A 57,671-nucleotide genomic window follows, 5' to 3' on the forward strand; every position below is an offset into this window, starting at 1 on the left:
ATTGCTGGTGAGCGCATTAAGCTGACGGCTATTAAATCATTTCGTATCTATTATGAAGATGTTCCGGCAGATACACGTATTGATAAAGAAAATACCGTATTATCGATTGGTGCATTAATGAACAGTATTAAACCTAAAACGAATATTAAACCGGGAGCAACTCGAGCGCTGAAAAAGCTAATTATTGAAACCCAGCATGGAACAACATTAACGTTCTCTGAAGATGAGATTGACGTGGATGAAACCATGAAACAACTTAAAGGTGTTAAATAGCTTTCGACTGAATTAAAAAACCTCCCCATTCCATTGCCTCTAATATAGAGGCAATGCTTTTCCAGCACTATCTACGATATCCTTTCCTAAATTTGAATAAAAAATTAACAAACGATCTAAAAAGAGAATATTTTTAATAAGCCATCGCTACATATTAAGCAAGATGTATTAATATATGCGCGAACCGCATTCTGATACGTCCAATTTATAGCGCCTTTATGGCATACAATCTGGATTGTAAATACTATGATGCGGATTAGTTGTTGTTAAGTTGGTAATCTAAATGAAAATTATTGCGGAATAACGAATTAAGCTGTAGAAATATATTTTTATATTGGTATATTACTCATCTAATGAGTTTTTTATTTTGCAAAAAACAATTTAGCTGTTTCAAATTGTAATTTGTTGTAATAAATGATGTATTTTATCTCGTTTTTATAGGCTTTTACTCCTCCCACGTAAATTTTATTTTAAAAAAATAAAAAATATATTAAATAAATTGAACAAAGCTTTATTTAATATATATCAGTTAGTTAATTCTACTTATCATATTAAGTGTACTCGCACTCGTTGTATCTTAATAAAGCCCGACGATCAATAAATTGCTATTTGATAGGCCGTATCTATCAAAATAATCTTGTTCGATCGGTATAAACGTTTTTACTCTTATTTTAATGTATTTATTATTAATGGAAATTAAATAAATTGTTTCTTTATATTGGAGTGTGGTTAATGAAATCTAATATAATTAGTGGTCAGGTGGGAGCTTTTTTAAGAAAATCACGTAAAGAAAAGAACATGACGGGAAAGCAGCTGGCGAAATTAATAGGAATCAGCCAGCAACAGATATCAAGATATGAAATGGGAATCACTGCGATTACTTTAGAACAGCTTGATATTTTTTTAAGTATTCTAGATAAACGATGGGTCGATGTCATTAAATATGTCGAAAAAGATACTGACTCTGAAAAAAGAATGGGTAATAAAGGAAGTGCGAGTAAATATACTTCCTGGGGAAATTACTCAACAAAAACCATCATAAATAACTGCTAAATTTTCCTCTTAAATTAAAAATAAAATAATCAGTTAATTCTGGTTATTTTATTAAGCATATTCTCTGGAAAATTCGATTGTTTTTTATAAAACACACAATGAATGTGTTTTTTATGCTATGCAATTAAATTTTTTCTTCATGGATATTAAATAGAGAGAACAACATGTTAAATAAAAAAATGGCATCTGTTTTGCTATCAACAATTATTGCTGCTTCCTTTGCTACAGTTGCTAATGCTGACACTCGTACTGCTCAAGCGACAGCAACATGGCAAGCGACCGCAATTAAAGATACGACAAGTATGCTGGTTGTTACGCCATTAAAAAGCTTAACATTTAACTATGCAGAAGGTCAGAAAAGCTTTAACCAACAAAATGGCGCATTTGATATCGCTATTCAAGGTCAATCAGGTGCAACAGATTTTAAATTAGCATCAAAAATCATTTCTAACACTTTAGCGAGAACAACAGATGATTCTAAATTAACTGTTGGCGTTAAATGGAATGGTGAAGATCTGAATAAAACGACGGACACTGTGTTAATCGATACTTCAAAAGGCTTAACATCAGGTTTAGATAACTTAGCTGCGGATGGTATCTACAATGGTTCAGAGCGTGTAACTGACCGTGGTGAGTTCACTTTCGTTATCGCTAGTGCGGAAGCGGCTGGCGCAGCGACAGACTTCAAAGCACTGACCGATGGTTCATGGGATGGTGATGTTAAAGTTCAATTCACTGCAACTTGGGATGGTACTTTCACACCAGCTCCTTAATTGATTATTTACGCTTAGTGAATAACTAATTTTCACGATAAAGATACTATAGGGAAATATTATCTTTATCGTTATCTTTTTTAAAATTAATAATTATGAAAAAAATAACACTAGCACTAGCTTTATTATCTATTCTCCCACTAAAAATGAGTTTGGCGGTTAATGTAGGTAATATCACTGAAATCATATCGCCGGATGAAGACTCATTAGCAAAAGAAATTGAAAATACGGTTAATACGGCAAGGCTCGTTAATTTAACTATCGAGAAAATAGACTCGCCACTTGAGAATGGAAAAGTTATTCCAGTAACGGATCCCAATGAAATATTATCAACCCCTGCTAATTTGATTTTGCCGGGGCAAGCAAAAGATGTTTTTAAAATTATCTATCAAGGTCCTAAAGACGATAAAGAACGTTATTACCGATTAAATTGGAAAGATGACCCTATTGGTGAAAGCGGTGTTACAAAAAGTGCAAAATCTGCCTCAGCAACAACTTCGGCAACCATTAGCACTATCTTGGTTGTTGCACCAAGAATTGAAAAATTTAATTACCAATATGCAAACTCCCAAGTTTCCAATATAGGGAATAGTTCATTTCGTGTGGTGGCATCAGGGCCATGTTTACCTGAAAAACAAAAATACAGTGTGGACGGTATTTGTCGTGAGCGTTATTACCTCATGCCACATTTAGCTGTGAAATTACAATTTGTCGATCTTAATAATAAAAAATCTAGCGTAGGTATTTGGCACAAAGGAGATTTCATTGTCGTCAAATAATTAATAACGGACTTTAATCATGCGTAAGAGTGTTATTGCTTTATCAATATTAAGCATTTTTTTTTCAAACACCATTCATGCCAGTGAGATGAAGAGTATTAAAATTGGTGGTTACATTATTCCTCCGGCATTTGTGAGTGCATTGGAAGAAGGAATGTCTGTGCCTGTTTTTCTACGATTAAGTGATGATGCTAAAAAAAACCAAAGCGAAGATAAAATCGCGGATGCAGTTATTGTCATTGACCAAGGTAAAATTAAGTTATCGAGTATTCACCTCATTGACAGTACGCAAGGTCCTCAACTGAATAGTTTGCTGGTTGATAAAATTGAAAATAAACAAGATGCCATTTTTGATGATAACAACGGTATTGTTATCGACAATAATGCAGTGCTGAAATTAAATATTTCGTCATTCAATTTATCATTAGATGTTGATAAATCTGCATTTACACCGAAAACTCACGCAAGGCATTCTGTATTAGGTGATTCATCCGTTAATTCACTTTCGGCAGTGGCAAACTATGATTTAGGTGTATTCCAAAGTCAGGTAAAAAATGCAAAAAATAGCTCCAGTAGCTATTTCAATTTAGACGCGTTATTTGCCGCAGCAGAGCACCATTTTAATATTAATGCATCGGCTTATAGCATCGGTAAATCCAATGCAAGTGTTGAATTATACCGAGCGATGTATGAGCGTGACTTTAATGGGCTGCGTGTCGCATTGGGTTTAATGAGTACGTGGAATTTACAATCCATTGCCAGCTTAACCGCGTTGAGCAGTAGTAAAATTTATGCGGTCACTATCGGAAATAACTCCGAGAGTGTCGTCAACAATAAACAGCAGTCACTGACCCCTATTTATGCCTTCTTAAATAGCCCTGGTGAAGTTCGTATTTATCGCCAAGGTAAGCTTCTTAACATCCAAAACTTCCCAATGGGTAACTTTGAGGTAGACACCAGTACACTGCCTTTTGGTATTTATGACGTCACTATCGAAACGGTTGTTGATGGGAAAGTGGTCACCACTCAAAATCAAACCATCAATAAATCCTTAGGGGCAATTGGAGGAAACTTCGACAAACTGAATTGGGAAATGTACGGGGGCTATGTTGATTTCGATAAAAGAAATTATGCTCGTGGAGAAGGTCGTCATAGCCAAGCCCCTGAGAAAAGCTATTTAGCAGGAGCTTCATTTGCCTATAACTTCCCAGTGCTGTCAGGTATACGCTTTCAGATGTCAAACTATGGTTTTGATAAATTCCTAGTTCAAGAAACAAGCATCAACGCGTCGATTAATAACTATATCTCGGTTTCTTGGCAGGGCATGCTGGAGAATCACGGCAGCTATCGCAACATTGGTACGATTTCTGTCAGTATTCCTGACGGTTATGGCTCTTTTTGGGCATCACGAGAACGAACAGTGATTGAAGGGGATTTACCGCTTTACGATGCGGATAACTATTCCTATGGCGCGACAGTTAACTTCGACAAGATTATTGATAGAACGGGTTCATTCACGATCAGTAATACCAAAGACCGTCGCGTAGGCAGTGATTCAATTAACTACGAATATGCGAATACGCTGTTTTCTGGGCGCTATGGAACAGTTGGGCTCAGAGCCGGTGTGCAGCGTTATCACTATGACAATCAAAACAGTACCAACGAAAAATATGTGAATCTGGATTTCTCATTACCGCTGTCTACGTGGTTAAGCACGGGCGTATCTTCCACGAATGGCAATATGAAAGCCAATATTTATGCCAACAAAAGTTTTGAAAACTCGCCGATCACTAATGCGGGAATTTCGGTCTCTAAGTTAGTGCGTGATAAAGATAATGGCGCTTCGGATTTTTCGACGCTGGCCTACGCCTCTTATGACATGAAATATAACTCGGGCACCGTCACGATTAACCGACCGGATAGCGACCGACTGAACGGTAACTTAACCTCTCGCGGATCGGTGGCTTACAGCAATGGCATGATCACACCAAGTGGCAACCAAGGAAAATCAGGGGTAATTATTAATTCTGAGATTCAAGGTGCCGGTAGCATGGTGGCGAAGGTGAATGGGCAGAATTACCCAATCAGCGGAAAAAATACCTTTATTCCATTGTCACCATATTCAGATTACGACATCCAGTTAATGAACGACGGGAAGTCAAAAGACAGTTTTGACATTGTCTCTGGACGCAATAAATCCGTCACGCTGTATCCCGGCAATATCGCGTTTTATCAACCCGAAGTTCGTCAGTTGGTCACGGTGTTTGGACGGCTTAAATCACCAGATGGTGAATACATAAAATATGCCTCGATTCGTAACCATATTGGGCGAACAAAAACCGATAAAAATGGGGAATTCTCCATGGACGTTGATGTGCGCTATCCCGTAATTTCGTTATTGCAAGAAGATGAGAAAACGATCTGCGAAGCCGATTTAAACCTACAAGGCGCACGCGGTGCTTTATGGGTCGGTGAGGTGACTTGTGAGCCTCAAGAAGCATTAGCAAAACGCTAACTCTCAATTTTAAGGTTAATAAAACATGCGAGTATTATCGACATCAGCACTCTGTTTTTCACTGGCGGTACTCACGTCAAATGCATTGGCAGCGACAGCACCATTGCAGGAATACGTCATTGTTGAGAACCAGATTGATAACGAATTTTTTATCGTTGCCAACAGGGTTGACCCTCGCTTTTCTGGATCCAACGTTTTTACTAAATATCAACGAAATAGCCAATTAAGTTTAGGCTATATGGGGTATACCGGTACCCCTTTTAGCTCGACCTATAATATAGGGGATATTTGGCTAGAAAACTCCCCTGTAAACCAACCATTTGTGGGGAACCGTTGTATGACAAACAACCGAAATTGTCCTGCGACATCCTATTGGTCAGCTCAACAACTTCGGGATAATGGTGCATATAAAATTCAGCAAACAGGAACACCAGGAGAATCCGGATACTCTAGACCCATTTTTTCTGAATCATTTTACCGTTGGATTGCAGAATTACCGCCGGGAACCGAATACACGTTTGATTTAAGAACTTGTACGAGTCGAGATGATTATGACCTGAGTAATTCGACCTGTATGACCAGCGGCGGGCGAACCTCGACTCAGCAGCATTATATTCCAACGAATAAAAAGGGAAATATTATCCTGAAGGGAACGGGGGCTTTGCAGGAAGTCTTCGTGGATAGTAACGGCAACCCAACGGTTGGGTTGGGCTCAAACTTCTGTACTACGGGAATTGTTGGAAACGTTTCTGGCGTTATTTGTCAGCTCGTTGAATTGGAAACGAAAGGTTCATCGATCAGTGGGTCATTTACCGTCCGTATGTATATCGATCACCAAAAATTGGGTCTGACGGCGGCACCTAGAGCTGCATTAATCCAATATAAAGGGAGTAACAGTACCCGTTGGACTAACTGGTCATCAACCACCAATATGTCGGAAATATTTAATAACGGCTCGAATTTTATTGAAGTGTTCCTATCGAATACATATTTGAAATCCATTGTTGATGCTTCTCCTAACTCGAGCGTGACTTTGGCGGATAGTGTTTATACGTTTGCTTTTCAATCTCCACTGCCTCAATCAGGGTTCTATGAGTTTACTCCATCGAACTATCTGATTATTAAACCTCGAGATTATGGGATCAGTATTATCCCTGCCGACTTTAACCCGAACCAATCGAAAACTGGGAAAGTGGGAAATGAAGAGCCGCCAATTGAATTTAATTATATTGTGACGACCAGTGGACCAAGGCAGGCAGACTCTATTACCGCCAAAGTGGAAGGTCCAAGTACCACGCTAAAAGGGCAATCGTACTGCTTATTTAGCTCAAATGATGACAAATTCAAAGTGCCATTTTCAGCGTATTTATCATTTAAAAATCACACGGGAAGCTTAGAGTCTTACCGAGCCAGTTGCGATAGCAATGAAATTTCCCTCAAAAATGCGCTATGGGAAGAGACGCCGTGGGCAAGACCAAATGAAGATTTAGGTTCCTTTTATCGAACCAATTTAGACCTGCTATTCCCAATGAATGAGGCGAATTCTTTCTTCACGTTAGATGGCATTGATTGGCTAGGGACAGTTTCGGCAAGTGGTACCGTGACGGTAAAAGCCATCTGGACAGGCCCCGATATTCAGTAAATTAATCCATTTTTTAGGCGACTCATTCAGTATTCAGTCGCCTTATTCTTCAGCGCTAACAGGTTAATTATGAAACTCAATTCTTTGCTGAAATTCTTATTACTATGCACACTGTTTTCGTTTAATGCTAGCGTTCATGCGCTTTACATTAATTCGGATATCTCTTCGATGGAGTCCGATAAAGAATTTTTTTCTAAGCCCTATATTAACGATACGAAAAAGACCAATTTATATAATTTTAGCGCGTATCAAATTGATAAACCGGGCAGCCATGAACAAGGGCGAGCCATTCATAATGGGGAAATTATCTTTACCCCACTGAAGAAAATTTTATTACCGGGAGAGCAGGAATTCTTTAAAATTTTTTATCGCGGAACCGTGGATAACCAAGAGCGCTATTACAAAATCATCATTAGTGAAACGCCACTTGAAATGCAAAATGATCATGAGCAACGCAAACAGCCGCTATTTTACCCAACGGTCAGTTTAGAAACGTACTTCGTCGTGAGACCCAAACAGCCTGATTTTAAATATACGCTCGACCAAAATGCAGGCATTTTGAAAAACACGGGGAATACCTACTTTAGAGTGCTTTTGCATAACAATTGTGATGCAGAGGATGATACTGAGCCTTACGTCCTTTACTTGCTACCTAATCAAACGTATCAAGATGCGCGTTTAACCAAGAAAAGCCGCAAGTACATTGTGATTTTTGATAAATATTACGCCGTGGGTAATTGCGAATAATTTTTATTTCACATGTGATATTTCTACGTTTTATATTTAATATTGATAATTAATATCATTTATAAATAAATTGTTTTTACATGAAAACTATCAGCTAAATACAATAAAAATCATTCAAGAATTGATAAAACCTTATCTGTGTTATTTTTTTATAATCATTTGAAATGAAAGTTTTATATATTATAAAACTCCAATTTATATATTTTAATATATAACGAATTTCCAGAATCAACCGCGAATGAAGCGGCATAAACACATTGATGATGTTGATTATCAATGTGTTTATTGATGTAAGACAATCTCTCGAATTCCCCGATTGATATTATTAACTCAATCAAAAACTCTAATTACCTCTAATTATGTGGCTGGCGGTTTTATCGCTAATGGCACACAAACTGCATTTTTAATTCCATTGTTTTAACGAAAAAAATTTAGCGAAAAAAATTTTAGCGAAAAAACTTCTTATTATTTTAAGCAATTGCAATTTAAGTGAGCGAGTTATATATGGCCAATATAAAAGAGAAAGCTGCTATTTTTGCTCCTCTTAGCCGTCGCGGCTTTGTGAAAGCGGGCGCCGTGACAGGTTTAGCCGCCGCAGCGGGAGGATTTTCTCTTCCGTTTAGCGCTTCAGCGGAAACAGAGCAAAAAACATCGACACCATCAGGAAATGAAAAAGTTGTTTGGAGTGCGTGTACAGTTAACTGCGGAAGCCGTTGCCCATTGCGCATGCATGTTGTAGATGGCGAAATCAAATACGTTGAAACCGATAATACGGGTAATGACGTGTATGAAGAGCTGCATCAAGTCCGTGCATGTTTACGTGGCCGCTCTATGCGCCGCCGCGTCTATAACCCAGACCGTCTGCGCTACCCAATGATGCGTGTAGGCAAACGCGGTGAAGGTAAATTTAAGCGCATTAGTTGGGAAGAAGCTTTCGACGCTATTGCCGACAACATGAAGCGCTTAATTAAAGATTATGGTAATGAGTCTATTTACCTGAACTACGGTACAGGTACTCTTGGCGGAACCATGACAAAATCATGGCCACCGGGGGCAACTTTGATTGCTCGTCTCATGAACTGCTGTGGTGGTTATTTAAATCATTATGGCGACTACAGTACCGCACAAATTGCGGCAGGTCTGAATTATACCTTTGGTGGCTGGGCAGACGGTAATAGCCCTTCAGACATCGAAAACTCTAAATTAGTGGTGATGTTTGGTAACAACCCTGGCGAAACGCGTATGAGCGGCGGCGGGGTCACTTACTATGTTGAACAAGCACGCGAAAAATCTAACGCGAAAATGATCATCATCGACCCTCGCTACACCGATACAGGTGCAGGACGTGAAGATGAATGGATCCCAATTCGTCCGGGTACTGATGCAGCGCTGGTTAACGCCATTGCGTATGTGATGATCAAAGAAGACTTAGTGGATAAGCCATTCTTAGATAAATATTGCGTGGGTTACGATGAAACCACCATGCCAGCTGGCGCACCAAAAAATGCGCACTACAAAGCTTATATCCTGGGTGATGGCCCTGACGGCCAAGCGAAAACCCCTGAATGGGCAGCATCCATCACCGGTATTCCGGCGGCTCGCATTGTGAAATTAGCCCGTGAAATCGGTACTGCAAAACCGGCGTATATTGTGCAAGGTTGGGGCCCTCAGCGTCGTTCGAATGGTGAGTTGACCTCTCGCGCTATCTCAATGCTGGCGATTTTAACCGGTAACATCGGTATTCATGGCGGTAACACGGGGGCTCGCGAAGGCTCTTACAGCATTCCATTCGTGCGTATGCCGACTTTGACTAACCCAGTGCAAACCAGCATTTCCATGTTTATGTGGACTGACGCCATCCTGCGTGGTCCTGAAATGACGGCTACCCGTGATGGTGTCCGTGGTAAAGATAAATTGGATGTGCCAATTAAAATGGTATGGAACTACGCAGGTAACTGCTTAGTTAACCAACATTCAGAAATCAACCGTACCCACGATATCCTGCAAGACGAATCGAAGTGCGAAATGATTGTGGTGATTGATAACCACATGACCGCCTCGGCAAAATATGCCGATATCTTACTGCCAGACTGCACTGCGTCTGAGCAAATGGATTTCTGTATGGATGCTTCTGCGGGGAATATGTCCTACGTTATTTTTGCTGACCAAGCTATCAAACCCCGTTTTGAAAGCCGCAATATCTATGAAATGACCAGCGAAATTGCCAAACGCATGGGTGTCGGTGAGCAGTTTACTGAAAATCGTACCCAAGAAGAGTGGTTACGTCATTTATACGAACAATCTCGCGCAGCATTGCCGGAGCTGCCAACGTTCGAAGAGTTCCGTGAGCAAGGTATCTTTAAAAAACGTGATCCTAAAGGTCACCATGTGGCTTATCAAAGTTTCCGTGAAGACCCGATTGCGAATCCATTAACCACGCCATCAGGCAAGATCGAGATCTATTCCGCACAATTAGCGGAGCTGCAAAATTCATGGGAGCTGGAAGAGGGAGATGTTATCCATCCATTGCCAGTCTATTCCGTTGGGTTTGAGCAGTATGGCGATCCATTAATGGAGAAATTCCCATTACAGTTGACGGGCTTCCACTATAAATCACGTACCCACTCAACCTATGGCAACGTGGATGTATTGAAAGCGGCTTGTCCTCAAGAGTTATGGATCAACCCACAAGATGCGGCGAAACGCTCCCTGAAACATGGGGATTTAGTCCGTGTATATAATGACCGAGGCGAAGTGCGTGTCAAAGTCAAAGTCACCCCACGAATTTTACCGGGTGTGGTTGGTTTGGGTGAGGGTGCATGGTATGACCCTGATGGTAACCGTATTGACCATGCGGGCAGCATTAACGTGTTGACCACGCAGCGTCCATCGCCATTGGCGAAAGGGAACCCATCACACTCTAATCTTGTTGAAGTTGTGAAAGCTTAAGGATGCCAGATATGTCAACGCAATATGGTTTTTATATCGATTCAAGTCGTTGCACTGGCTGCAAAACCTGTGAGTTAGCCTGCAAAGACTTTAAAAATTTATCTCCAGAAGTGAATTTCCGCCGTATTTATGAATACGCGGGGGGTGATTGGACTGAGCAAGATGGCGTTTATGGGCAGAATGTTTTCGCCTATTACCTGTCTATTTCGTGTAACCACTGTGATGACCCAGCATGTGCCAAAGTGTGTCCAAGTGGCGCGATGCACAAACGCGAAGATGGGTTTGTGGTGGTGGATGAAGAAGTCTGTATTGGTTGCCGCTATTGCAGTATGGCATGCCCTTACGGTGCGCCTCAATTTGACCAAGTCAAAGGTCATATGACCAAGTGTGATGGTTGCTATGAGCGTGTAGCAGAAGGCAAAAAACCAATCTGTGTGGAATCTTGCCCATTACGTGCATTGGATATGGCACCGATTGAAGAGCTGCGCGCCAAATATGGTGATTTAGCGGAAATCGCACCATTACCATCGGCTGAATATACTCATCCAAATATCGTTTTAAAATTGAATGCCAATAGCAAACCTGTCGGTGATACCACGGGTCATCTGGCTAACCCGGAGGAAGTTTAATATGGGCGCGGGAATTCATGAATGGCCATTGATGTTTTTCACGGTTATTGGTCAAAGTGTTGCGGGTGCATTTATTGTGATGGCAGCGGTTTTGTTAAGTGGGAAACTATCCCCTGAACTTAACCGCAAAGTGCATTACAGCATGTTCGGTCTGTGGGTGTTAATGGGAATTGGTTTCTTATTATCCACGATGCACATGGGTACCCCATTGCGTGCATTTAATGCCTTCAACCGCTTAGGGGCTTCTTCACTGAGTAATGAAATTGCCAGTGGTGCAATCTTCTTTGCCTTTGGTGGCTTATATTGGTTGTTGGCAGTGTTAAATAAAATGCCGGCTGCGCTAGGTAAATTATGGTTAGTGGTGGTGGCTGTTCTGGCGGCTATCTTTGTGGTGGCGACTTCCCGTGTGTACCAAATCCCAACGGTACCAACATGGAATAACAGCTACACCATGATCAACTTCGTGCTAACGGCATTCTTGGGTGGGCCTATCTTAGCCTCGCTGTTATTGCGTGTGGCTGGGTTTGACCTGCAATGTATCCGTCGTCTCCCGGCATTGAGTGCGATAGCATTATTAGTGAGTGCAGCCGCGGCAATTTCCCAAGGATTTGACTTGGCGAGCATTGAAACCGCAGTACAAAAAGCAACGGATTTAGTGCCAGATTACGGCTTCTTAATGGATATTAAGATTGTTGCCGTAGCGATGGGGCTGGGTTGCTGGGTCATGCCGTTAATCGCGAAACGTAATCCATCCGTTATTAACTTGGGCATCGGTACCCTGTTAGTGTTGGCGGGCGAGATTGTTGGACGCGGTGTGTTCTATGGTCTGCATATGACCGTGGGCATGGCCGTTAACTAATCATCACTACAAAGGCTTAGCAGATGGTTGCTAAGCCTAAGGTTGATGACAAAGAGGGATAAAAGCGTGGTTTTTCCCTCTTTGTGTTATCAGGCGAAAATCAATAAATTGATTTTCCTCGTTAATGTTACAACCCAAACGAGCCATTTCCAAACCTGATGGGTTTGGAAATGGTCTGGAGCTTAGCAGATGGTTGCTAAGCCTTTCGTTTCCAAGAATTTTTATCAATAATAAGCAAAACAACAAATAACACATGAACAGTGGATTACACACCATGAACGAACTCGCTTTAAATAATGTTTCTGTGACAGCTCGGATCCTTGGTGCGGCATTCTATTATTCCCCTGACCAAGTGTCCGACATTATCGAATTATTGGTATCCGGTGAGTGGGTAGCAGACTGGCATTACGGCTCTGAAGAGCAAAAACAAGGGATTGCCGCAGAGATGGCGACAATGCAACGTGATGATGAAACCCTTGATGAAGCCTATCAACGCCTCTTTATTGGCCCTTATTCGCTTCCTTCTCCACCGTGGGGTTCAGTCTGGCTCGATAAAGAAAATGTGCTGTTTGGCGAGTCTACTTTGCAACTTCGTGAGTGGATGCAAGTCAACCAAATTGATATTCACTTAACGCAAAATGAACCCGAAGACCATTTTGGTTTATTGATGATGATGGTGGCTTGGGTAGCGGAACATCAACCTGAAAATCTTTCTGAATTACTCGGGAAACATATTTTGCCATGGGGCCTGCTGTATTTAGACAAAATGCAGGAAAAAGGCGATTCTCCATTTTATGTGGGGCTGAGTAAGTTGGCGCATTTAACGCTGGTGGCTTGGCAGGATTCGATGAATATTGAAGCGGATAAAAAACTGATTTTTTATCGCTGATGGATTGGATATATAAAACTAATAAATCAGATTATTCCGCTGATTTTTCATTCTACAGTTTAAATGTAATAAGGCGGACTAATATTCTTCACTTTTTACTTTCTTAGGTATTATCAGAAGAAAAAACTGAGAAATGGTTCTTTGGGAAATAGATGTGTGAGTTGAATTTTAAAACTAATAATTAAAGGAATAAATTGCTGATAAAATCCATTGTTCACTCTTTTTAAAGATATACATTTTTTCCATATTTATATATATTTCACCTTTATCTTTTTGTGCTTAATCTAAAAATTGAAAGGGATGAAGTAAATGAATAAGTTTAAAAGTGCAGTTGTTGCCGTGTCTTTGGCTTTGATTTTGACTGGCTGTGCTAGAACAGCTGCAATAAATACACCAACAACGACCATTACTGCTAATGTCTCCGCAGATAAGGTAAAAGAAGCTATTTTATTGGCGGGTAAAGAGCGCAAATGGATTATGACTCAAGTTAAACCTGGCGTGATTGATGCCCGTTATGTTCCTCGTGGCCACAGCGTTAGTGTGAGAATTAACTATACCGCAACATCTTACACAATTAATTATGTGTCGAGTGATAATATGAAGGCGGGCGATGGAAAAATCCATAAAAACTATAATCGTTGGATTAATAATCTAGATGTTGATATTCAACATAATATTATGGTTCTAAAGTAAGAAACTATTAATATAATTATGAAAAATTATTTAGAGTTTGACAAGGATGATATTTCTGCTTTTGATGCTATCAGTGAAGCTCAGCGTATAGCATTTGCTCCTATGATATTTCAGGCAACCATTTGTTTACGTGACTTTGGTATTTTAGCATTTCTTGATGCTCAAACTAAAAATGGGGCAACATTAGCAGAAATAAGTCAATATATTGAACTAAATGAGTATTCGATTTCTTTATTACTCGACATTGGATTAACAAATCAACTTGTGTATAAAAAAGACAATCGCTTTTACCTTGGTAAAGTAGGCTATTTCTTTTTACATGATGAGATGACGCGTGTTAATACTAATTTCACACAGCATGTTTGTTACGAAGGTCTATTTTCTCTTAAAGAGTCTATGGAGAAAATGAAGCCAGAAGGCTTAAAAGTATTTGGTGAATGGGAAACCATTTACCCATATTTAAGCCAATTACCAGAACCAGCTAAAACAAGTTGGTTCGAATTCGATCATTATTATTCCAGTTCAGCGTTCAAATTAGCGATACGCATTATTTCTGAATATAACCCGTCACTGCTTTATGATGTGGGCGGTAACACCGGAAAATGGGCTCTAACCTGTTGTGAATATAACCCTGATATTGACGTTAAGATTATTGATCTCCCAGAACAAATAGCCTTAATGGAAGAAAATATTCGCCAAACACCATATCATTCACGCATTTCAGGTGAAGGTATTAACATGTTAGGCAATGCTCCACTACCTACTCAGGCTGATATTTGGTGGATGAGCCAATTTCTAGACTGTTTTACACCTGAGCAGGTTGTCAGCATTCTGAAGAAGATTCATGGTGCCATGAAAGATGATGCTAAAGTAGCGATAATGGAGCTATTTTGGGATCGTCAGCCTTATAAAATCGGAGCATATAGCTTGAATGCAACGTCTTTGTATTTTACCTGTATGGCAAATGGTAATAGTCGGTTTTATGGTTTTGATGAGTTTGAAGCACTGCTATATACCGCTGGTTTTGTTATTGAGCGTGCTGAAGATAATTTGGGCGTCGGACATTCATTATTGATTTGCACTAAAGCTTAGCGGAATGATCCTATCAGCGTCGTAAAGAGTGAAGATAACGTTGTATGAGTATGAAGATAAAAGTCCTTGATTGGGTCGCTTTAGCGCCGAGTCTATCTTCCCATGATGAGTGGCTTGCATGGAGTCATGGTGGTTCAGAGTGTATTGATGAAACCGCCCCGCTACCTAAATGTTCGCAATTGCCGATGATGATGGCGCGCCGTTTGAATAACGGTAGCCGTCTTGCTGTGGAGTGTGGATTAACGCTCTATCGTCGTCATCAGGATATTGATGCCATTGTATTTAGTAGTCGTCATGGCGAATTAGAAAGGAACCAACGTATTCTGAGTGAACTCGCGACTCAAACACCAGTTTCGCCAACTAATTTTACGATGTCAGTACATAATTCGGCAGTTGGAACGCTGTCGATCATCACAAAGACTAATATACCAACATCCGCGATATCAGCAGGGCAAGATAGTTTTCAACAGGGATTGTATGAAGTGTTATCGTTGTTGCTTCATCAGTCTAAACGTGTGCTATTTGTTGATTTTGATGGTGATCTTCCTGAAGCATATAACTCCGTATTGCCTGAAACCTGTACGAGATTCCCTTATGCGTGTGCCTTTCTACTTTCCTCTGATGAATCGCTGACTTGCTCTCCCATGGCAGCCAAGGCGGTGCATTCAAGTACACCGATATTACCGCAAAGCATTCAATTTATTGTGGGGCTATTGAGTGATAAACCCACTTTTTGCGTAATAGGTGAGGGGCATGTTTGGCAGTGGAATAAACAGCAATCAATATGAGTCGTTGTATGCAATTTATTGAGCGTATTTGGCGGCATATTATGACCCCATTGTGCTTTTTTATTTTCGGGGTAGGAGGGCTATTGCTCTCTGTTATCTGGTTTAACTGTTTATTTCTGTTTTGTTCTAACAAAACGAAGCGAACATATATCGCACGCCAAAGTATCAGTTATAGCTTCCGATTATTTTTACGTATTACAAAAACGGTTGGTGTCTTGAATTATTCATACCATGGACTGGAAAAGCTTCAAGAAGACTCTGGAACGTTGGTATTGAGTAACCATCCAACCTTGTTAGACTATGTTTTGGTGGCAGCCGTCATGCCCCAAGTTGATTGTTTAGTTAAGTCATCATTATTGCGTAATCCTTTTGTTTCGGGCGTCATACGTGCGTGTGATTACTTAATTAATAATCAACATGAGATATTATTATCAGAGTGTCATAAACGTTTGGCTCAAGGTGATAATATATTGATATTTCCAGAGGGTACGCGGACAACGCCGGGCGTGAAACCCCACTTACAGCGTGGTGCCGCCAATATAGCATTACGTTGTCAGTGCCCAGTTCGTTTTTTACATATTCAAAATAACGAAATTGCATTAACTAAATACACAAAATGGTATCACATACCAAAACGTAAACTGCGTTTGTCACTCACCGTCCGAGAAAGCATGCACGTTGATGAATTAGTGAGTGCATCTATTGAACAAACATCAATTAAAGCAAGGCATTTAACCCGAGCTTTTGAAACAAAACTTATCTAGTTATGAGGTCTTTGATCTGTATGTCTATGCAATTAAAAATTAAACAGTTAATTATCGAGTCACTTAACCTCGAAGAAATTACACCAGACGAAATAGATACTGACGCGCCACTGTTCGGTGAGGGTCTTGGATTGGATTCTATTGATGCGCTTGAATTAGGAATGGCAATTAAAAATCAATTTGGGATTGTACTTTCCTCTGACAGTGAAGATATTCGCCATCATTTTTACTCTGTGGCTACACTCGCTGATTACATTGCTTCACATCAATAAGCGGAGAACATCATGACTCAAGAACAACTTTATCAAGAAATTTCCCAGCTTTTGGTTTCACTATTTGAAATCGATCCTGAACAAATCAAACCAGAATCTCGTCTGTATGAAGACCTTGATCTTGATAGCATCGATGCGGTCGACATGATTGTTTATCTGCAGAAAAAAACAGGCAAAAAAATCAAGCCAGAATCATTTAAAAGTGTTCGTACTGTTCAAGATGTTACTGATGTGCTTGTTCAACTGTTTAATGAGCCTAAAGAGCAGTAAAACCGTATTTAACGTATGCAAACCTTAATGACAGTCAAAAAAATCTTCCCTGTTATGCTTAAAGTCATCGATATTTTATTGATGATTACTTGGCCATTTGTTGTTATTTGTCTAGTTTATCAAGACAAAATACAGCTGCTCGGGGTGACGTTGTTAGGGTATTTTATTTTACGTTTCATTATGTTATCGAAGATTTCTCAACACAATAAAAAACTCGTTATCATGCTGACGGTGATCGGGGCGGGATTGGCCGTGTTGAGTTTACTATTAAAAAATCATGAAGCTCTGCTGTATTACCCTCCAATGGTCAGCATGACATTACTGGGTGTTTTTGGTTATAGCCTCTATAAACCACCTTCTCTCATTGAACAGCTTGCGCGATTACAGACGCCAAATTTGACTCGTAAAGGAATTGAATATACTTACCGCGTGACTCAAGTCTGGTGTTTATTCTTTATTTTTAATGCGGGCATTTCCCTACTGACTATTTGGTCGGGCGATCTTGAGCTTTGGGCTTGGTGGAATGGCTTTCTTAGCTATTGCTTTATTGGGCTGCTATTTGTTGGTGAATGGTGTATTCGAAAACGAGTGCAGCGTTCAGATCCTGAAAATTTAAACGATATTAGTAAAGCGTAACATGCTCAATCAACCACCATATCAGCCCATATCTCAATGGCTTTCGGGTTTACCCTCAATGCCAAGATTGTTGCACCAAAAGAAAATGATTAACCAGCAACAATTGCAGCAAAAAGTCGCGGCGATATATACAGAAATTGCGCAGCACTCGGCTCAAGAATGTGTGTTGCTTTGTCATGATAGCTATTACTTTATTATTGCGTTACTGGCGACATTACACACAGGAAAAACGCCTGTTTTATTGGGGCATAATAATTTAGATAAATTGTTGGGTGAGCATGATAACCAACAACTTATCTTGACTGACGGTAAGATTGAAAAGAGCGATAAGCTCTGGTCTATCCCTCATATGCTGGAAACCACGTCAGTGCAAACCTCGTTTACACTGCCTGCGATCAATCCTCAAACAGCGTTAATTTTATATACGTCAGGTTCCAGCGGGAATGCCAAAAAAGTGGTCAAGACGGTGGAATCGATGGACACCGAAGCGCGCTGGCTAGCACAACGATGGCAAACTCAATTCAACACTTCTCTGGTGAAAGGTTCAGTTAGCCATAACCATCTGTACGGATTAACGTTTCGGATTTGGTTGCCTTTATCCATGGGCTACCTTATTGATACGCAGATGGTTGAGTTTCCGGAACAACTTATGGATGAAACGCCATTTATTTTTATTACCAGCCCAGTGTTTCTCCATTACATGGATACCGCATTGTCGCCTCCGACGTGGACATTCATGGTTTCTGCGGGCGGGGCATTGGCGCCTCAGCTAGCTCAAAAAATCTTTGGCTGGAGTGGAACAGCCATTCATGAAATTTATGGCAGTACGGAAACGGGAATTATCGCATATCGAGAACAGCCTTCTCAGGATAGCGGTTGGCAGCCTTTTAGCGAATTGTCATTAATCCCATGTGGAGAACAACGCTACCAACTTTGCTCTCCTCTTTTGTGTGGACATCAACCTTTTTTACTGGATGATAAATTATCATTCACAGAAAACGGGCGATTTGAACTGTTAGGGCGTGTAGACCGAATTATTAAAATTGGCGAGAAACGGGTTTCAATCACGGAAATTGAGAACAAATTACGTCAGTTTGAGTTGATTGATGATGTGGGAATTGTTGCAGTGCAACGTAATAACCGAACTTATTTAGGTGCGGTAGTCGTGACATCAACACCGACTGAAAAATTGAGCCAGCAACAGATATCGGTTTGGCGTCAAGAACTGAAAAAATGCATTGATCCAATCGCTATTCCACGATATTGGCGCCAAGTAACGACGATCCCATTAAACAATCAAAGCAAGCGTTCTTGGTCACAGTTACAGGAGTTATTCAATGTTTCCCATTGAGAAAGGCCTCGAGAAAACGAGCTATTCGAGTTTATCGGTGATGTTATACATCTCTGAGGATTTAGCTTGGTTTGAGGGGCATTTTGATAGTCAACCCATACTGCCTGGGGTGGCTCAAATTGATTGGGTCATGCGTTATGCAACACAATATTTAGTGCCAGATGCGCAATTTTCATCATTGGACCAAGTTAAATTTATTAACCCAATTTTACCCCAACGGGATGTTCAGATAGACATTGAATGGCATGAGTCTAAAAAGCAGTTGGTTTTTCATTACTATTCGATGGACGCCGAACATCGAACCCTGAGTTCAGGAAAAATCCGTTTATGTTAGTGAATGGATCTGCATTCCGGCCTTGTGCCTTGATCCCGTGTTATAACCACGGAAAAACCCTTTCACGCGTTGTCCAAACGTTATGCGAGCAAGGACTTGATTGTCTTATTGTGGATGACGGTAGCGATGCATTAACCCAACAAGATATTGCTGACGTTTTGCAACAATATCCTCAGTGTCACGGATATCGCCTTGAGGTGAATCAAGGGAAAGGCGGCGCGCTTTTTGAGGGCTTCAAACGCGCTAAGTTATTAGGGTACACCCATGCACTGCAAGTGGATGCGGATGGGCAACATGACCTTTTATCTGTGCCTGAACTGCTAAAAATGGCCCAAGAAACGCCGAATATGTTGATTTCAGGGCAGCCCATTTATGATGATTCTGTACCGAAGTCTCGCTTGTATGGGCGCTATGTCACCCATGTATGGGTCTGGATAGAAACCCTCTCTTTTTCGATTAAAGACAGTATGTGTGGCTTTCGAGTTTACCCACTTGTGCAAACGCTCGACGTGATGAATTCTTCCCATGTGGGGCGCCATATGGATTTTGACACGGAAATTATGGTTCGCTTGTATTGGAATGGGATTTATAGCCGTTTCTTGCCAACCCACGTTATCTATCCAGAGCAAGGGATTTCGCATTTTGATGTTGTAAAAGATAATATTCGTATATCCAAAATGCATACTCGCTTGTTTTTTGGCATGTTGCCTAGAATTCCTCATCTCTTAACCAAACGCTCGCCAATACATTGGGCGAAAACTCAAGAGCGTCGTGGACTAGCGGGTATGCGTTTTATGGTCCAGGTGTATAAATTGCTTGGGCGCAAGCCATTCCAATTTATCCTCTTTTTTGTCGCTGGCTGGTTTTGGTTGACCGGCTCACAGCAAAGTACAGCCTCTCGTCGTTATCTTGCTAAGGTGGCGAAATATTGCCAGACACACAATATAACTCCGCCTCAAAAACTCAGTAGCTTTTACCATTTTCAACGCTTTGGTGAAGCGATGCTCGATAAAGTGGCGAGCTGGTGTCAGAAATTAGTTTGGGGTAAAGATGTTGTGTATGCTCCGCAGGCGGAAGAAGTGCTCAAATCTGATGAAGAAAAAGGCAAGTTAATACTGGGTTCGCATCTAGGGGATATTGAGGTGTGCCGTGCTTTGGCGCAAACAGGACAACTAAAGCGGGTCAATGCATTAGTGTTCCATGAACATGCGGCTCGTTTTCAGCAATTGATGTCTGAAATTGCCCCGGAATCTCAACTCAATTTAATTCCTGTCACCAATATCACACCAGATGTGGCGATTAAACTACAAGAGAAAATCCAAGCGGGAGAGTGGGTGGCTATTGTTGGCGATCGAATTTCGATTAGCAGCTCCGATAGCAATGACCAACGTATTACATGGAGCGACTTTTTAGGGGAGCCAGCGCCTTTTCCTCAAGGTCCTTTCATCTTAGCGGCATTATTGAAATGCCCTGTTGTGCTGATGTTTGCACTAAAACAGGACAAAAAAATCACAATTTATAGTGAGGAGTTTGCCAATCCTATTCATTTGCCCAGAGGCTCAAGACAGGCGGCGTTACAGGCTTATATCGACCAGTACGCAGCCCGCCTAACGCATTATACGTTGATGTCCCCGTTAGACTGGTTCAATTTCTATGATTTTTGGCAGCTGCCATCGACCACCTCTGATTCTAAGGAGAATGTGTAATGCTATCTGACCCTCGTTTTTCTATTGCTGTCGATATTTTTGTTCCTTTTCATGATTGTGATCCGATGGGTATCGTGTGGCATGGAAACTATTTGCGCTATTTTGAGGTGGCGAGAGAGCAATTATTGAATCAAATTGGTTATGGTTACCGAGATATGCTGGCTTCGGGTTATGCGTGGCCAGTCGTGGATGTCCAACTAAAATATCGCCGTTCGGCCAGCTTTGAACAGATGATTACTGTTAACGCCAAAATTGTTGAGTATGAAAACCGGCTTAAAATTAGCTATGTCATCACAGACAGTTTGACTGGTAATAAACTGACAAAGGGATACACCATTCAAGTTGCTGTCGATCAAAACACGCAAGAGTTGCAGTTTGTTTGTCCCGATATTCTATTGGCTAAAATAGGGATCCAATCATGAGATATATTCTCGTATTTCTCGCTTTTTTTTGTAGTTTTGCTTCGGCGATGACGTTGGATGAATTACAGGCGACACTCACGAAAAATGAGGTGGTTCGGGCTGATTTCGTGCAAGAACGTCAAATAAAAAACATTAAAACGCCGTTAATATCAAAAGGGAAAATGCTGCTCTCGCAAGACAAAGGGTTATGGTGGCAGCAAACGGAACCATTCAAAACGACGTTGATTCTTAGAGAGAATGAGATGATTCAGCGAATGGATGGGCAAGAAGATCAACGCATTACGTTAGAAAATAATCCGCAAATGTTCCAATTTAACTCGTTAATGCGAGCGCTGGTTAAAGCTGACAAAGCGGTGTTGGATAACCATTTCGCGCTGGAGTTTTCGGATAAGGGTCAGAATCAATGGGAGTTAGTGTTAGTCCCAACAACGACACCGTTGGATAAAATATTTTCACGCATTGAACTTTCGGGCAGCACTGTTGTGGACAACGTAATTTTGATTGATAAACAAGGCGATTCAACCAAAATTACTTTTACGAACCATCAGTTAACGCCGTCAACGCTGACTCCAGAAGAGACTCAGTATTTTGATTAGATTGAATACTCATTGGTTAAGTCAACTTTGGCTACTGGTTTGTGTTGCGTTGGCTGCCGCGTTATTTTGGCTCCTACCTCATGCTCGAATAGCCTCAAGCGTGATGGCGCTGTTGCCGACTCAAGCTATCAGTCAGGCCTCTCCCGCAATATCGGATGGTTTTTTAACTCGTTTAGATAGACAACTCGTTTGGTTGGTCAGCCCATCTGGCGGGGAGCACCCAGATGCTCAGAATGACGAAGCCGTCGCCCATTGGTTAAATCAGCTTCAAAAGCAGACGTTTCTTGATTCTATTAATGGACCTGTGAATGACGACCAACAAAAAGCATGGGGAAAATTTTATTATCAGCATCGAAATGCATTATTAGATGATGCGACCCGAGCACGTTTACAGCAAGGTCATCAACAAGCGGATTGGATTATCTCACAATTGTTTTCCACCTTTTCTGGCATTAGTGGTCTTGAATTAACTAATGACCCGATGCTGTTAGTTCGAGGCTCTCAACTAGCCTTACAAAAAATGGGCAGCAAGTTTAGCCTGCACAATGGCTGGTTAACGGTTATCGATGAAAATGGGCGACGCTGGTATATGTTGCATGGGGAATTGGACAGCTCGGCGAGTGAGCTGAAACAAGCCCAAAAAATAGCGGGGACACTGGCACAATTACAACGTGACTGGGAGAAACAATACCCTGACGGACAAATTTTGTCGCGAGGGAGCCTTTACTACAGCGATAACGCCAGTCAGCAAGCTGAATCGGATATGAGCCGTTTGGGAACGATCACGATATTGGGTGTGTTTTTGCTGATCATCGGTATATTTCGTTCGATTCGCCCACTGTTTTTATGTTTATTGTCTGTCACCGTGGGGGCATTAGGTGGTGTCGTATCAACCTTGCTGGTATTTGGCGAAATTCACATTCTCACGTTAGTGATGAGTATGAGTATCATCGGCATTTCCGTCGATTATGCAATTTATTATCTGATTGAGCGGATGGTTTATGGGCAACAAGATTCGCCGCAACAAAGCCTCATCAAAGTCCGTTCGGCATTATTATTGGCGCTTGGCACCACCGTTTCCGCTTACCTGATTATGATGTTGGCACCTTTCCCAGGCATTCGTCAGTTAGCCTTGTTTGCCAGTGTTGGATTGACCTGTGCCTGCCTCACGGTCATTCTATTTTTCACATTCTTGGTGCGTGGATTACCTAATAATCCAGTGCCATTTTCAATGTTATTATTACGTTGGTTAGGGGTATGGCGGCACAATAAAACATTAAAATTTGGGCTGTCGGGTTGCGCCATAGTGATATCGGCAATCGGTATCAGCCAGCTTAAAGTGAATGATGATATTGCCGCGTTACAAGCATTGCCTACCCACTTAGTGGAGCAAGACCAACGTATTAGTCAATTGACCGGCCAACACAGCGACCAAACATGGTACTTAATCAGTGGGGCATCTCAAGAGCAAGCCTTGCAACGGTTAGAGAACTTTGAACCTCAGCTCCAAGGTGCTCAACGGCAAGGGGCTTTCCTCGATTTTCAACGTATTCCGTTTTATTCGCAGCAACGGCAAACTGAAAATGCGAAATTAGTGAATGACGCTGCGCCATATATCTTGAATAAGTTGCAAGAGACTGGGGTTGATGTCGCAGAAATCAATATTCAGCCGATGAATGTGACGTTGGATGCATGGTTAGCATCGCCCGTTAGCCAAGGTTGGCGTTTAATGTTGTTAACGCTGCCTAGTGGAGAAACGGGCATATTGCTGCCCGTTAACGGGGTAAAAGATAAGGTAATGCTGGCTCAGCTGGCAGCCGACAATGAGGGGGTTAGTTGGATTGCTCGTAAGGCACAATTCGATGAGCTTTTTTCCCATTATCGCATGGTATTAACCTGGTTAATCGGCGTTGCACTGGCGTTTGTCGTCGTCACCTATCTGTTTAGAGAAGGTATCAAGTACGGGCTGATCTGTATTTTACCCACCCTATTTTCACTTTCTGTTGCGCTCGGGGTGTTGGGCTTAAGTGGTATGCCGTTGAATCTGTTTTCCCTGCTTGCACTTATTTTAGTACTAGGGATCGGGATTAATTACAGTATTTTCTTTAGTAATCCTAAAGGGACGGCAGTTACATCGCTTCTAGCGGTGACAGTCGCATTATGTACGACATTACTGACACTTGGCATGTTGGTGATGAGTTCAACACCTGCAATTCAAGGATTTGGCTTAACACTGTGTGTGGGTATTTTTAGTGCATGGTTATTTTCGCCGCTCACTCTGACGAAAAAAAAGAAAAAAACTAGGGGTAAATCAAAATGATACGTATTCTTTCTCTATTTGTTTTTGTATTGATCACGGGATGCGTATCCCAAACAGAGCATACACCATCAGCGTGGTTGAAACCGGGCGTTAAGATTGAATTACCATCCCCTGGGCTAGATGTACCTATGAGTGAGCAACAATTACTGACCGCGAAGGTGAAAGGGAAATCTCACTCTTTGATTGCTCTGTTGGATGTTAATCAAGAGCGAATCAGTTTAGCGGGGCTATCTTCGCTGGGTGTTCGCCTTTTTTTAGTGACGTATGATGCTGGCGGTATCCGCACAGAACAGTCAATTACGCTACCGGAATTGCCGCCTGCGGAGCAAGTTTTATCTGATATCATGCTGAGCTATTGGCCAATAGCTCGTTGGGAAACACAACTGCCGCAGGGCTGGACTTTGGTGGATAAAGACTTAGTGCGTGAATTACGCGATGAACAGCAGCAGCTGGTCAGTCAAATTCACTATCAAAATATTGATGGACAGCGTGCTCCTGTACAGATAGACAATCAGATTTTTAGTTATCAAATCACCATTGGGCACTTAGGGGCCGTGCAATGATTTATATTAATGCGGTTGGGATGCTCAATGCATTAGGGCACACGCTGGATGAAATTCAGTCTAACCTCTCACGCCAAATTGCGCCGGGTATGAAAACACGTTCAGAGTGGCTACAATCCGGTGAAACGTGTGTTTTAGGCGGTGTTGATGCCGAGCTGCCACCCATTCCTGAGCATCTTAAACAACATGACAGCCGTAATAATCAGCTACTACTTGCGGCTCTGTTACAGATAGAACCGGCTGTTACTCAAATGATTGCCACTTATGGTGCTGATCGTGTGGCGGTGATCATGGGAACAAGTACATCAGGGCTGGATGAAGCAGATCAATTTATTGATGCGCAGCACAATGGTAAGCAACCAGAGGGATACCATTATTCCCAACAAGAGCTGGGAGACCCTTCCCGTTTCTTAGCTAAATACCTTGAGCTTACTGGGCCGGCTTATACTATTTCAACCGCTTGTTCTTCGAGTGCGCGGGCTATTTTAGCCGGTCAGCGCTTAATTGATGCGGGCATTGTCGATGCGGCTATTGTGGGCGGCGCGGATACACTAAGCCGAATGCCAATTAATGGTTTTCATAGTTTAGTAGCACTTTCTCATACATTGTGCCAGCCTTTTGCGGAAAATCGCCCGGGAATTACGATTGGTGAAGGTAGTGGGCTACTTTTACTGAGTAAGCAGCCAGCAGAAATTGCCTTTCTCGGTGGAGGGGAGTCGAGCGATTCATATCATATGTCTGCGCCAGAACCGTCGGGAAAAGGGGCTGAAAACGCTATATTAATGGCATTAGCGGCGGCTAATCTAACACCTCAAGATATCGGTTACATTAACTTGCATGGCACTGGGACTGTACTCAATGATGCAATGGAATCAGCTGTCATTAACCGACTATTTGGTGATGCGGTGCCTTGTAGCTCAACAAAGCCACTAACCGGGCATATGCTAGGGGCTGCGGGAGTAGGTGAAGCCGCATTGTGTTGGTTGTTATTGAAAGCTAATTTAGCCCTACCGAAACAACATTTTACAGATCTGCCTCAGGATTTATCATTACCTTCCTGTGGTTTAATGACCGTTGACACACCGTTAGAAAAGCCAATTATGCTATCAAATTCATTTGCCTTTGGGGGTAATAATTGCGCGTTAGTGATTGGGAGGGTTCCCTATGCAGTATGATTCACCTGAAAGCTATTTACCGCATCGATCACCCATGGTATTGCTTGATACTGTAGTCAGTGTGAACGATGACAGCGCATGCTGTGAAGTCACAGTGAGCCCTGATGGAGTATTAGCTCGTTATCTGGATGAACATCATAATTTGCCCTCATGGTATGCGATCGAGCTCTTAGCGCAAACTGTCGGAGTTTGGTCTGGGTGGCATCAGCAGCGCACGAAGACTCAGAAGCCAGAGATGGGGTTACTCTTGAGCGGTCGGAGTCTAAAAAGTGAAATTCCTTATTTTAAGGTAGGCTCGAAACTTTCTATTCGAATTCACTTACAGCTTCAAGATAACAATATTGGTAACTTTGAGGGCGAAATTAGCCTAGAAGGTCATATGTTAGTTTGTGGCCGCCTAACGACATACCAACCTACGTTTGATGAACTAGAAACACTTTTTGGTCTGAACTAAGAAATAATCGAAAATAAAATGAAAACAAATTCAAATAGAACCGTATTAGTGACAGGGGCAAGTAAAGGGATCGGTAAGTCGATAGCGATACAATTAGCGAAAGATGGTTTCCATCTCGTGGTTCACTATCATCAAGACCATCAGGGTGCACAAGATACGCTTCAACAGATTGAAGCTGCGGGTGGCGCCGGGCGTTTGGTCTCGTTTGATGTGAGTGAAAGGGCGTTAACCAAACAGATTATCGATCAAGATATCGCCGAATATGGCGCGTATTATGGTGTGGTTTGCAATGCGGGAATTTCCCGCGATGGCGCTTTTCCTGCGTTAACCGAAGATGACTGGGATGCGGTTATTCATACAAACTTAGACAGTTTTTATAACGTTGTTCACCCTTGCATTATGCCAATGATTGGCCTGCGAAAAGGAGGACGGATTATCACCCTATCATCAGTTTCTGGTGTGATGGGGAATCGTGGTCAAGTTAACTATAGTGCAGCCAAAGCAGGTATTATCGGTGCGACAAAAGCACTGGCTATTGAGCTTGCTAAGCGCAAAATTACCGTTAACTGTATTGCTCCCGGCTTGATTGAAACCAGTATGGTTCAAATGGAACCTATCGCATTTGAACAAGCGATGAATTTAATTCCAATGAAAAGAAGTGGTCAACCCGAAGAAGTTGCTGGTTTAGCCTCCTACCTAATGTCCGACATTGCGGGCTATGTGACTCGACAGGTGATTTCGATTAATGGAGGTATGCAATGATACACCGTGTTGCTATCACAGGAATGGGTGGCGTTAGCGCTTTAGGTGAGCAATGGTGTGATATTCGCACCCATATTCTTAACGGTAAAAATGCTGTGCAAAACATGCAGGAATGGGCCGTTTATGATGGGCTAAATACTCAACTTGGGGCTCCTATTAACGACTTTGTGTTGCCAGTTCACTATACGCGAAAGAAAATTCGTTCAATGGGGCGAGTTTCTCTGTTATCGACGCGAGCCACCGAGCTAGCACTGACTCAGGCTGGTCTATTGGATGATCCTATTTTAACCAATGGAGAAACCGGTATTGCGTATGGTTCGTCGACAGGCAGCACTAAGCCTGTGAGCGACTTTGCGACAATGCTGACAGAAAAGCATACGAACAATATTACAGGGACAACCTACGTTCAAATGATGCCGCATACAACTGCGGTGAACACAGGGTTATTTTTTGGGCTGAAAGGGAGAGTGATTCCGACATCAAGTGCCTGTACATCGGGAAGTCAAGCGATAGGGTATGCTTTTGAAGCCATTCGTCATGGATATCAAACCGTGATGGTTGCAGGTGGCGCAGAAGAGTTATGTCCATCTGAAGCAGCAGTATTTGATACCTTGTTTGCGACAAGCCAAAAAAATGACCAACCAAGTTGTACGCCATCTCCATTTGATGTTAACCGAGATGGATTAGTTATTGGTGAAGGCGCCTGTAGTCTCATTCTCGAAAATTATGATCATGCTGTCGCGCGAGGTGCCACAATTTATGGTGAAATTTTAAGTTTTGCAACAAACTGCGATGCAGCGCATATCACCCAACCTAAAGTTGAAACTATCCAACTGTGTATTGAAAAAGCCTTAAAAGCAGCAAAACTAGCGCCACAGGATATTGGGTATATTAGTGCACATGGCACAGGAACGGAGCGCGGAGATATTGCGGAGAGTCAAGCAACCTCGAATGTATTCGGCGTTAATACCCCCATCTCTTCGTTGAAAAGCTATTTCGGGCATACGCTAGGGGCATGTGGGGCGTTAGAAACTTGGTTGACATTAGAAATGATGAAGGAAGGTTGGTTCGCACCCACATTAAACCTAATGCAAGTTGACCCTCAATGTGGTGAGCTAGATTATATCATGCACACCCCGCGCACCCTCAAAACGGAGATTATCCAAACCAATAACTTTGCATTTGGTGGGATAAATACATCGCTCGTGATCCGTAGAGGAAATTAATGGAACTTGGCTTGAAGCAGGTCAGCGTATGGGTTGCAAAAATTGACACTCTAACCCAAATGCCTTTGGGCACTGAATTTCAAAGCCGAGACCCAAGTCAGTTAACACCCACATTTATTGCGGGTCGACGGTTACTGATGCATTTTTTTGGGCGAGATTGCTTGACGTTGATATCGTATACACCGAATGGTAAACCCTATTTTACTCGCTCAGACCTTCCAAAATTTAATTTAAGCCATAGCCAAGATTGGATAGCTCTGGCATTTTCTGCTGATCATGAAATTGGCGTTGATATTGAAGTGATCCGTCCAAGAAAATCGTCGAAAAATATCATTAAACGTTATTTCAATCAGCAAGAACAAGCTCAATTAAATACGCTGAATAAGCCTCTGGAAGAGATGTTATTTTGGCAATATTGGACGGCTCATGAGGCAGTTATCAAGCAACAAGGGCAAACGGTATGGCAGATGAAGCCACAAGATACATTACCTGATGAATTAGCTGCACAAAAGTTACAGCTAGCATCTTGGAAAACATCGCAGTGGTGTATTTCTCTTTGTTTTTCTCTAGGTTTAACCGCACAGCTTTATTCTCTGGCTCCAAACACGATAAGCAAAAGCAGAGCCCACTAACACTAAGTAAATAATTGGCTCAGGCGTTAGAGTTTTTAATGACAAAGCATAGTGGCAAAGCGCGAGTAATAGCGTTGGGTAAAGCAGCATGTGAATTCTTTTCCACCATACGCCTAGGCTGATTCGTATGCGGTTGAACGAACTCACCGCCATCAAAAATAAGCATAGCCAAGCCGTGGCGCCAATCACTAAGTAGACCCGCGAAAAAATCTCCTCGAAAAAGAGTGATAAATTATTGATGCCAATCTCCAGTAATAAATAGCTACTCAAGTGCAGTACAGCCCAGAAAAAACACCATAATCCCAGTAATTTTCGTGTCTGAAACAGTGTGGTAAATCGCAATAATTTAGCGATAACGGGGATCAATGCGATAACGACGAGCAAACGCAAAGTGGCTATTCCCGTAAAATGCTGGATGTCTTTAGCGGGATCAGCGCCAAGTCGCTGAGTATCAATTAAAAAAATCAGCCATACCAAAGGGAGCAGAGCAATAAGATGAAAGCCTCCTTTGGTTAATCTCACTAATAGCCTGTTTTCTTGGGGCATTAGAAGTATCTCCGCAAGTCCATTCCCTGATACAAGCTCGCGACTTGGTCTACGTATCCATTAAAAAGTAAAGTAGGCTGTCGGGTTACTTGACCTAACCCCCCCGCACCAATAAAACGCTCAGTTGCTTGTGACCAACGAGGATGATCAACTTGCGGGTTCACATTGGCAAAAAAACCATATTCACTGGGCGCGGATAGGTTCCATGTGGTATCTGGCATCTGTTCGGTTAGGTGAATTTTGACGATAGACTTAATCCCTTTAAAACCATATTTCCAAGGAACAACTAAGCGGATCGGTGCGCCATTTTGATTGGGTAATGTTTTTCCATATACGCCAGTGGCAAGTAAGGTTAGCGGATTCATGGCCTCATCTAAACGCAGCCCTTCAACGTAGGGATAGGGCAAGCCACCGCCGATATAACGGCTTTTTTGTCCCGGCATTTGTTCGGGAGCATAACGGGTTTCAAAGGCGACATATTTGGCTTTGCTGGTGGGTTCCACCAATGCCAATAATTTTGCTAACGGAAACCCCACCCAAGGAATAACCATCGACCAAGCTTCGACGCAGCGCATACGATAGATACGCTCCTCTAGGGGAAACTTGGTGTTGATATCATCTAAATTCAGGGTTAAAGGACGATTCACTTCACCATCAATGGTGACCGTCCATTCGTCGGTAATGAGGGTATGTGCGTTTTCAGCTGGGTCTGATTTTCCTAGCCCAAACTCATAAAAGTTATTATAGCCAGTCACTTTATCTTCGGGCGTCAGGGTTAACGATGGCTGAAATTCTTCAGGTTGAATAAATGTGAGGGCTTTTCTTGGCGTCACGGGAGTCGCTGGGGCATCGTCACTTAACCAAGAAAATAAACCTGCATTTGCTGTCGCTGCAACGGTTAAACCTGCCGCTCCCACACCTAAGGCTTTGAGTAGCTGCCGGCGCTTCATAAAGAAAATGGATTCATCCGTGATTTGAGAATCGGGGATTTTAGGTAACTTTTTCATTGTGCGCTCCATAGCAAAAAGAAGAATGAAATCAGTTATACCGAATGCGTGATAAAAGTGGCTGACAGTAAGATGACAAATTTGTCATCTTACTTAATTGTAGAAAATTTTAGATTGTAGGAAACGTTAGCGTAATGGTGCTGGTACCTGCTTCGTGTTCAAAACTAACCGAACCGCCATGCAGTTCAACAATCGCTTTGACAATTGCCAGCCCCAACCCAGTTCCCTCCGAGGTTCTGGCATTATCTCCGCGCCAAAAACGAGTGAAAATTTCCTCGCTATTTTGTAGGGGGTTCCCTTGGTTAGTGATGCGGATTTCTCGCTGCTGGGGAAGCTCAATGATCTGGGTGACCACGCGAGTATTTGGGTGAGAGTATTTAATCGCATTAGCGATAACATTCATGAATACACGGTTCAGTAATACCGGATCAGCATCAAGCCTGAGGGTTGAAGGTTCACAATAAAGCGTAATCTGTTTCTCTTCTGCATAAGCCGAAAATAGTTCATAAACATCATTCACTAATCCCGAGATTGAGAGATTTTCTCGATTTAACGTAATGTTTTTATTTTCAGCACGAGCAATAAATAATGTGCTTTGGATCATCTGTGCCAGCTTATCGAGCTCTTCAATATTGCTAATGATGACCTCTTCATATTCGCTCACATTGCGGGAACGCTGGAGCGTAATTTCATTTTGCACTCGAATGGCATTAATGGGCGTTCTTAGCTCATGCGCTAAGTCATCGGCGAACTGGGTTAGTTTAACAAAATCATGTTTTAGCCGTTGGCGCATGGTATTCATTGATTCGCCCAGCTCTTTTAACTCTTGTGGAAGCTGATCAATATCGATCGGATCATTCAGTGCATGAACGTCTGTTTTGATCGTGATCTGGCTCAGTGATTGAATATCGGAGAGCCCTTTTTTCAGTAACCATAAACTCAGTAATCCCATCAACAATATTGAGAGAGCAGACACCAGCATGCTTTGGGTTAAATATTGGGTTAATACCCCGCTGCGGTCGACGGAAACTTTACCGAGTACCACATGGAGCTGCCCTAATGGTGAGTTCATGGCGAAATAGACCGCGGAGATAGGAATGCTTTGTGCGGTTTGCCAATGGTTGATTGCATGGATATTGAGCTGCTCAAGGTTCACTAACCGCAGCGGTTGGGTATCCAGAAGTTCGCTGTTAGTCGCGACGAGTATGTGCCCACTCGCATCAGAAATTTGGATCAAATCTTGGCGCATGTCCATCATGCTTTGGAAATACATCGGCAGCGTTTTGATATCAATGCCACCCGAAATTAACTTAGCGAGTTGCTCTGCGCGATTTACTAGCAAATTATTGTCTTGTTCTGACAGCTCATTTTTTAGTGAGTGATACAAAACCCATGTCACGATGCCAGCATTAGCGACCATCAGAATGATAAACAGGGAAATAAGTTTAAAGCGTAGCGACTTTTTTTTCATTCTATTGGCCTATTTAAGCGGTATCCCATCCCTCGAATGGTTTCGATAAGCTTAACTTCAAACTCATCATCAATTTTCTTTCTCAATCGACGGATGGCGACATCGATGATATTGGTATCACTGTCAAAATCGATACCCCAAACTTCGCTGGCAATTAAGGTTCTAGGTAAAATTTCATCGCTATGCAGCACGAAAAACAGCAACAGAGAAAATTCTTGGCGGGTTAAGATGATTTTCTTTCCTCCGCGCTCAACATCATGACGGGTCAGATCTATCTTTAAATCCGCAATTGTCATCGTTGTCGAGGTTGGCTGATTCACTTTGAGTTGGTTTTTAACGCGTGCTAATAATTCAGAAAACGAAAATGGTTTCACAAGGTAGTCATTGGCACCGAGCTCTAAGCCTTTAATACGATCATCTACGGCATCCCGTGCGGTGAGGCAAATAACGGGAATGCTTTTGGCGGTGCGTAAGATTTTTAAAATATCCCAGCCACTCATACCCGGCAGCATGATATCGAGAATTACCAATTGATAATTGTTTTCTAAAGCAAAGTAGAGACCATCACGACCATCATTCGCCACATCCACTAGAAAACCCGCTTCTTCTAAGCCATTTTTAACCCAGCCTTGGGTTTTAAGGTGATCTTCAATTAATAGTATTCTCATGGAAACCCAGCAATCGTTTTATTTGACTTAATTCATCTTAAAGAAACTTTTACTGTAAAGAAACAGTCTGGGGTTTAGCAATAAAAATGAGGCAAATCAGAGGAGAGAAACACGGGGTACTCATTGATTGCAGGCTCAACAAGCCCCGTGCTGGGGTAAAACTTAGTTCTCGCTATGTGGCTGATAACCGTAACGAATCGTCTCGACATCGTCGAGTTGAATTTGAGTCACAGTTGGTTGCGTAGTGGCAATCACGCGACCATCACGGATGGAATAGCGTACTGGCACTTGGCGGCGTACTGCATCAAAACCGTTTTCAGCAGGCAGGATCAGCAGGCTTGCGCGTTTCCCTTCATTGATACCGTAGTTTTGCAAATTCAACGTTTTCGCGCTGTGCTCAGTGATAAGCTTAAGGCCATCATTAATTTGGCCATAGCCCATCAGTTGGCAAACATGCAGACCCATATGCAGCACTTGCAGCATATTGGCGGTGCCCAGTGGATACCACGGGTCGAACACATCGTCGTGACCGAAGCAGACATTGATGTTTGCTGCGAGCATTTCCTTCACGCGGGTGATCCCACGGCGCTTTGGATAGGTATCGAAACGGCCTTGTAAGTGAATGTTCACTAACGGGTTGGCGACGAAGTTAATCCCTGACATTTTCAGCAGACGGAATAAACGTGAAGCATAAGCGCCGTTGTAAGAATGCATTGCCGTGGTATGGCTGGCGGTAACGCGTGCGCCCATATTTTCACGGTGAGCAAGGGCGGCAACGGTTTCGACAAAGCGTGACTGTTCATCATCAATTTCATCACAGTGAACATCGATTAAACGGTCATATTTTTGTGCCAATGCAAAAGTTTTGTGCAGTGATTCCACACCATATTCACGGGTAAATTCAAAGTGCGGGATGGCCCCGACCACATCCGCCCCTAAACGTAGCGCTTCTTCTAATAGCTCTTCGCCGTTTGGATAGGACATGATCCCCTCTTGTGGAAAAGCAACGATCTGCATATCCACCCAAGGCGCCACTTCTTTTTTCACTTCCAGCATCGCTTTTAATGCCGTTAAAGTGGCATCGGAAACGTCAACGTGGGTACGAACATGTTGGATACCGTTAGCAATCTGCCATTTTAGAGTTTGCCATGCGCGCTGTTTCACATCGTCATGGGTTAGCATTGCTTTGCGTTCGGCCCAGCGTTCAATCCCTTCAAACAGGGTGCCAGACTGGTTCCAATTTGGCTGCCCAGCGGTTTGGGTTGTATCCAAATGGATATGTGGTTCAACAAACGGTGGAATGGCTAAGCCACCTTCACCATCAAGGCTGTTAGGGAGTACTTCACCTGCGGGCTGCGGAACGATAGCTTTAATTTGTTGATTTTCAATATCGATTCGCCACAGGCCTTCACGCTCAGGCAAACGGACATTGTGGATATGTTGAATTTGTTGATTAAGCACGGGTCATCTCCGAATTAGTGGCGCGTACGCGATTCAATAGTGGATTCAGGATGGCGTAGCAGATAGCGCCGCCAAGCACTGCGTTAACTGGGACAATTCCCGGTAGCCAATGTCCTGCGGCAACACCCGCAGCCACGGCTATCAACGCACTGATATTCACATCGCGCATTTTGCTCATGTCAAAAGTGGCATAGCGATGACGATACATTAAGTAATCCGCGATGATAATGCCACCAATCGGTGGAATGGCTGCGGATAAGAAGGTCAGCCAGCTAACAAAGTTGTTGTACAGCCACAGTGCGCAGAGTGTGCCCACTAAGCCGTTGATAATGGATAACGTCTTGCTGGATAAGCCCGTAATGTTGGCGAACCCTAAGCCGGAAGCGTACAGCGCGTTGTCGTTGGTTGTCCAAATGTTCAAACCAAGCACGATAATTGCGGGTAAGAGTAACCCTTGCGCGATCATTACGTCGGAGATATCCGCCATACCTAAGGAAGCTGCGCCCGCCGCACCGAAGATAAACATCAGTGAGTTGCCCAAGAAGAACGCCACAATCGCCACCAGTACCGCGATTTTCGGCTTACGCCCGAAGCGTACAAAGTCAGCGGTTAACGTTCCCGCACTGACAAACGAGCCGACGACCATCGCCAGTGCGAGGTTGAAATCGATTGGTTGTTCTGGTTTTACCATTTGCAATGCGCTTAAACCACCGGCATCAGTGACAGCAAGATACACGGAGTAGCTTCCTAAGATGGCGATGGCAGGAACAGCAACAATAGATAGCACGGTTAACGCGGAGATACCGAAGAACACAGTAACGGTCATCAATATACCGGAGATACCAATCAGTAAGTTGATATCCCAGCCTGTCGCTTTACCGACGGGAATGGCGAACATGGCAACGCCGACACCGAACCAGCCGACCTGTGTACCGCCAAGTAAGAAAGAAGGGAGCCAAGAGCCGCGAATACCGAAAGAATAACGAGCAAGAAGGTGGGTTGTTAAGCCTGTTTTAGAACCGATAAAACCAAGGAAGGCGGTGTAGACACCAAGAATAAGATTACCAATGAGAACTGCGAGGAAGAAATCGTTGAAACTAAGACCGGTACCGAGAGCGCCTCCGGTCCACATGCTGGCAGAAAAGAACGTTAAACCCAGCATTACAAAGGTTAATGCGAGTCCGCCTTTTCTTGCGGATATGGGTACTGGCTCATGACTATAATTTTTATCACCGGACACAATTGCCTCCTGTAGCTTTCCTCTGGCCAAAAAAATCTGACGAATTCTATAGCCGTAAAAATAAAAAGCAAACGGTTTCGCACATGCTTAAAAAGAATTAATGAATTGTGTTTTTGCTCATTTTTTATTCTAGTCTGTCGCGTCACTGGAAAGGGCGTGAGACGGTAAAAGGTCTGATGGGGTGAGATAAAATCACGATGAAAACCAGCGGTCAAAACAGCTAATGATACAAACGAAAAACGTGAAATTAAGACAAAAGACTTCCGAATGTGTGGGTATCGATGGTTCGTTTTTTTTATTTATATTTATTCAATAAAATATAATGTTAAAACAATTTTTAATATTTTATTTACTATTACGCATTTAAATTGTTGGTTGGGATTTATTACTCATTTTTTGAGTAAAACATGATTTCAATCTAAATGATAATCTATATTTATAAATCTAATTATTTATTGAATTTAATATTTAATCATTTAATAAGTAAAGAGTAAAAAAAGAGTTTCAATATTACCAAAATGATAACAACGTTAATTTTATAGTCATTTTGACGGAGTTTAATGTTTCTTGATGGTTGATCATGGTTATGTTTTTAAAGGATATTTTTTAATTTTGAATGATTTTTTTATAGTAAACATCGTGCTGATCACAAAATGGCGGTTAATTTCCAGATAGGGAATTAAAATTGATATCCCTCAATTAAATAAAACAATTTAAGTTCACAATGAATTACCAATTAAAAAATTCATTCTTTTCTTTATTTGTTCTATCTATTTCTCCAGGGAATAAAAGAGGTCAGTCATGATAATACAAATTATCGCGGCATTAGTTATCGTTGCTACAATTTATCTTTTAATTAAAAAATATGAAACTCGGATGGTATTAATTGCTGCGGGGCTAGTACTTTGTATTATTAGCCTTGTGCCAATGGATGCCTTAAATGCATTTAGCGAGCGCATGGTTTCGGCTCCGCTGATCCAAGCCATTTGTTCCAGTATGGGTTTTGCCTATGTGATGAAATACACCAAGTGCGATAAACACTTAGTACTGGTGTTATCTCGTGTTCTGACTCGACTGGGTTTTTTCCTGATCCCCGCGGCAGTCGTACTGACTTTCTTTATTAATATCGCGATCCCTTCCGCGGCTGGGTGTGCTGCTGCGGTGGGTGCGACATTGATTCCGTTACTGATTGCTGCGCGTATTCACCCAGCTATTGCTGGTGGTGCCGTGCTGTGCGGTACGATAGGTTCTATGCTGAGTCCTGGGTTGTCACATAACCCATTTGTGGCGCAGATGTCGAACATGAGCATTGTTGACTTAATTGCTCGCCACGGGCCATACAGCTTAGCCGTTGGGGGCATTGCCGCCGTTTCCTTAGCGGTAGTGGCTTTAGTGAAAAAAGAGTACAACATGAAAGCGGTTGTTGAAGTGAATGGCACCGCAGGCACAGAACAAAACGCAGCGGCAGAGCAACCAAATTATCTTTACGCGACAGCGCCATTTATTCCATTGATTCTATTAATTTTGCCATTTATGGATGCACTGAAAGCGTATCAAATCAGTGTGCCAGCAGCGATGGTCATCGGGGCAATTTATGCGTTAGTTATCACGCGTACTAACCCTTCAACCATCACTAAAGAGTTTTTTAAAGGAATGGGGAATGCTTATGGGGATGTTCTTGGGATCATCATCGCTGCTGCCGTTTTCTCTGCGGGTCTCAAAGCATCTGGCTTAATTGATTCCTTTATTGGTTTTCTGATCCACTCTCCTGAATTTGCACGTTGGGGAGGGACATTGGGCCCATTCTTAATGGGAATTATCACGGGTTCAGGTGATGCAGCCGCGTTTGCTTTCAACGAAACGGTAACACCATTTGCCCAGCAATTTGGTTATGAAATTCCTGATTTGGGGATGGCTTCTGCAATTTCAGGCGCATTGGGTAGAACCATGTCACCGTTAGCAGGTGCAGCTATCGTCTGTGCAGGTTTAGCCAATGTGAACCCGATGGAAATTGTGAAGCGTACTGCGCCCGGCATGATTGTTGGGGTGATCTTCATTGCGCTCATCATGCTTTAATTTTAAGGAGATAACATGTCAAACATTACATTAGAACAACTGACTCAATGGCGTCGTGAATTTCATCAATACCCGGAAATTGGTTGGTCTGAGTTTTTAACCACAGCAAAAATCGTTGAAGAACTGCGTCGTTTAAATTTGGACGTCAAAGTGGGCCCGCAAGTGATCAACCCTGAATATGCCTTTGGACGCCAACAAAAAGTGGTTGATAAAGGTTTAGCGGTGGCGAGAAAGCACCAAGTTGATGAAAATCTGCTGGCTGAAATGCAGGAGCTGACAGGGTGTGTTGCCATTTTCGATAGCGGCAAAGCAGGGCCGACAGTCGCACTACGTTTTGACATTGACTGTGTCGGCGTGACAGAAAGTACCGATGAGACCCATCGGCCAAAAAATGATAATTTTAGTTCTTGTCATCCTGGCGAAATGCACGCGTGTGGTCATGATGGACATATCGCGATTGGTTTAGCGGTTGCGCATTGGTTAGTGGCAAATAAAGAGAGCTTATCTGGCAAAGTAAAACTGTTATTCCAACCTGCGGAAGAAGGCGTTCGCGGTGCGAGAGCGATGGCAGAAAGTGGCATTGTGGATGATGTGGATTATTTTTTAGGGGCGCACTTAGGATTCATTGCCAATAGCGGTGAAATTGTGATTAACCCAACTCATTTCCTCTGCACAACAAAACTGGATTTTCGCTTCAAAGGTGCACCATCCCACGCGGGAGCGGAGCCTGAATTGGGACGCAATGCGCTAGCCGGCGCTTGTCATGCCACAACGCAAATGTTGGGAATTTCAAGACACGGTAAAGGAATGTCGCGCATTAACGTTGGGGTACTTAATGCCGGTGAAGGGCGAAACGTAACGCCATCCTATGCGCAAATGCAGATAGAAGTCCGTGGCGAGAATGAAGAGATTAACCGCTTTATGAGCGAAAATGCGATTCGCATGGCAGAAGGTTCCGCGCACAGCTTCCAGTTAGAAATGGAAAGTGAAGTGATGGGAGAAGCGGTTGATTTAACCAATGACCAAGAGCTGATTGATACCTTAGCAAGAGTGGTAGGGCAACATGAGGAATTAACGGCAGTGGCGACTCGCCCGTTTGGCGGCAGCGAAGATGCCACTATTTTGGCAAAACGCGTCCAGCGTCATGGGGGGAAATCTCTGTATTTTGTTGTCGGTGCCGACAGAACCGCAGGGCATCACCAAGCTAATTTTGATTTCGATGAAAAACAGATGTTAACAGCCTATCAGCTGTATACCGGATGTTTGGCGTCATTAATGTAATTTTTGGGTAATAGGAAAAAGCCGCTGCGAGAGCATTCTCCCAGCGGCTTTTTATTTCACTAAAGCTTTATTTTGCTAATGAATGCAGGGTATCTTTCAATAGATTGGCGGCAATAATGATGTCGTCGAAATCAGTGAATTCATCAGGGTGATGGCTAATTCCATTTTTTGATGGTGTGAAAATCATGGCGGTTGGGAATTTTTGGGCGAGATTCATAGAGTCATGACCCGCACCGCTCAACATGGTCATATAACCGATGTTTTGCTCAAGGCAATGTTGTTCAATGCACTGACAAATCTCGTTATTTAATTTCACCGGTGCTTCTGCTGAAATTTCACGAAGTTGAATCGAAACATCGTTGTCTTGTTCAGATTTTCTAATGGAATTTTTCAAGTGAGTGGCAACGCGGGCAATACTTTCTGGCTCAATACCGCGAATATCGACCAAGAAATTCACTTCACCGGGAATCACGTTCATGGAATTTGGATATACATTGAGTTTCCCAATGGTACCGACGGTTCCCCATACCGCTTCACGGCAAGCCGCTCGATTCACATCGCTGATAATGGCGGCGCTGGCCACTAATGCATCGTGACGTTGGTACATTGGGGTTGCGCCAGAGTGATCTGCATGCCCTGTGACCTGAACTTGGAAGCGGGTTGGCGCGGCAATGCCGTTCACAATTCCCACTGATTTTTCTTCAAGTTCAAGGCGCCGACCTTGTTCGATATGCATTTCGATAAAAGCTGAATAATGGTTATCCGCCAATTGGCACTGTTCAATTTCGTGGCTTGGGTAACCAAGACTATCGAGGACATCGAAAAAACTGCGTCCATCATCATCTCGGTTGAGTGCCCACTTTTCACGATCAACTTTTCCAAGTAACACTTTGCTGCCAATACAGGAAAAACCAAATCGGCTGGATTCTTCTGCCCTGAAAATGACGAGCTCAAGGGAACGGGACAATTGCTGTGGTTCAAATTGCATCAGCGCATAAAACCCTGCCACGACACCAAGCGTACCATCATAAGCACCGCCATTAGGAACCGTGTCCAAATGAGAGCCAGTGCCAACAGCAGGTAAATCAGGATTTTTTCCCGGTAATCGGCAGAAAATATTCCCTATTGCATCTTGGCGAACAGTAAACCCAGCTTTTTGCATGGTTTCTATCATGTATTGGTGTGCCAATTGGTCTGTGGGTGTATAAGCCAAACGTGTTACACCTTTATTTTCAGGATAAACAGTAAAGGATGCTAATTTTTCAAATAATAATTTCATTTCATTAGTAGAAAATAATTCCCTAGTCATGAAAACCTCTTTCATAAGTTGTAATCAGATATATTTAAGTTTATTGGAATAAGAAGGATTGAAAATAAAAAGCAGAAAAGTATAAAAATTATTATGGGTACCATAATGCAAATAGAAATTGGTTAAGTCAAACAGAAGGATGAAAAAAAGAAGGTTGCATGATATTTATCAAATTGCTGATATTAAACGAAAATATAACAAATTTTACGTTTGAGATAGATTCCGTTTGTCGAGGGCCAATTTAAAAAATTTTTAAATAAACCCTCGATTTTTTCATTATTTATTGATGATAAGTTGGGGTTATAGAATTTAAATAAGAGGTTTGTTTTTTATAATCAATTTAGATCGGTAATATATTTTATTGTTTTCAATCTCTCGTTAATTGTTATTTTTTATATTCAATTGTTAGTGTCTAAATAATGCAAGTAGAGGTGAACATCATTATACAATTGACGTAATTCAGCACTATTTTTCTGCCTACGTAATAGTGCCTGTAGCAGGCGGTGAATTTTTTCAACATTAGGTTGTGGGTGCTGCAAACGTAAAACCAGTCCTTTTAGGGCACGATTGTGTGATTCAGAGGCAGAAAATTGTTTATAAATTTGCATCAGATTGAGCCAAATAGCGTGGCGGACAGCAAAAAATTGTATTGTTCTATCAAATGGATAATCACTTTTACGCGCCAATATTAACCCGCTAAATAGGCGATGGCTCATCTGTGATGTTGATGGTTTTTGTCCTGAAATAATCTTATGAAGACCCAGCTTAAATTGTTGTTCGCTGAGTAAAATAAGGTTTTGGTAACGTTTCTTCGGATTTGTTGGGTAAATCCAATAAAAAGCTCCCATCGCGACCAACGGTCCACAAATAATGGCGATGGCATTACCGAGGCTTTCTGGAAAGCTTAATGTAAAAGGGTAGTTTGGTTGCAGTAAGATCAAAGAGACCATAATGTAATCAAAGGCGATTAAAATTAGTTTCTTGTGGGCGAAAACTAAAATTCCACTGATGATAACGGGCACAATGAATAAGGTCATTTGCCATGATGATGATGCGAATGGCCATAGACACCAAGTACAAATCAACGCGGAAAGTGCCCCGAAAGATTGTCCCGTGAAGATATTTTTCATAAACCTAGCAGGGTAATCAAGGGATGCGAACAGTGCGATCATCACGGATAAACCTAGCGTTAAATAGGCGAGAGCTTGCCATTGAGTCGCTAACCAGAGTAAGCCAACGGTGGCAATGGCAACAAACGAGCGTGCAAAAGTTTGCCAAGCGGCAATGCGGTCATGGTGGAGTTTTAGCTTATCTACACGGTGTTGTGCCTTGATGGATAACCCTTTTGACACATAAAACAGCGGGATTAAGAGATTTTTCAATATGCCATTCGGGCACAGAGACAGGATATGTTTCCATTGTGATTCAGTCGGTTGTGTTGCTGGAAATGGAAATGCCGCTACCTCTTTAAATTTATCAAGTTGTAGCAAAATTTGGCTTTGAGCGAGTAGTTGTTGGCGAGCTTTTACGACTTGTTTACGGTGATAACGCCACCCAATACGGTTGGCCTCTAACTGTTCATCATAGGTGGCCATTTGCTGCCATAAAGTGTCAATATCCTGTTGTTTAATCGACTCTTTTCTATATAAAGAACGATGCAAAATAGTGTAAAACTGCTGATCAATTTGTTGCTTTAACGCGATGATGGATGCTTGTTCACGCTTGGGGGTAAATAAAAAATTAAACAAAACCGCACATAATACACCCACTAAAATAGTCCAAAATCGATCCCATGCTACGGCAAAAATATTGTCGGTGGCATGAACGCTAAGCATGCTTACCATTACCGCTGAGTAACCTGCCAAAAAAGTACCGTAGGCTACAAAGCCTTTTTGTAGCTGTCCAATACCGCTACATGCACCTAACCATCCGGCTAAACCGATCACAAATAATAATGGGCTGATTAGATGAATTTGAATGAGTACAATGCCAGCAACGACACCAATAACTGTACCTGCAAACCGCCACCAACTTTTTTCTAACAAGTTTTCACGCCAAGGTTGTGCGGAAGCCCATACAGTCATTGCCGCCCATTGGGGGTGAGTCAGTCCTGCATATTCAGCAATAAATAGCGCAAGAATGGATGCGCAGGCGGTGATCATTGCAAAGCGCAAACGGTCAGAATCGAATCCGAATCGCTGTATTGATGTGATGAGTCGTGGCATGGTTTTTCGCAGATGGGTGAATAAAACAGCATATAGGGTAGTGCTTGTGAGGGAAAAGAGCAAACAGAGGTGGAAAACTTCTATATTGGTAAAATAGAGATCGAAGTAAAATAAAAAGTAAAAGCCTTACAATGAAATAGGCTTTTACTTTTTATACAGGAGCATCATATATAGACTGTTTTAAATCAAAAAATAGTTGAAGTTAAGACTAAATACAAATTACGCATTTCATGCGTAAGATTCAACTGATTCTTGGGATTTATTCTCGTACTTAATATCTTGATTGTCTTGAAATACATCACAAAATATATCACTGATATTAACATCTAATATTTTTGTTACTCTAGCTAAGCAATCAATATCAATACGATTAACACCTCGTTCATAACGGAATAGTTGTTGTTCACTGATATTACATTCTCGTGCTAATTGAAACACAGTATAACCTTGAGATTTTCTTAATGACTTGATTTTTTGTCCGACGGCATAAGCGACAGGAAATTTTCTATTCATAAATATTCTCTATTAAATTATATTGTTGAGATAACAATCAATGTGAATTTTTCAGATTTTATACAAGTGATTTAATATAATCTGTGTATTTTAATTTTTGGCTAAATATATAGTGACCCTCAAGTGCCACTCACTGAATGATATACTATCCTTATAATTATTTTCAATTAGTCCCAAAATGACGCATTAAATATCAGTATGTTCACGATTATTGATTCTAAATATTTAATGTGAAAATTATTTTTTCATTTTCAATAGGTTAAATTTGAATTCATGCAATGTCATAACAAATGTAAATTTTAGTGTATTGTTTTTGATCAATATAATTGGCTATTAATTTTGTTTAATTTAATATATAAAACCAAAAAAACAGAAAATAAAACATTAACAATATTAAGTTTTTATATTTAAACTCTGTGATTTGGGTTAATGGTTTTTGGTTTTTGGTTTATTTCATAAAGACATCAATCTAGGAAGATCGTTATTTGATCAATTTTTTATGATTTAGTGAAATATGTAGATTTAAGGCATCTTAATAGAAATAAAAATATTATTATTTTTGATTTTCTTTTTTTGTTTCTAAAGTGATAGTTATTTTAGTATCAAAGATTTGGTGGCTTAGTGGGTGTTTTGTATGATGATTAAAGTTAAACTTAGTATCAATTATTTTAAGTCAAATTGTACTAAATGGTCTGCTACTTTAGTAGTAAAGGATTTCCTATTTTAAACTTTGTAGTTTAAATATTCATTATATGGCTATCAATAAAGTAATAAAATTCATATTATGACTTATGCATATTTTCAAAAATCTCTAAAATCCCATGATAATTTACTTAGGTATTATTATTTGTTGATTGAATGGTAGGGTCATATGTTGATAAGTCGTAGTCGTTATCATATTCACCTCGAAGAATGCTATGTTTTACAGAAATAGGGTTAATAAATTATTACTTCGCAGGTCGATTTGATACGATGGCTTAATCTCAAAGTCGACGGTATGATCTGTCCGATAGTAAGCATCGGTGGTTTGTTTTCTCTAAAATATTTGGAAGTGAGCTGCTTTTTTCGTCAGTCACGGTAATGGAAATAGTATTTTCCAAGTTACTGTTCGCGATGATACTTGGCTGGATACTTCAATATTATTAGAGTGCACCATAGCCGTTGTGGTATCTGGTAAGAAATCTACTTTCACTTCTTGTGGTTGAGCATTCGGCGTCGTAGCTGTAATGATGATATCCCCAGCCGTACTGGTAATCGTGGGGGTTGCTAGACCATTCGCATCTTTCAGTTGTATCTTGACTTCAATAGGTGACTTTCTGTTAGCTAATTAAGGCGTTTGTGTATTGGGCATGGGCTTTGTAGCTTGGATCGCTGTCGTATCCGCAACGACAGTGACTTTGATTTCAGGGAAGACTGCATTATGGGCTTTGGGAACCAATATAAATCTTTCAGGTTTAGTGCCTGCCGTTAATGTCGCTTCATATTGCCCGGCCGCTAAGCGGGTAAATGGGCTGATTCTGGTGTATGTTGCGGTAGGAGTGGCCTGTGACCCCTTCGCGAGTATCGCATTCTTTACTTTTTGTGTCGTGACTCGCTCAAGAGTGATCTCTTTGGCTGCGAGGTCAATGACATTACCCGCTTTATCCTTAATGGATAACGATAGTTTTTTGCTATTTTTGCCGTCCGCAATTAAATCAATGTTACTGGATAAAATTGTGCTTTTTAAGGTGTGAATAGCAGGTTGAGTAACCGAAACACGAATAATGGCTTTGGAAGATGTATTCCCTTTTTTATCGATAGCAATGGCGGTGATGGCGTAATTATTCGCATTTTTGGTATTTTTATATGAAGGCAACACAAGGCTATATTGGCCATTTTCATTGAGAATATGTCCCCCAGCCGCAACCAGCGCTTCAGCATCCCATTTTATGTAACTTAAGCCATATTTACTGGTTACTGTGAAATTTAAAGGGATTTTTTCCCCTGTGTAGCCTGTGACAGAGTCAGTTATGTTTAAATGGATTACATCATTCTTTTTATAATCCAGAATGATATGGTTGTTACGACTGACAAAATCGTAACGATTACCCATGAGTGAGCGAAATGCATTGACGGATTCTGGATCCAAATGTTGCTTCAAGCTTTTGCCAAATTGGTAGTTCAGTTGCAAACCAATCCGCGAATCTTTTTTGCTGGCTTTCCCTTGGCGATGTTCCGCATTGAATGTGATTAATGGAATCGGCGTATAGTTGAGGCCGACATTGATGGAGTATGGGTCGCGTTGTAAATTTTTGGTGCCGAATAGAGTGACATCATCACCATAATATTGTTCGTAAGTGAGTTTTCCTCCTATATGCGGATAGATAGGTAGCCAACCCTCTGCACGGAGATCCCATCCACTCGATGGTCTAGCTGAATGGTCGACTAATTCTCGCGCATTGCGCCAGCTGCTAAGACGATGGTAGCTGTTGCCTGACAGTTTTAAGAAGTCACGGCGATATTCGACACCTAATCCTAAACGAGAATGGCCACGGGATATATCGTAGTCAAAGAAGGTATTTCCACCGAACATTTGATTGTCACCATACCAGCGCGCACCAAAGCCGAGGTTGGTTTCTATGCGCTGCTCTTGACGATGAAAACTACCTTGAGTAAAAAATAAACTCTCTTCGTTTTCATAAATAGGTAGCAGTAAATCAATTTGTGAATTTTTTAACGAAAATTTATTGTCTGCAACCAGCTTTATTTGTGAGCTACCGAAATGATTAAACCAATCTTGTAGATAACTGCTTGCTGCTGTTGTGACGAGTTCTTTGGCAAATGCTTTGGTTTTTTCATGATTAGGCTGTGTTGTAAAAAATTGGCCTGCTTTAGTAGCAAATTGTGCCAGCTTGATTTCCTCTTCACTCGGCGCTGTGGGAGGAATATAAACCGGTTTTTCGTTTTCCCACTCTAAAGTTGGTAACGGAGCCATAGGAATTTCCAGTTCATCACCTGCTTTAAGGGCCTCAAAACCGTGTGAAAATGTTCTAAATTGATTAAGCTTACGTAATTGCTCCAAACTTATATTATATTTTTTGGCAATACTCTGAGTTGTTTCACCGGCTTGTAGTGTATATGGTCTAGTTTCTCTTAGAATAAGCGTATTTTTTTTCGGTAATAAAAATGTACGTTGTTGTTGATTTTGTTCTGTAAATGCATTGGCTGCGACAGGTGAAAAAATTGATGCCAAAGGAAAACTAATCTGTATTGCAATATTTATCCACGCGATAGATGCAACATAATAAGGATGAAAATCCTTAGACTTGCGATTCATTAAGGAACTCCGAAAATATAGGGTTAATTAAAATTTTATGATGAGTATTTTAAAAATCCCTGCCTTACTAACTATCCTTAAGATTCGCGCAATCATTAAAATTAGCAGCCAATACTCAACGTATATTTGAATGAAGTATATTTACTTTTATGATATTTATTTTTGAATAATTTGGAATTTTAATTAATAAAAAAGAAATTCCGATAAATTCTGGTTATTACTGATTTTCTTTTGCATCGATTTATGAATTTAATAATTTGTCATTAAGTACTAAACTATTTAAATGTTGTGAATGCTAAGGTTTTTAAGTCTAATAAATTAAATAGAGTTTACTTTTAAAGATAATCTTGTCGGTGTAGATTGACTTAACGGCGTAACTTGATTACTCATCATCAGTAATTCACCTTTTTTTTCAACTCTCACGCTCAACCCAAAATAGTGACCTTGGGTTAACAGTGATTCCGGTAAATTAATTGAAAAATTAACCGTTCTCGCTGATTTTCTGGTTGTTAGGGTATAGTCATAATGACTTTTTTCTGAGTAACTGTTTTCGTTTATCGGTGTGAGAGATAAAGTAATTAATGCATCTGCAGGAATATCATGAGACGAGTTATAGATATCACCTTGAATATTAAATGTATTATTTGTCTTATTAATTGGGTTTTTACACGCAAATAAAAATAAACAGCAAGCTAATATAAAAATAGAGTGTAAAATATTTTTTGATATAGCAAATTTAGGCATAGTTTTTCTTCTATTATATAAATAAGTTATTGAAATGAACGATTAAATACTTTCTGAAAAAAACAGCGAACATATGCATACATGTTTTTTTGTTCGTTAAACCTTGATAAAATTGGCATTTCTGACTTTTCACCAGTGTACAAGATTCCAATTCTGGGCAGTGTCATGATGAGGTTTTCATCTAACTCTACTTTCTTAAATGATTGTCGTAATTGCCTGACTAACTTGTAGTAACTGCTTTCAGTTACGATAGTTCCGCGCTTTTCCCAAATTTCATGCATCACTTCTCTCTTGCTATTTGTTTTTAATAACAACAACTTTAAGAGGCAGGATTCATTTTCAGATAAATTCACGGTTCTTTTTCCGCGAGATAGCGTTCTCTTCAGTGGGTCATAAACGACTTGACCACATAAAAGCACCATTGGCTCTATTTGATTGTATTCCATTTTATTCATGATATTTCCCACAGATATAGTTCAACATAAAATTAATTATCAACATCGTGATCATCAGTAAAATCGTGTTCAATATAAAAAACAGTAGGGTAATGAATGGATGAAAAACCAAGATGTTTTTTAAATTTGAACAATGTGTTTTAGTGATGTAAATTTAAACTACTATCTGTGAGTGTATATATCAATTTCAAATTTATTTTTTTTATATTTTTTAAAAAGGAGAGAGTTAAATAGCTTAGATTATAAAAAATGCACTCTAAGCTTATAAATATTCGTCGGTGATAAGTTAAGCAATGAATTAATTTAATAGTACAAAGTTATTCAATCGTTGGAGTTATATAACAAATGGATCTTCATCATCATCGCCATCAAGATTGAAGCTAGTCATATTTTTATTCAATTGTTCAGAAAATGGTGTATTCATTAAACTTATCGACATATAACGTTGAATAGCTTTAGTGAAATCTTTATATAAAGCAGGGTCAGATTCAGATGAGGACTTTAATGTTTGAACGATTTGAGTAATGAATGATTCTTTATCATTGCGGTTCAAATTTACTATGGTTTTAAACACCAGTGCGAATCGTGTTTTATCGCTATCCTGATGTTTAAATTCAGTAATAAAGCTTTGTATTTTAGCGTTTTTATCCTCTGAAATATGGGGGATATTTTTTGCTTGATAGTTTTGTATATCTTTCATGTTATTACGGGATTTCCAAAGGGCACTCATTTTAGTGTGTAGATCGGATGTACTCGATGGTGTATTTCCATGAGTACGTGTAGCTGAAAAAGTATTCAGCAAATTAGGGTCAACTTTCATGTTTTTCTCTCCTTGTTTCTTCTTGTTGAAAAGCGGTTTCTTGCTGGAGAGCGTGTTTTTGTTGAATTAATCGTGCATAAGCTTGTTTATGTTGTTGCAAGGTTAGACAACGGGTCGAAATTGGAAAAATATGCGGTAATATTTTCTCTGCTGCCAGTTTTGGCGTGAATTGTGTAATTTCATTATTCACTTCTAATGTGATCGAATTATCGGGGCTAGTACATATTTTGACGCCGTTAGCTCGAGAGCTTATCTTGGCTTGCAATGAGGCTGGTATGTGTAATTGAACATGGCGAGCTTCGGATTGTAATTGCGTGAAATGTTCTGCCACAATTTCCTGTAGGCGTAAGTCAGTAAATAAACCGATGAGTAATTGAGTTAATTGGTTCTCTGTTTGGCTCACCTTAATTTGGTATTGGGCTTCGCTGTCATTGAGAACACCAATAAAATCATTCAAAAGCTGTGTTAATCCATTTTGGTAGCCTTGTTGATAGGCGATAGCATGAATGCTTTTCTCAGACTGTTGAGCTTGTTGAACATGGGCTTTGGCTTTTTGATGAGCCTGTTTAACAACCGACTGAGCATATCTATTGGTGTCTAAAACTGGATGTTTAATCAGCACATTTTCAATTAAGGTCTGCTGGATATTAGGTTGTGTGTTCTCTGACATAGCGGCAAGTTTCTTCAATAATATTCCAAGGTAGCAAAGTGGAAACCGTGTGAGGGATCATCTGCTGTGTGCTGCGGCTAAACATATATTTTGCGCGGGTAGCATAGCCGTGACTAAAGGTGTTTAAACACATCAAAAGCTGCTCAGCACCCAGTGCAAGTAAATGCTGAGGTGTGTTGATGGAATGTGTTGGGCTTTGCCATAAAGGATGGCTAAATTTCTGATGCAATTGTCGATATTGAGATAGCTCTCCCCACCAAGGAAGAGGATCAGGGTGCTGAATAACCCCTAAACCCCATGCTACAGAAGGTAATAATGACCAATTTTCGGCAAGCATTTCGGGTAATATCAACGTTTTCTCATCGGGTAAATCTAATTGATATTGTTCAATAAGCTGCAAATTTTGCAGCTGTTGTAGCGGAACGGGTAGCTGATGATAATGTTCATCAACAAACTCCGAGTGAAAATAATCCCCCGGTGCTAAGAAAATGTTTTTTTGGTCAATCAGCAGCTTACTCAATTGGGGCATGGCTTGATTTCTCCAGCTCTTCTTCATCGCTTTGTTTATTGTTGCGATGGTATAAATACAATCCAAGTGCAATTAACATACCGATTAATGCCGTGATTAAGGCCGAGGCAATCACGGGATTAAATGCGGGTGTTGGCCCCTTTTTTGTCTGGTAGAGCAAAGGAGGACGGCTAACTATTACCACAGAAACATTGTCATAAGTCGTTTCAGCAAAGCTATTATTCAGAAATAGCTTGATCTTATTCATCATGACTTTTGGGTCTTCATTGCCAGCATAAGTGACGAGACTTGAGACTTTTTGAGCCTGTTTCACGGGACCATTACCAGAAATCGGGTAACTCACATGGACGCGTGCATTCACCACGTTTGGAATGGTCAGTAAAGACTGTTCAAGACGTTGTTCAATCAGTGATAGTAATCGAGTTCGCTCCGCTTGCGGTGAGGCAACCAGTGAGTCTCCAGGGAAAGCATCAATAATTTCCACCGGGTCTTTTGATGGCAAATTATATTGGCGTAGCAAGTCGACAGCGATGACAAAATCTTGAGGATCAACGCGAATTGAGTCTCCGTTTTTGGCATCTTGCTTACGCTTGGCTTCCACACCATGCTCTTGCAAAACGGCAAGAACCTCATTGCTTTGGCGTTGACTTAACTTGCTTAGTAACAGTTGATTGTCACAGCCTAGTAGTAAGCCAATAAACCCAATTAATAGGAATTTCTTTAATATATTCATGGTTTACTGTGCTTTTAATACTGTGTCGATGGCAGAAACGCTTTTATGCGTGAGTGTGCTGACCATATTCAAGATGAGGCTGTAATTACCCACTTGGTTTTGTAATTCCAATAATTTAGCGGGATCGCTTGGGTCAACGGTATTCATTTTCTCCAGAATATCCGCTTTTTCTTGGTTTACAGAGGTCGTGTACTCAGCAAATAACTGCTTCACTTTATCTTCCAGTGGGATAGCCGCGGGTATAGCCGGAGCCATGTCCGCGATATCTGATAGTGTGGAGATTGGATTAATTGGTAACATAAATATTCTCTATAAAGAGAGCATCAGATGAGTGATGCTCTGATGTTAAATAACACGTTACGAGCTTACACGTTACGAATAATGGCTTGTGCCGCATCTTTAATGGACTTCATTACGTTACTTTGTAATTGACGAGCCATATTATAGTTACCGCTTAAAGCTGTGATTTTACCCAGAACCAGCGGGTTATCGACTTCCAGATTTGGGTTGTCAATCATAGACTTTAATTCATCTGCGATAGTTTTAGTTCTTTCGCTAATACCTGCGGAGCTGCGATACATCATGCCCCATTTGTTATCTGTTGCTGTGGTGGATTCTTTTTCTAATGCAGATGCATCCCAATTACCATTTGTATTATTAATACCTGGGGTTGCCATATTTATTACCTCATTAATTAGGTCTAATTGAGTTAAACAACCAATGATTATTACCTAATAACGTAATACCATTGGAATTGGTGATAAACGATTTTCCAGCCAGTTCATTATTGGAAAGGGAGACGGAAAATTGAATTTGCTTGGTTCCCCACTTTTGACTAAATGAATTGGTGAAACTAATTAAAGAGAGAGTCTGTTTATCATTTAAGCTGTCTCTTATAACAAAGATAACGTAGTTACCTTTGGTTATTCTTTGCCATTTCACATTACTTTCAGTTAACCCTAACTCGGCTTTCTTGATGAGCTCCTCAAGTGGAACTTGTACAAGCTGGCTTTGGTTATAACAACTGAAGTAATTAGATAAAATGCGATAAATGTTTTTATCATCATTATTCGGCAGTGGATTTTTAACGACTCGAATAATGGGATGACAGGGATTTCTAATATCAACCTTTAATAAATTAGGTATGGTATCTATTAACTTTTCTTCAATTTCTTTTTCAAGCGCATTTATGTTTTTGATAGTGTATTTTGCTTGGTAATCTGACTTTAATAATACTTGGCGGCTCCAATCTTCATCTCTTTGAGACTTAACTAGAATAAGCACTTCACCTTTTTTATTTTGTGTATATGTAATAGGGTAATAGCTTCCTTTTAATATATTATCTATATTTTTAATTTGTTTTTCAGTGTTATTTTTTGGATTATTTTGGAATTCAACGAATAATATAAAAATAACGGCAAATAGTAATAAAAAGGCAAAGAAATATTTCTTATTAAACGTTGGCTTCTGTTTTATGGCAATGGGACTTTGCTTTGAAAATGGTAGTGACTGAGATGGTAATGGTTTTTGGTTTTTTTTAGAGAAATTCCATTCAGTATTCAATGATTTAATTGCAATTGGAAAGGTGTCAATGAGCAATATTTCTTGTAGTGTGACAGTGAGGTGACGACTTTTCCCATCTTGTTTAAGATTAATTGCAAGGTTATTATTAGATTCGTCATTAGAAACAATAGAAAATTCACACTGGGTATGTTCACTAGGAATATAATAGGTTGTAAAGCCGTTTTCATCTATTTCCGTTTTGTATTTAGTATGTTGCCCAACGATAATAAGATTTTTATCGATGTTAATCATTAGCTCTTGACTATTCATCGAACCACTAATAATTTTCATTATACAGGTGTGGTATTTTGTTTCTATCATAAGATAATCTCAATTAATAAAAAATAGCAAATCATATTGACTTCAATGCTCAGTATTTAAATATAAGAACATAATGTATGTCAGCTGAATTTATCTTATTCATTCACACCCTGTATTTTTATTATTAATTCCAAAATATTCCAGAGTATTCATTTGTTTTTTTCTACTTAATCACTGACTCTACATCAAGTAAAAATCAATGGATAAGGCCTATTTATAATGTCGAATAAAGATATTGCTAAATTATTGGAGAGTAGAAATAGTTGCTTTTCTTTACAAGACGTATTGGTCTTGTCAATACCAAAAGAAACTGTAACCTCAATAAAAACTGCAACCTCAATAGAAAATATAACCACAGAAAAAGCGAAAGCAACGCTTTGTTATAAATCTCGGTATACAAATTTAAATATTAAAGTACAAGAACCCGCTATCTTTGTTTGCGATCTGAATGAATTAACGATTGAAGATGAAACTTTATGGGATATCTACACCATGGAGTTGTCAGAACTCGTTGAAACGCTTGCTATTATTGATACTGCAATGGGCCAATCTTTTCTTGCAAAAAAAGCGACCAGAGAGAGTGATGAAAATCAATTAGGTGAATTCATTCTATTTGACGATGAAATATCAGCACCTATTTTAATTAAAAATATCGTGATTGATTTGATCATTAAAAAACAGCCGTTATTTGATGATTGGTGTGATGTATTAAGGCGTTATGAAGCGTATGGAATGATGCGCTTTTTAATTTCAGCCGCTCAGCAAGACAAAAATGCCAATATCAATCAACTGTGTGCCCGTTATGGCATTTCAGCTTCTTATTTTAGGCAACTTTACCGAGAAAACTTTAATAAAACAGCTAAACGCAAAATTATGGGCGTACGTATGGGGGCGGCCATTTTGCAATTAATTGAAAGTGAAAGTTCTATTTTAGATGTTGGGTTAGAAGCAGGCTACTGCTCTGCCTCTCACTTCACGAATGATTTGAAAAAAGAATTGGGATTAACCCCATCAGAAATAAGGCACCTTGGAGCAACGTTATATGAGCAGTAAAAAATTAATGGTGGTTTTTATTTCGCTGTTTTTACTGAGTGTAAATATCAATACCGCTCAATCAGAAATGATGATTGCAGAGCCGGTGACACAAGAAAGAAGTGCAGACACGTTTGTGGCGAATAATATCGTGGTAGGTAAAGTGTTTGATGCGGTAGCTGAACAAATTAACAAGCCGATTATTTTAAGTAAATTGGCATCCCAGAAAAAAGTGACGGGAAATTTTAACCTCGCGAATGCCGATGAAATGTTTAAAGCCTTAACGCGTCGTATCGCGTTAGTCTGGTATGACGATGGCGCAAGCATTTATGTCTATGATAATAGTGAAATGCGCAGTTTGATTATCCCGACCCACAAAGTCAGTAGCCAACAAGTTATCAGCTATATCCAACGTAATGGCATCTATGATGCGCGCTTTCCGGTGCGTTCCCAAGGTGGCGACACCATGTTATTTGTGTCGGGGCCACCGCTCTATGTTGAGTTGATTAAAGGCGCTGCGCTGTATCTTGGCGAGCAACTTAAACAAGAAGAAAAAACCAGTGGTAATGTTGCTGTGATCCCGCTGAAACATGCCTCTGTAAGCGATCGAAGCTATTCATTGCGAGGTCAATCGATCACAGTGCCTGGCATGTTATCGGTGATCAGCTCCCTGTTTAAAAGTGGGGGCAGCAGCGTTGAAGAAACCCTCGAAATTTTACCTGCAAAGCTCAATACCGATGGGGATGAAATTGATGCCTTAATGGATGCGCCAATTGGTGGCGCTCGTCCTGAAAATCGCCAAGTTACCGTCAGACGTGGTGGCGCATCAAATAGCACATTTTCTCTGGTTGCTCATCCTGATAGCAACAGCCTGATTGTGAAAGGCCGCCCCGAGCAGATCCGCTATGTTCGTGATTTGATTAAAACATTAGATAACCGCCGCCGCCAAGTGGAACTCTCCTTGTGGATCATCGATATCACACGCTCTGAATTGGACAATTTAGGGGTGAACTGGGAAGTTGGCTCATTTAAGGTGGGTGGTGGCTCTGTTTCTTTCAACCGAAGCACCTTACCCGATAGCAGCAAGTTTTTAGTGCAAATTGATGCCCTAAGCAAGAATGGTAATAGCCAAATTGTCTCGCGCCCAGTGTTGTTGACCCAAGAAAATGTTCCTGCACTGTTTGATAACAACACCAGCTTCTATGCCAAGTTACAAGGTGAACGTACTGCAACCCTCGAATCTGTCACTTATGGCACGATGATCAGCGTCATGCCACGCATTTCAGCCGGCCAAAGTGTCGAAATGGAAGTGAATATCGAAGACGGTGCAGAGAACCGCGATAGCAGTGGTAAAACGTCCAGCGTTGAAGGGCTTCCAACGGTTAACCGCACCAGTATTAATACAGTGGCACGTATCACCAAAGATAGCAGCCTGTTAATCGGTGGGTATACCCGCGACCAATATATTGAAAATGAAAGCAAAATTCCTCTTCTTGGCGATATTCCTTGGGTTGGCGGCTTATTCCGTCATAGCTCAACCAATCAACAAAAAATGGTGCGGATCTTTTTAATTCAGCCGCGTTTATTGGATGAAAACGAAGTGTGGGATGGACGACAATTTTCCGAGAAAACCCGTATTACACAAAAAGATAGCCAACTGCATGGAACCGTACAGTTCCTCCAGCAATACATGAGGGATTCATGGCAATAACCCCGCTGAGCTACAGCAACCGTATGCTATTGAATGTGCAAGACAAGAGTCGTACAGCCACGAAAAGCAGTGATGACTCTGATGAAGCTGCACGCGGTGCGGGGGTAATTGATAGTTCCAGCGAATACGCTTCGATGGCGATGCTGGCCGCGAGCCATATTCGTCGAGGCGGCTCGAAAAAGGAACAAGAAGAGGAGTGGATGCGCTTTGCTGAGCGCATCTTAGAAAATAATGCGGACGAAAAAGTGTTGAGGATTGAAGGCGTACTTAATCGTCAGTTGATGACACCTCAGCAGTTACGAGCCTTTTTATTGCAGTTTTTCTCTGATCCTAGCGATTTACTAATGGTGCTTGCCGCGCTGAACAACCGTAAAAAACTCAAGCAGGAGCAGATTGACCATTTGCAAGAGCTAGAGCGATTACTGCTAACGGAAGATACCAACCGTACGGCGCAGGCAGGCGCAAATATTGCGCTAATCGCAAAAGTGTTTGCCCAAACTTTGCGTGAAAGTGCGGGGAACTTACGCACCTTATACCGCGAATTTATCGGCTATGACGGCCCAGTGGTCTACTTATATGAACAATGGGTGGAAGAAATGGAACTGGCTCAGCGGGAAAACATGATGCGTTATCTCGCAAGAGCCTTGGCATGTGATTTACAAGCACTGCCGTTGGGAGATCTCAATATCAGTGAGTTTGGCAGCTTCTTCACGCGAATTGGTCGTCTGCGTGAGTTGCAGTCACTAGACCGGGCATTTAGTCAGCAATTTCTCCAATCGAGTCTGTTTCGCCAGCAAGTGCAGTTGTCGCAAAACCACTTGCAGCAGAGCCAGTTGGAGAAGGTGCTAAGCCAGCTATTTACCAGTGGGATCCGTAACCAAGAAAGCTTTAATGACAAGCTTTTGAACTTCATTCAGGCGCAATTAAGTGCCATGACCACAGATCTACGCGCCCGCTTTGTTCAGCTTTTGATTATTGCGTTTTCAATTATCCCCGTTGCCATTTTTCACTCATTGGAAGCGCGTGATGAATTACTCGACCAATTAAAAATACAGATGGATCAACTGTTGGCGCAAGAACAACGCTTACGTCGACAACCCTAATTTGATAGGAAATACACGATTTCATGAAAAACTTAACCGGATTTTTACTGCAGATCCGTAATCGCCCTGAGCTGATGGTGCTAGTCATCATGGTGATGGTTATTGCGATGCTGATTATTCCGTTACCTACCGTCTTGGTCGATTTATTGATTGCACTGAACATTATGATTTCGGTGCTGATATTTATGAGCTCGTTTTATATTACGCGCGTCCTTAACTTCCAATCCTTCCCGTCTATTTTGCTGATTAGCACGTTATTTAGATTGGCACTATCTATCAGTACCAGCCGACTTATCCTGCTTGAAGCGGATGCTGGCGATATTATCGATACCTTCGGTCAGTTCGTTATTCAGGACAATTTAGTGGTGGGAATGGTGGTCTTCGCTATCGTAACTATCGTGCAATTTATTGTTATCACCAAAGGTTCAGAACGTATTGCTGAAGTAGCTGCTCGCTTCTCCTTGGATGCTATGCCCGGAAAACAGATGAGTATCGATGCGGATTTACGCGCTGGGGTTATTGATGAAGCGACGGTAAAAATTAAACGTGGCGAGCTGGAAAAAGAGAGTCAATTATTCGGTTCTTTTGACGGTGCGATGAAGTTTATCAAAGGGGATGCCATTGCCGGTATTGTGATTATTTTCGTCAACTTAATCGGCGGAATATCCGTGGGTACGGCTCAGCAAGGGATGGATCTCTCCACGGCATTAAACACCTTCACGTTATTAACCATCGGTGATGGGTTGGTCGCGCAAATACCCGCGTTGCTTATCTCTATCAGTGCGGGCTTTATTGTGACCCGCGTGGGCGGCAATGATAAAAACTTAGGCGAAAACATTGTTTCTGAACTTTTTGACAATGATTTCACCATCCTGATCACAGCATGCATCGTGCTATTTATGGGTTTTTTACCCGGATTCCCAACCGCTATTTTCTTGTTCCTTGCCGCATTATTGATGGGATTATTTGCGACCCGCTATTTTAAAAAACGCCAAGCACAGCGAAAAGAGCTGCAATTAGGTGAAGAAAATCTGCAAACCGAAGCCACTGAAGGGGAAACTCAACGCGCGAATGATGACTTCGACGATGAATATATTCCAGAAACCTTACCGGTCATTATCTCGGTTAATCAACAATATAAGCAGCACCTAGAAGATAATAATTTTCTATCTCGCATGAAAAAAGATGTGTTTATTCGCTATGGATACCGCATCCCAGATATTGCCATTAACTATTCACCTATCGTGCCAGAAAACAAAATTGTGGTGTTGATAAACGAAGTAAAAGCGGGTGAATACGACGTCTATTTTCATGGTCAGCGCTTACTGACGGCGAATGATGAGCTGGAATACCTTGGTATGAAACTCATCAAATATACCGATGAATATGGTTCAGTCAGTACTTGGTTTGACAACCAATACAGCGAAAATGTAGAGCAGCTCGGTTTATTCGTGCGCGATGACGTGACAGAAATGATTGATTGCGTCAGTACGTTGTTATTACGCCACATCAATGAATTCTTCGGGATCCAAGAAACTAAAAATTTACTGGATGATCTTGAAAGAAAATATCCCGAATTACTGAAAGAATGTTATCGACACGCCACCGTACAAAAAGTCACGGAAGTTTTCCAACGTCTATTAATGGAAAAAATTTCGGTGCGCAATATGAAATTAATTATTGAAACTTTAGTGCAATGGGTGCCCAAAGAGA

General features: G+C 41.2%; 55 protein-coding genes (2 of these 55 running past the window's edge). 36 read left to right on the forward strand and 19 right to left on the reverse strand.

The genetic code is table 11. From position 1 onward, the window contains the following. The 30 genes from QS795_RS00500 to QS795_RS00645 form a co-directional block, all read left to right on the forward strand. A protein-coding gene (locus QS795_RS00500) for a cold-shock protein (RefSeq protein WP_181477794.1) crosses the window boundary here: on the forward strand, positions 1-273 show its 3' portion. It extends 210 nt beyond the left edge of the window; only the last 273 of its 483 coding nucleotides appear in the window; its start codon lies off the left edge, out of view; it ends in the stop codon at positions 271-273. A gap of 732 nt (positions 274-1,005) precedes the next feature. Then, on the forward strand, positions 1,006-1,326 hold the full coding sequence (locus tag QS795_RS00505; RefSeq protein ID WP_286271484.1) for a helix-turn-helix domain-containing protein: 321 nt from the start codon (positions 1,006-1,008) through the stop codon (positions 1,324-1,326). Positions 1,327-1,490: 164 nt separating this feature from the next. Then, positions 1,491-2,099: a common pilus major fimbrillin subunit EcpA gene (gene ecpA, locus QS795_RS00510; RefSeq protein WP_286271486.1), complete on the forward strand. Its 609-nt coding sequence runs from the start codon at positions 1,491-1,493 to the stop codon at positions 2,097-2,099. 95 nt (positions 2,100-2,194) lie between these two features. Further along, entirely contained in the window at positions 2,195-2,878 is a 684-nt protein-coding gene (locus QS795_RS00515; RefSeq protein ID WP_286271490.1) for an EcpB family pilus assembly chaperone, read from the forward strand. Between the two features lie 19 nt (positions 2,879-2,897). Continuing rightward, positions 2,898-5,393, forward strand: coding sequence for a TcfC E-set like domain-containing protein (locus tag QS795_RS00520; protein ID WP_286271492.1), 2,496 nt, complete (start codon positions 2,898-2,900; stop codon positions 5,391-5,393). Positions 5,394-5,418: 25 nt separating this feature from the next. After that, positions 5,419-7,035 (forward strand): fimbrial protein, encoded by a 1,617-nt coding sequence (locus QS795_RS00525; RefSeq protein ID WP_108478645.1) that lies wholly within the window; start codon positions 5,419-5,421, stop codon positions 7,033-7,035. A 69-nt stretch (positions 7,036-7,104) separates the two neighbouring features. After that, positions 7,105-7,782 carry a fimbrial protein gene (locus QS795_RS00530; protein ID WP_286271493.1) on the forward strand — a complete coding sequence of 226 codons (678 nt, stop codon included), beginning with the start codon at positions 7,105-7,107 and terminating at the stop codon, positions 7,780-7,782. Positions 7,783-8,286: 504 nt separating this feature from the next. Next, positions 8,287-10,731 carry a dimethylsulfoxide reductase subunit A gene (dmsA, locus tag QS795_RS00535; RefSeq protein WP_272535324.1) on the forward strand — a complete coding sequence of 815 codons (2,445 nt, stop codon included), beginning with the start codon at positions 8,287-8,289 and terminating at the stop codon, positions 10,729-10,731. Positions 10,732-10,742: 11 nt separating this feature from the next. Continuing rightward, positions 10,743-11,360 carry a DMSO/selenate family reductase complex B subunit gene (locus QS795_RS00540; protein WP_036950397.1) on the forward strand — a complete coding sequence of 206 codons (618 nt, stop codon included), beginning with the start codon at positions 10,743-10,745 and terminating at the stop codon, positions 11,358-11,360. A gap of 1 nt (position 11,361) precedes the next feature. Further along, positions 11,362-12,219: a DmsC/YnfH family molybdoenzyme membrane anchor subunit gene (locus tag QS795_RS00545; RefSeq protein WP_286271499.1), complete on the forward strand. Its 858-nt coding sequence runs from the start codon at positions 11,362-11,364 to the stop codon at positions 12,217-12,219. Between the two features lie 274 nt (positions 12,220-12,493). After that, the gene (gene dmsD, locus QS795_RS00550; RefSeq protein WP_318626717.1) at positions 12,494-13,108 is read left to right on the forward strand and encodes a Tat proofreading chaperone DmsD; all 615 of its coding nucleotides are present in this window, start codon (positions 12,494-12,496) and stop codon (positions 13,106-13,108) included. Between the two features lie 309 nt (positions 13,109-13,417). Beyond that, positions 13,418-13,801 (forward strand): lipoprotein, encoded by a 384-nt coding sequence (locus QS795_RS00555; protein ID WP_286271502.1) that lies wholly within the window; start codon positions 13,418-13,420, stop codon positions 13,799-13,801. A gap of 18 nt (positions 13,802-13,819) precedes the next feature. After that, positions 13,820-14,893, forward strand: coding sequence for a methyltransferase (locus QS795_RS00560; RefSeq protein WP_286271504.1), 1,074 nt, complete (start codon positions 13,820-13,822; stop codon positions 14,891-14,893). Positions 14,894-14,937: 44 nt separating this feature from the next. Then, on the forward strand, positions 14,938-15,681 hold the full coding sequence (locus tag QS795_RS00565) for a beta-ketoacyl synthase chain length factor (protein WP_318626718.1): 744 nt from the start codon (positions 14,938-14,940) through the stop codon (positions 15,679-15,681). Further along, positions 15,678-16,445 (forward strand): lysophospholipid acyltransferase family protein, encoded by a 768-nt coding sequence (locus QS795_RS00570; RefSeq protein ID WP_318626719.1) that lies wholly within the window; start codon positions 15,678-15,680, stop codon positions 16,443-16,445. The genes QS795_RS00565 and QS795_RS00570 overlap by 4 nt, the downstream gene beginning before the upstream one ends. A 20-nt stretch (positions 16,446-16,465) precedes the next feature. Next, positions 16,466-16,717 (forward strand): phosphopantetheine-binding protein, encoded by a 252-nt coding sequence (locus tag QS795_RS00575; RefSeq protein WP_286271510.1) that lies wholly within the window; start codon positions 16,466-16,468, stop codon positions 16,715-16,717. Positions 16,718-16,729: 12 nt separating this feature from the next. Next, positions 16,730-16,987 (forward strand): acyl carrier protein, encoded by a 258-nt coding sequence (locus QS795_RS00580; protein ID WP_286271512.1) that lies wholly within the window; start codon positions 16,730-16,732, stop codon positions 16,985-16,987. 27 nt (positions 16,988-17,014) lie between these two features. After that, the gene (locus tag QS795_RS00585; protein WP_286271513.1) at positions 17,015-17,623 is read left to right on the forward strand and encodes a COG4648 family protein; all 609 of its coding nucleotides are present in this window, start codon (positions 17,015-17,017) and stop codon (positions 17,621-17,623) included. A gap of 58 nt (positions 17,624-17,681) precedes the next feature. Next, on the forward strand, positions 17,682-18,974 hold the full coding sequence (locus tag QS795_RS00590; RefSeq protein ID WP_318626720.1) for an AMP-binding protein: 1,293 nt from the start codon (positions 17,682-17,684) through the stop codon (positions 18,972-18,974). Next, positions 18,961-19,308, forward strand: a complete 348-nt coding sequence (locus QS795_RS00595) for an ApeI family dehydratase (RefSeq protein WP_318626721.1) — start codon at positions 18,961-18,963, stop codon at positions 19,306-19,308. Before QS795_RS00590 ends, QS795_RS00595 begins: the two co-directional genes overlap by 14 nt. Beyond that, entirely contained in the window at positions 19,302-21,014 is a 1,713-nt protein-coding gene (locus QS795_RS00600) for a glycosyltransferase family 2 protein (RefSeq protein WP_286271517.1), read from the forward strand. The genes QS795_RS00595 and QS795_RS00600 overlap by 7 nt, the downstream gene beginning before the upstream one ends. Further along, positions 21,014-21,436 carry an acyl-CoA thioesterase gene (locus QS795_RS00605; protein WP_318626722.1) on the forward strand — a complete coding sequence of 141 codons (423 nt, stop codon included), beginning with the start codon at positions 21,014-21,016 and terminating at the stop codon, positions 21,434-21,436. The genes QS795_RS00600 and QS795_RS00605 overlap by 1 nt, the downstream gene beginning before the upstream one ends. After that, positions 21,433-22,032: an outer membrane lipoprotein carrier protein LolA gene (locus tag QS795_RS00610; protein WP_286271518.1), complete on the forward strand. Its 600-nt coding sequence runs from the start codon at positions 21,433-21,435 to the stop codon at positions 22,030-22,032. Before QS795_RS00605 ends, QS795_RS00610 begins: the two co-directional genes overlap by 4 nt. Next, the gene (locus QS795_RS00615) at positions 22,025-24,352 is read left to right on the forward strand and encodes an MMPL family transporter (RefSeq protein ID WP_318626723.1); all 2,328 of its coding nucleotides are present in this window, start codon (positions 22,025-22,027) and stop codon (positions 24,350-24,352) included. The genes QS795_RS00610 and QS795_RS00615 overlap by 8 nt, the downstream gene beginning before the upstream one ends. Then, positions 24,349-24,915: a DUF3261 domain-containing protein gene (locus QS795_RS00620; protein ID WP_318626724.1), complete on the forward strand. Its 567-nt coding sequence runs from the start codon at positions 24,349-24,351 to the stop codon at positions 24,913-24,915. The genes QS795_RS00615 and QS795_RS00620 overlap by 4 nt, the downstream gene beginning before the upstream one ends. Continuing rightward, positions 24,912-26,090, forward strand: a complete 1,179-nt coding sequence (locus QS795_RS00625) for a beta-ketoacyl-[acyl-carrier-protein] synthase family protein (RefSeq protein WP_318626725.1) — start codon at positions 24,912-24,914, stop codon at positions 26,088-26,090. Before QS795_RS00620 ends, QS795_RS00625 begins: the two co-directional genes overlap by 4 nt. Then, positions 26,080-26,544, forward strand: a complete 465-nt coding sequence (locus QS795_RS00630; protein WP_318626726.1) for a hotdog family protein — start codon at positions 26,080-26,082, stop codon at positions 26,542-26,544. The genes QS795_RS00625 and QS795_RS00630 overlap by 11 nt, the downstream gene beginning before the upstream one ends. Before the next feature lie 18 nt (positions 26,545-26,562). Then, a complete protein-coding gene (locus QS795_RS00635) occupies positions 26,563-27,306 on the forward strand; it encodes a 3-ketoacyl-ACP reductase FabG2 (protein ID WP_318626727.1) in 744 nt (247 codons plus the stop codon). Further along, positions 27,303-28,532, forward strand: coding sequence for a beta-ketoacyl-ACP synthase (locus tag QS795_RS00640; RefSeq protein ID WP_286271524.1), 1,230 nt, complete (start codon positions 27,303-27,305; stop codon positions 28,530-28,532). The genes QS795_RS00635 and QS795_RS00640 overlap by 4 nt, the downstream gene beginning before the upstream one ends. Continuing rightward, on the forward strand, positions 28,532-29,164 hold the full coding sequence (locus tag QS795_RS00645; protein ID WP_286271525.1) for a 4'-phosphopantetheinyl transferase family protein: 633 nt from the start codon (positions 28,532-28,534) through the stop codon (positions 29,162-29,164). Before QS795_RS00640 ends, QS795_RS00645 begins: the two co-directional genes overlap by 1 nt. Here the strand turns inward: QS795_RS00645 and QS795_RS00650 are convergent. The 6 genes from QS795_RS00650 to codB form a co-directional block, all read right to left on the reverse strand. Beyond that, positions 29,105-29,710 (reverse strand): protein-methionine-sulfoxide reductase heme-binding subunit MsrQ, encoded by a 606-nt coding sequence (locus QS795_RS00650; protein ID WP_286271526.1) that lies wholly within the window; start codon positions 29,708-29,710, stop codon positions 29,105-29,107. The genes QS795_RS00645 and QS795_RS00650 overlap by 60 nt on opposite strands. Beyond that, positions 29,710-30,717, reverse strand: a complete 1,008-nt coding sequence (gene msrP, locus QS795_RS00655) for a protein-methionine-sulfoxide reductase catalytic subunit MsrP (RefSeq protein WP_286271528.1) — start codon at positions 30,715-30,717, stop codon at positions 29,710-29,712. Before msrP ends, QS795_RS00650 begins: the two co-directional genes overlap by 1 nt. Positions 30,718-30,826: 109 nt before the next feature. After that, positions 30,827-32,188 carry a heavy metal sensor histidine kinase gene (locus tag QS795_RS00660; protein ID WP_286271530.1) on the reverse strand — a complete coding sequence of 454 codons (1,362 nt, stop codon included), beginning with the start codon at positions 32,186-32,188 and terminating at the stop codon, positions 30,827-30,829. Beyond that, a complete protein-coding gene (locus QS795_RS00665; protein WP_036949891.1) occupies positions 32,185-32,856 on the reverse strand; it encodes a heavy metal response regulator transcription factor in 672 nt (223 codons plus the stop codon). Before QS795_RS00665 ends, QS795_RS00660 begins: the two co-directional genes overlap by 4 nt. Before the next feature lie 162 nt (positions 32,857-33,018). Continuing rightward, on the reverse strand, positions 33,019-34,317 hold the full coding sequence (locus tag QS795_RS00670; protein WP_286271532.1) for a cytosine deaminase: 1,299 nt from the start codon (positions 34,315-34,317) through the stop codon (positions 33,019-33,021). Then, positions 34,310-35,557 carry a cytosine permease gene (codB, locus tag QS795_RS00675; RefSeq protein ID WP_108478658.1) on the reverse strand — a complete coding sequence of 416 codons (1,248 nt, stop codon included), beginning with the start codon at positions 35,555-35,557 and terminating at the stop codon, positions 34,310-34,312. Before codB ends, QS795_RS00670 begins: the two co-directional genes overlap by 8 nt. Before the next feature lie 801 nt (positions 35,558-36,358). Between codB and dcuC the strand changes: the two genes are divergently transcribed. Beyond that, entirely contained in the window at positions 36,359-37,633 is a 1,275-nt protein-coding gene (dcuC, locus tag QS795_RS00680; protein WP_154602186.1) for a C4-dicarboxylate transporter DcuC, read from the forward strand. A 15-nt stretch (positions 37,634-37,648) separates the two neighbouring features. Next, positions 37,649-38,914: an amidohydrolase gene (locus tag QS795_RS00685; RefSeq protein WP_286271536.1), complete on the forward strand. Its 1,266-nt coding sequence runs from the start codon at positions 37,649-37,651 to the stop codon at positions 38,912-38,914. Positions 38,915-38,981: 67 nt separating this feature from the next. On the opposite strand, the gene QS795_RS00690 is transcribed toward QS795_RS00685, so the two are convergent. The 13 genes from QS795_RS00690 to QS795_RS00750 all read right to left on the reverse strand — a co-directional run bounded on the left by QS795_RS00690 (position 38,982) and on the right by QS795_RS00750 (position 52,112). Further along, positions 38,982-40,223 carry a Zn-dependent hydrolase gene (locus QS795_RS00690; protein ID WP_154602188.1) on the reverse strand — a complete coding sequence of 414 codons (1,242 nt, stop codon included), beginning with the start codon at positions 40,221-40,223 and terminating at the stop codon, positions 38,982-38,984. 398 nt (positions 40,224-40,621) lie between these two features. Beyond that, on the reverse strand, positions 40,622-42,448 hold the full coding sequence (locus QS795_RS00695) for an FUSC family protein (RefSeq protein ID WP_318626730.1): 1,827 nt from the start codon (positions 42,446-42,448) through the stop codon (positions 40,622-40,624). A gap of 228 nt (positions 42,449-42,676) precedes the next feature. Further along, positions 42,677-42,961 (reverse strand): helix-turn-helix domain-containing protein, encoded by a 285-nt coding sequence (locus QS795_RS00700; RefSeq protein ID WP_154602190.1) that lies wholly within the window; start codon positions 42,959-42,961, stop codon positions 42,677-42,679. Between the two features lie 1,327 nt (positions 42,962-44,288). Beyond that, a complete protein-coding gene (locus QS795_RS00705; RefSeq protein WP_286271542.1) occupies positions 44,289-46,277 on the reverse strand; it encodes an inverse autotransporter beta domain-containing protein in 1,989 nt (662 codons plus the stop codon). 318 nt (positions 46,278-46,595) lie between these two features. Beyond that, positions 46,596-47,021, reverse strand: a complete 426-nt coding sequence (locus QS795_RS00710) for a YbaY family lipoprotein (protein ID WP_286271543.1) — start codon at positions 47,019-47,021, stop codon at positions 46,596-46,598. Positions 47,022-47,047: 26 nt separating this feature from the next. Beyond that, on the reverse strand, positions 47,048-47,476 hold the full coding sequence (locus QS795_RS00715; RefSeq protein WP_154638530.1) for a winged helix-turn-helix domain-containing protein: 429 nt from the start codon (positions 47,474-47,476) through the stop codon (positions 47,048-47,050). A gap of 334 nt (positions 47,477-47,810) precedes the next feature. Further along, positions 47,811-48,296 (reverse strand): hypothetical protein, encoded by a 486-nt coding sequence (locus QS795_RS00720; RefSeq protein ID WP_230089109.1) that lies wholly within the window; start codon positions 48,294-48,296, stop codon positions 47,811-47,813. Then, positions 48,286-48,966, reverse strand: a complete 681-nt coding sequence (locus tag QS795_RS00725) for a hypothetical protein (protein ID WP_318626731.1) — start codon at positions 48,964-48,966, stop codon at positions 48,286-48,288. The genes QS795_RS00720 and QS795_RS00725 overlap by 11 nt, the downstream gene beginning before the upstream one ends. After that, complete coding sequence (locus tag QS795_RS00730) at positions 48,944-49,495, reverse strand: hypothetical protein (protein WP_286271549.1); 552 nt, start codon at positions 49,493-49,495, stop codon at positions 48,944-48,946. The genes QS795_RS00725 and QS795_RS00730 overlap by 23 nt, the downstream gene beginning before the upstream one ends. Beyond that, on the reverse strand, positions 49,479-50,228 hold the full coding sequence (gene sctJ / locus QS795_RS00735) for a type III secretion system inner membrane ring lipoprotein SctJ (protein ID WP_286271552.1): 750 nt from the start codon (positions 50,226-50,228) through the stop codon (positions 49,479-49,481). Before sctJ ends, QS795_RS00730 begins: the two co-directional genes overlap by 17 nt. A gap of 3 nt (positions 50,229-50,231) precedes the next feature. After that, positions 50,232-50,528: a type III secretion system inner rod subunit SctI gene (gene sctI, locus QS795_RS00740; RefSeq protein WP_154602196.1), complete on the reverse strand. Its 297-nt coding sequence runs from the start codon at positions 50,526-50,528 to the stop codon at positions 50,232-50,234. Positions 50,529-50,593: 65 nt separating this feature from the next. After that, complete coding sequence (locus tag QS795_RS00745) at positions 50,594-50,905, reverse strand: EscF/YscF/HrpA family type III secretion system needle major subunit (protein ID WP_286271555.1); 312 nt, start codon at positions 50,903-50,905, stop codon at positions 50,594-50,596. A 13-nt stretch (positions 50,906-50,918) separates the two neighbouring features. Then, positions 50,919-52,112 (reverse strand): PrgH/EprH family type III secretion apparatus protein, encoded by a 1,194-nt coding sequence (locus tag QS795_RS00750; RefSeq protein ID WP_286271556.1) that lies wholly within the window; start codon positions 52,110-52,112, stop codon positions 50,919-50,921. 219 nt (positions 52,113-52,331) lie between these two features. Between QS795_RS00750 and QS795_RS00755 the strand changes: the two genes are divergently transcribed. The 4 genes in view from QS795_RS00755 to QS795_RS00770 are tightly spaced (at most 23 nt apart) and all read left to right on the forward strand, a layout consistent with a single transcriptional unit that may run on beyond the window. Beyond that, on the forward strand, positions 52,332-53,165 hold the full coding sequence (locus QS795_RS00755; RefSeq protein WP_286271557.1) for an AraC family transcriptional regulator: 834 nt from the start codon (positions 52,332-52,334) through the stop codon (positions 53,163-53,165). After that, positions 53,155-54,855 (forward strand): type III secretion system outer membrane ring subunit SctC, encoded by a 1,701-nt coding sequence (gene sctC, locus QS795_RS00760; RefSeq protein ID WP_286271558.1) that lies wholly within the window; start codon positions 53,155-53,157, stop codon positions 54,853-54,855. The genes QS795_RS00755 and sctC overlap by 11 nt, the downstream gene beginning before the upstream one ends. Then, entirely contained in the window at positions 54,846-55,958 is a 1,113-nt protein-coding gene (sctW, locus tag QS795_RS00765) for a type III secretion system gatekeeper subunit SctW (protein WP_286271559.1), read from the forward strand. The genes sctC and sctW overlap by 10 nt, the downstream gene beginning before the upstream one ends. Before the next feature lie 23 nt (positions 55,959-55,981). After that, on the forward strand, positions 55,982-57,671 hold the 5' portion of the coding sequence (locus tag QS795_RS00770) for an EscV/YscV/HrcV family type III secretion system export apparatus protein (RefSeq protein ID WP_286271560.1). It continues 377 nt past the right edge of the window; only the first 1,690 of its 2,067 coding nucleotides appear in the window; it begins with the start codon at positions 55,982-55,984; its stop codon lies beyond the right edge, outside the window.

The sequence above is a fragment of the Providencia zhijiangensis genome (genome assembly GCF_030315915.2).
In the GTDB taxonomy this organism is placed as follows: Bacteria; Pseudomonadota; Gammaproteobacteria; order Enterobacterales; family Enterobacteriaceae; genus Providencia; species Providencia zhijiangensis.

Bases quoted from the DNA above. Each gene is read 5' to 3' on its own strand.
- QS795_RS00600 (WP_286271517.1), top strand. From the start codon at position 19,302: ATGTTAGTGAATGGATCTGCATTCCGGCCTTGTGCCTTGATCCCGTGT.
- QS795_RS00660 (WP_286271530.1), bottom strand. From the start codon at position 32,188: ATGAAAAAAAAGTCGCTACGCTTTAAACTTATTTCCCTGTTTATCATT.
- QS795_RS00545 (WP_286271499.1), top strand. From the start codon at position 11,362: ATGGGCGCGGGAATTCATGAATGGCCATTGATGTTTTTCACGGTTATT.
- QS795_RS00730 (WP_286271549.1), bottom strand. From the start codon at position 49,495: ATGCCCCAATTGAGTAAGCTGCTGATTGACCAAAAAAACATTTTCTTA.
- QS795_RS00555 (WP_286271502.1), top strand. From the start codon at position 13,418: ATGAATAAGTTTAAAAGTGCAGTTGTTGCCGTGTCTTTGGCTTTGATT.
- sctJ (WP_286271552.1), bottom strand. From the start codon at position 50,228: ATGAATATATTAAAGAAATTCCTATTAATTGGGTTTATTGGCTTACTA.
- QS795_RS00650 (WP_286271526.1), bottom strand. From the start codon at position 29,710: ATGCCCCAAGAAAACAGGCTATTAGTGAGATTAACCAAAGGAGGCTTT.
- sctW (WP_286271559.1), top strand. From the start codon at position 54,846: ATGGCAATAACCCCGCTGAGCTACAGCAACCGTATGCTATTGAATGTG.
- QS795_RS00635 (WP_318626727.1), top strand. From the start codon at position 26,563: ATGAAAACAAATTCAAATAGAACCGTATTAGTGACAGGGGCAAGTAAA.
- QS795_RS00710 (WP_286271543.1), bottom strand. From the start codon at position 47,021: ATGCCTAAATTTGCTATATCAAAAAATATTTTACACTCTATTTTTATA.
- QS795_RS00595 (WP_318626721.1), top strand. From the start codon at position 18,961: ATGTTTCCCATTGAGAAAGGCCTCGAGAAAACGAGCTATTCGAGTTTA.
- QS795_RS00505 (WP_286271484.1), top strand. From the start codon at position 1,006: ATGAAATCTAATATAATTAGTGGTCAGGTGGGAGCTTTTTTAAGAAAA.
- QS795_RS00695 (WP_318626730.1), bottom strand. From the start codon at position 42,448: ATGCCACGACTCATCACATCAATACAGCGATTCGGATTCGATTCTGAC.
- QS795_RS00640 (WP_286271524.1), top strand. From the start codon at position 27,303: ATGATACACCGTGTTGCTATCACAGGAATGGGTGGCGTTAGCGCTTTA.
- QS795_RS00585 (WP_286271513.1), top strand. From the start codon at position 17,015: ATGACAGTCAAAAAAATCTTCCCTGTTATGCTTAAAGTCATCGATATT.
- QS795_RS00620 (WP_318626724.1), top strand. From the start codon at position 24,349: ATGATACGTATTCTTTCTCTATTTGTTTTTGTATTGATCACGGGATGC.
- dcuC (WP_154602186.1), top strand. From the start codon at position 36,359: ATGATAATACAAATTATCGCGGCATTAGTTATCGTTGCTACAATTTAT.
- QS795_RS00705 (WP_286271542.1), bottom strand. From the start codon at position 46,277: ATGAATCGCAAGTCTAAGGATTTTCATCCTTATTATGTTGCATCTATC.
- dmsD (WP_318626717.1), top strand. From the start codon at position 12,494: ATGAACGAACTCGCTTTAAATAATGTTTCTGTGACAGCTCGGATCCTT.
- ecpA (WP_286271486.1), top strand. From the start codon at position 1,491: ATGTTAAATAAAAAAATGGCATCTGTTTTGCTATCAACAATTATTGCT.
- QS795_RS00525 (WP_108478645.1), top strand. From the start codon at position 5,419: ATGCGAGTATTATCGACATCAGCACTCTGTTTTTCACTGGCGGTACTC.
- QS795_RS00590 (WP_318626720.1), top strand. From the start codon at position 17,682: ATGCCAAGATTGTTGCACCAAAAGAAAATGATTAACCAGCAACAATTG.
- QS795_RS00570 (WP_318626719.1), top strand. From the start codon at position 15,678: ATGAGTCGTTGTATGCAATTTATTGAGCGTATTTGGCGGCATATTATG.
- QS795_RS00725 (WP_318626731.1), bottom strand. From the start codon at position 48,966: ATGTCAGAGAACACACAACCTAATATCCAGCAGACCTTAATTGAAAAT.
- QS795_RS00520 (WP_286271492.1), top strand. From the start codon at position 2,898: ATGCGTAAGAGTGTTATTGCTTTATCAATATTAAGCATTTTTTTTTCA.
- msrP (WP_286271528.1), bottom strand. From the start codon at position 30,717: ATGAAAAAGTTACCTAAAATCCCCGATTCTCAAATCACGGATGAATCC.
- QS795_RS00540 (WP_036950397.1), top strand. From the start codon at position 10,743: ATGTCAACGCAATATGGTTTTTATATCGATTCAAGTCGTTGCACTGGC.
- QS795_RS00750 (WP_286271556.1), bottom strand. From the start codon at position 52,112: ATGATAGAAACAAAATACCACACCTGTATAATGAAAATTATTAGTGGT.
- QS795_RS00625 (WP_318626725.1), top strand. From the start codon at position 24,912: ATGATTTATATTAATGCGGTTGGGATGCTCAATGCATTAGGGCACACG.
- QS795_RS00715 (WP_154638530.1), bottom strand. From the start codon at position 47,476: ATGAATAAAATGGAATACAATCAAATAGAGCCAATGGTGCTTTTATGT.
- QS795_RS00630 (WP_318626726.1), top strand. From the start codon at position 26,080: ATGCAGTATGATTCACCTGAAAGCTATTTACCGCATCGATCACCCATG.
- QS795_RS00515 (WP_286271490.1), top strand. From the start codon at position 2,195: ATGAAAAAAATAACACTAGCACTAGCTTTATTATCTATTCTCCCACTA.
- QS795_RS00565 (WP_318626718.1), top strand. From the start codon at position 14,938: ATGAGTATGAAGATAAAAGTCCTTGATTGGGTCGCTTTAGCGCCGAGT.
- QS795_RS00690 (WP_154602188.1), bottom strand. From the start codon at position 40,223: ATGACTAGGGAATTATTTTCTACTAATGAAATGAAATTATTATTTGAA.
- QS795_RS00605 (WP_318626722.1), top strand. From the start codon at position 21,014: ATGCTATCTGACCCTCGTTTTTCTATTGCTGTCGATATTTTTGTTCCT.
- QS795_RS00560 (WP_286271504.1), top strand. From the start codon at position 13,820: ATGAAAAATTATTTAGAGTTTGACAAGGATGATATTTCTGCTTTTGAT.
- QS795_RS00700 (WP_154602190.1), bottom strand. From the start codon at position 42,961: ATGAATAGAAAATTTCCTGTCGCTTATGCCGTCGGACAAAAAATCAAG.
- QS795_RS00645 (WP_286271525.1), top strand. From the start codon at position 28,532: ATGGAACTTGGCTTGAAGCAGGTCAGCGTATGGGTTGCAAAAATTGAC.
- QS795_RS00720 (WP_230089109.1), bottom strand. From the start codon at position 48,296: ATGAAAGTTGACCCTAATTTGCTGAATACTTTTTCAGCTACACGTACT.
- QS795_RS00745 (WP_286271555.1), bottom strand. From the start codon at position 50,905: ATGGCAACCCCAGGTATTAATAATACAAATGGTAATTGGGATGCATCT.
- sctC (WP_286271558.1), top strand. From the start codon at position 53,155: ATGAGCAGTAAAAAATTAATGGTGGTTTTTATTTCGCTGTTTTTACTG.
- QS795_RS00530 (WP_286271493.1), top strand. From the start codon at position 7,105: ATGAAACTCAATTCTTTGCTGAAATTCTTATTACTATGCACACTGTTT.
- sctI (WP_154602196.1), bottom strand. From the start codon at position 50,528: ATGTTACCAATTAATCCAATCTCCACACTATCAGATATCGCGGACATG.
- QS795_RS00685 (WP_286271536.1), top strand. From the start codon at position 37,649: ATGTCAAACATTACATTAGAACAACTGACTCAATGGCGTCGTGAATTT.
- QS795_RS00580 (WP_286271512.1), top strand. From the start codon at position 16,730: ATGACTCAAGAACAACTTTATCAAGAAATTTCCCAGCTTTTGGTTTCA.
- QS795_RS00575 (WP_286271510.1), top strand. From the start codon at position 16,466: ATGTCTATGCAATTAAAAATTAAACAGTTAATTATCGAGTCACTTAAC.
- dmsA (WP_272535324.1), top strand. From the start codon at position 8,287: ATGGCCAATATAAAAGAGAAAGCTGCTATTTTTGCTCCTCTTAGCCGT.
- QS795_RS00665 (WP_036949891.1), bottom strand. From the start codon at position 32,856: ATGAGAATACTATTAATTGAAGATCACCTTAAAACCCAAGGCTGGGTT.
- QS795_RS00755 (WP_286271557.1), top strand. From the start codon at position 52,332: ATGTCGAATAAAGATATTGCTAAATTATTGGAGAGTAGAAATAGTTGC.
- QS795_RS00610 (WP_286271518.1), top strand. From the start codon at position 21,433: ATGAGATATATTCTCGTATTTCTCGCTTTTTTTTGTAGTTTTGCTTCG.